Source organism: Loktanella salsilacus (assembly GCF_024206795.1).
In the GTDB taxonomy this organism is placed as follows: domain Bacteria; phylum Pseudomonadota; class Alphaproteobacteria; order Rhodobacterales; family Rhodobacteraceae; genus Loktanella; species Loktanella salsilacus.
This window is the reverse complement of record NZ_CP072994.1, coordinates 1,955,395-2,013,065: the sequence shown is the minus strand read 5'-3', so window position 1 is coordinate 2,013,065 and position 57,671 is coordinate 1,955,395. Positions and strand designations below refer to the sequence as shown.

48 protein-coding genes and 1 riboswitch (2 of these 49 only partly in view) are annotated in these 57,671 nt (G+C 62.0%); of the genes, 19 read left to right on the top strand and 29 right to left on the bottom strand.

The window, feature by feature from the left end:
• From KBW81_RS09855 to KBW81_RS09840, 4 genes are all read right to left on the bottom strand, one after another.
• Positions 1-494: the 5' portion of an ABC transporter ATP-binding protein gene (locus KBW81_RS09855; protein WP_254247035.1), read on the bottom strand. Its footprint begins 493 nt before the window's first position; the window shows 494 of its 987 coding nt (coding positions 1-494); the start codon lies at positions 492-494; its stop codon lies beyond the left edge, outside the window.
• Positions 491-1,261: an ABC transporter permease gene (locus tag KBW81_RS09850; protein ID WP_090189791.1), complete on the bottom strand. Its 771-nt coding sequence runs from the start codon at positions 1,259-1,261 to the stop codon at positions 491-493. Before KBW81_RS09850 ends, KBW81_RS09855 begins: the two co-directional genes overlap by 4 nt.
• Positions 1,261-2,118 (bottom strand): ABC transporter permease, encoded by an 858-nt coding sequence (locus tag KBW81_RS09845; protein ID WP_254247034.1) that lies wholly within the window; start codon positions 2,116-2,118, stop codon positions 1,261-1,263. The genes KBW81_RS09850 and KBW81_RS09845 overlap by 1 nt, the downstream gene beginning before the upstream one ends.
• A gap of 75 nt (positions 2,119-2,193) precedes the next feature.
• Complete coding sequence (locus KBW81_RS09840; RefSeq protein WP_254247033.1) at positions 2,194-3,249, bottom strand: ABC transporter substrate-binding protein; 1,056 nt, start codon at positions 3,247-3,249, stop codon at positions 2,194-2,196.
• A 108-nt stretch (positions 3,250-3,357) separates the two neighbouring features.
• On the opposite strand from KBW81_RS09840, the gene KBW81_RS09835 reads away from it, so the two are divergent.
• The gene (locus tag KBW81_RS09835) at positions 3,358-3,972 is read left to right on the top strand and encodes a TetR/AcrR family transcriptional regulator (RefSeq protein ID WP_175499309.1); all 615 of its coding nucleotides are present in this window, start codon (positions 3,358-3,360) and stop codon (positions 3,970-3,972) included.
• Between the two features lie 41 nt (positions 3,973-4,013).
• Here KBW81_RS09835 and KBW81_RS09830 read toward each other — a convergent pair whose 3' ends face one another.
• From KBW81_RS09830 to KBW81_RS09815, 4 genes are all read right to left on the bottom strand, one after another.
• On the bottom strand, positions 4,014-5,276 hold the full coding sequence (locus tag KBW81_RS09830; RefSeq protein WP_254247032.1) for a multidrug effflux MFS transporter: 1,263 nt from the start codon (positions 5,274-5,276) through the stop codon (positions 4,014-4,016).
• A gap of 107 nt (positions 5,277-5,383) precedes the next feature.
• Positions 5,384-8,680, bottom strand: coding sequence for an error-prone DNA polymerase (locus KBW81_RS09825; RefSeq protein WP_254247031.1), 3,297 nt, complete (start codon positions 8,678-8,680; stop codon positions 5,384-5,386).
• Between the two features lie 323 nt (positions 8,681-9,003).
• Positions 9,004-10,929: a Y-family DNA polymerase gene (locus KBW81_RS09820; protein WP_367305277.1), complete on the bottom strand. Its 1,926-nt coding sequence runs from the start codon at positions 10,927-10,929 to the stop codon at positions 9,004-9,006.
• Positions 10,930-10,950: 21 nt separating this feature from the next.
• Positions 10,951-11,655 carry an ImuA family protein gene (locus KBW81_RS09815; RefSeq protein ID WP_175499307.1) on the bottom strand — a complete coding sequence of 235 codons (705 nt, stop codon included), beginning with the start codon at positions 11,653-11,655 and terminating at the stop codon, positions 10,951-10,953.
• Positions 11,656-11,790: 135 nt separating this feature from the next.
• Here KBW81_RS09815 and KBW81_RS09810 point away from each other — a divergent pair, with 135 nt between their 5' ends.
• Positions 11,791-13,116, top strand: a complete 1,326-nt coding sequence (locus tag KBW81_RS09810; protein ID WP_411914365.1) for a cytochrome-c peroxidase — start codon at positions 11,791-11,793, stop codon at positions 13,114-13,116.
• Positions 13,117-13,218: 102 nt separating this feature from the next.
• Here KBW81_RS09810 and KBW81_RS09805 read toward each other — a convergent pair whose 3' ends face one another.
• On the bottom strand, positions 13,219-14,697 hold the full coding sequence (locus tag KBW81_RS09805) for a CRTAC1 family protein (RefSeq protein ID WP_411914387.1): 1,479 nt from the start codon (positions 14,695-14,697) through the stop codon (positions 13,219-13,221).
• Positions 14,697-15,947: an ROK family transcriptional regulator gene (locus KBW81_RS09800; protein WP_254247029.1), complete on the bottom strand. Its 1,251-nt coding sequence runs from the start codon at positions 15,945-15,947 to the stop codon at positions 14,697-14,699. Before KBW81_RS09800 ends, KBW81_RS09805 begins: the two co-directional genes overlap by 1 nt.
• Positions 15,948-16,185: 238 nt before the next feature.
• Here KBW81_RS09800 and KBW81_RS09795 point away from each other — a divergent pair, with 238 nt between their 5' ends.
• The 4 genes from KBW81_RS09795 to xylB all read left to right on the top strand — a co-directional run bounded on the left by KBW81_RS09795 (position 16,186) and on the right by xylB (position 20,941).
• A complete protein-coding gene (locus KBW81_RS09795; protein ID WP_090189774.1) occupies positions 16,186-17,217 on the top strand; it encodes a substrate-binding domain-containing protein in 1,032 nt (343 codons plus the stop codon).
• Between the two features lie 154 nt (positions 17,218-17,371).
• Positions 17,372-18,712, top strand: a complete 1,341-nt coding sequence (locus KBW81_RS09790) for a sugar ABC transporter permease (RefSeq protein WP_090189918.1) — start codon at positions 17,372-17,374, stop codon at positions 18,710-18,712.
• A 12-nt stretch (positions 18,713-18,724) separates the two neighbouring features.
• Positions 18,725-19,504, top strand: a complete 780-nt coding sequence (locus tag KBW81_RS09785) for an ATP-binding cassette domain-containing protein (RefSeq protein ID WP_090189772.1) — start codon at positions 18,725-18,727, stop codon at positions 19,502-19,504.
• Positions 19,505-20,941, top strand: a complete 1,437-nt coding sequence (gene xylB / locus KBW81_RS09780; RefSeq protein ID WP_254247028.1) for a xylulokinase — start codon at positions 19,505-19,507, stop codon at positions 20,939-20,941.
• 204 nt (positions 20,942-21,145) lie between these two features.
• Here xylB and KBW81_RS09775 read toward each other — a convergent pair whose 3' ends face one another.
• The 6 genes from KBW81_RS09775 to KBW81_RS09750 form a co-directional block, all read right to left on the bottom strand.
• Positions 21,146-22,213, bottom strand: coding sequence for a TRAP transporter substrate-binding protein (locus tag KBW81_RS09775; protein WP_254247027.1), 1,068 nt, complete (start codon positions 22,211-22,213; stop codon positions 21,146-21,148).
• A gap of 38 nt (positions 22,214-22,251) precedes the next feature.
• Positions 22,252-23,730, bottom strand: coding sequence for a TRAP transporter large permease (locus KBW81_RS09770; protein WP_254247026.1), 1,479 nt, complete (start codon positions 23,728-23,730; stop codon positions 22,252-22,254).
• Positions 23,730-24,320 carry a TRAP transporter small permease gene (locus KBW81_RS09765; RefSeq protein ID WP_254247025.1) on the bottom strand — a complete coding sequence of 197 codons (591 nt, stop codon included), beginning with the start codon at positions 24,318-24,320 and terminating at the stop codon, positions 23,730-23,732. Before KBW81_RS09765 ends, KBW81_RS09770 begins: the two co-directional genes overlap by 1 nt.
• 132 nt (positions 24,321-24,452) lie before the next feature.
• Entirely contained in the window at positions 24,453-24,959 is a 507-nt protein-coding gene (locus KBW81_RS09760) for a flavin reductase family protein (RefSeq protein WP_175499305.1), read from the bottom strand.
• On the bottom strand, positions 24,960-25,856 hold the full coding sequence (locus KBW81_RS09755; protein ID WP_254247024.1) for an aldo/keto reductase: 897 nt from the start codon (positions 25,854-25,856) through the stop codon (positions 24,960-24,962).
• Positions 25,853-27,013 carry an LLM class flavin-dependent oxidoreductase gene (locus tag KBW81_RS09750; RefSeq protein WP_254247023.1) on the bottom strand — a complete coding sequence of 387 codons (1,161 nt, stop codon included), beginning with the start codon at positions 27,011-27,013 and terminating at the stop codon, positions 25,853-25,855. Before KBW81_RS09750 ends, KBW81_RS09755 begins: the two co-directional genes overlap by 4 nt.
• Before the next feature lie 82 nt (positions 27,014-27,095).
• On the opposite strand from KBW81_RS09750, the gene KBW81_RS09745 reads away from it, so the two are divergent.
• Positions 27,096-27,803 (top strand): GntR family transcriptional regulator, encoded by a 708-nt coding sequence (locus KBW81_RS09745; protein ID WP_254247022.1) that lies wholly within the window; start codon positions 27,096-27,098, stop codon positions 27,801-27,803.
• A 1-nt stretch (position 27,804) separates the two neighbouring features.
• Positions 27,805-28,899, top strand: a complete 1,095-nt coding sequence (locus KBW81_RS09740; protein WP_254247021.1) for a Gfo/Idh/MocA family protein — start codon at positions 27,805-27,807, stop codon at positions 28,897-28,899.
• A gap of 67 nt (positions 28,900-28,966) precedes the next feature.
• Here KBW81_RS09740 and KBW81_RS09735 read toward each other — a convergent pair whose 3' ends face one another.
• From KBW81_RS09735 to KBW81_RS09710, 6 genes are all read right to left on the bottom strand, one after another.
• Entirely contained in the window at positions 28,967-30,148 is a 1,182-nt protein-coding gene (locus KBW81_RS09735; protein WP_254247020.1) for an acyl-CoA dehydrogenase family protein, read from the bottom strand.
• Positions 30,145-30,915 carry an SDR family NAD(P)-dependent oxidoreductase gene (locus KBW81_RS09730; RefSeq protein WP_254247019.1) on the bottom strand — a complete coding sequence of 257 codons (771 nt, stop codon included), beginning with the start codon at positions 30,913-30,915 and terminating at the stop codon, positions 30,145-30,147. Before KBW81_RS09730 ends, KBW81_RS09735 begins: the two co-directional genes overlap by 4 nt.
• Positions 30,916-31,132: 217 nt before the next feature.
• Positions 31,133-31,696, bottom strand: coding sequence for a PqiC family protein (locus KBW81_RS09725; protein ID WP_090191294.1), 564 nt, complete (start codon positions 31,694-31,696; stop codon positions 31,133-31,135).
• A gap of 1 nt (position 31,697) precedes the next feature.
• Entirely contained in the window at positions 31,698-34,142 is a 2,445-nt protein-coding gene (locus KBW81_RS09720) for an MlaD family protein (RefSeq protein ID WP_254247018.1), read from the bottom strand.
• Positions 34,139-34,774, bottom strand: coding sequence for a paraquat-inducible protein A (locus tag KBW81_RS09715; RefSeq protein WP_090191291.1), 636 nt, complete (start codon positions 34,772-34,774; stop codon positions 34,139-34,141). The genes KBW81_RS09720 and KBW81_RS09715 overlap by 4 nt, the downstream gene beginning before the upstream one ends.
• Complete coding sequence (locus KBW81_RS09710) at positions 34,741-35,379, bottom strand: paraquat-inducible protein A (protein ID WP_175499408.1); 639 nt, start codon at positions 35,377-35,379, stop codon at positions 34,741-34,743. Before KBW81_RS09710 ends, KBW81_RS09715 begins: the two co-directional genes overlap by 34 nt.
• Positions 35,380-35,489: 110 nt before the next feature.
• On the opposite strand from KBW81_RS09710, the gene KBW81_RS09705 reads away from it, so the two are divergent.
• Positions 35,490-36,176, top strand: a complete 687-nt coding sequence (locus KBW81_RS09705; RefSeq protein ID WP_090191289.1) for a fumarylacetoacetate hydrolase family protein — start codon at positions 35,490-35,492, stop codon at positions 36,174-36,176.
• A gap of 60 nt (positions 36,177-36,236) precedes the next feature.
• Here KBW81_RS09705 and KBW81_RS09700 read toward each other — a convergent pair whose 3' ends face one another.
• From KBW81_RS09700 to KBW81_RS09685, 4 genes are all read right to left on the bottom strand, one after another.
• Positions 36,237-37,463, bottom strand: a complete 1,227-nt coding sequence (locus KBW81_RS09700) for a D-amino acid dehydrogenase (RefSeq protein WP_090191288.1) — start codon at positions 37,461-37,463, stop codon at positions 36,237-36,239.
• 155 nt (positions 37,464-37,618) lie between these two features.
• Positions 37,619-37,706: riboswitch (glycine riboswitch) on the bottom strand.
• Between the two features lie 171 nt (positions 37,707-37,877).
• Positions 37,878-38,258, bottom strand: coding sequence for a copper-binding protein (locus KBW81_RS09695; protein WP_254247017.1), 381 nt, complete (start codon positions 38,256-38,258; stop codon positions 37,878-37,880).
• A 41-nt stretch (positions 38,259-38,299) separates the two neighbouring features.
• Entirely contained in the window at positions 38,300-41,491 is a 3,192-nt protein-coding gene (locus KBW81_RS09690; RefSeq protein ID WP_254247016.1) for an efflux RND transporter permease subunit, read from the bottom strand.
• Positions 41,488-43,692, bottom strand: coding sequence for an efflux RND transporter periplasmic adaptor subunit (locus KBW81_RS09685; protein ID WP_367305275.1), 2,205 nt, complete (start codon positions 43,690-43,692; stop codon positions 41,488-41,490). Before KBW81_RS09685 ends, KBW81_RS09690 begins: the two co-directional genes overlap by 4 nt.
• A gap of 654 nt (positions 43,693-44,346) precedes the next feature.
• Between KBW81_RS09685 and KBW81_RS09680 the strand changes: the two genes are divergently transcribed.
• From KBW81_RS09680 to KBW81_RS09660, 5 genes are all read left to right on the top strand, one after another.
• Positions 44,347-44,667: a hypothetical protein gene (locus tag KBW81_RS09680; RefSeq protein WP_254247015.1), complete on the top strand. Its 321-nt coding sequence runs from the start codon at positions 44,347-44,349 to the stop codon at positions 44,665-44,667.
• Positions 44,668-44,751: 84 nt separating this feature from the next.
• The gene (locus KBW81_RS09675) at positions 44,752-45,222 is read left to right on the top strand and encodes a DUF411 domain-containing protein (protein ID WP_254247014.1); all 471 of its coding nucleotides are present in this window, start codon (positions 44,752-44,754) and stop codon (positions 45,220-45,222) included.
• Positions 45,219-45,680, top strand: coding sequence for a c-type cytochrome (locus KBW81_RS09670; protein ID WP_254247013.1), 462 nt, complete (start codon positions 45,219-45,221; stop codon positions 45,678-45,680). The genes KBW81_RS09675 and KBW81_RS09670 overlap by 4 nt, the downstream gene beginning before the upstream one ends.
• Positions 45,677-46,018: a copper resistance CopC family protein gene (locus KBW81_RS09665; protein WP_254247012.1), complete on the top strand. Its 342-nt coding sequence runs from the start codon at positions 45,677-45,679 to the stop codon at positions 46,016-46,018. Before KBW81_RS09670 ends, KBW81_RS09665 begins: the two co-directional genes overlap by 4 nt.
• A 6-nt stretch (positions 46,019-46,024) precedes the next feature.
• A complete protein-coding gene (locus tag KBW81_RS09660) occupies positions 46,025-46,903 on the top strand; it encodes a copper resistance D family protein (protein WP_254247011.1) in 879 nt (292 codons plus the stop codon).
• 50 nt (positions 46,904-46,953) lie between these two features.
• Here KBW81_RS09660 and KBW81_RS09655 read toward each other — a convergent pair whose 3' ends face one another.
• The gene (locus KBW81_RS09655) at positions 46,954-47,403 is read right to left on the bottom strand and encodes a hypothetical protein (protein ID WP_254247010.1); all 450 of its coding nucleotides are present in this window, start codon (positions 47,401-47,403) and stop codon (positions 46,954-46,956) included.
• A gap of 271 nt (positions 47,404-47,674) precedes the next feature.
• A complete protein-coding gene (locus KBW81_RS09650) occupies positions 47,675-48,244 on the bottom strand; it encodes a TetR/AcrR family transcriptional regulator (RefSeq protein ID WP_254247009.1) in 570 nt (189 codons plus the stop codon).
• Between the two features lie 59 nt (positions 48,245-48,303).
• Between KBW81_RS09650 and KBW81_RS09645 the strand changes: the two genes are divergently transcribed.
• Entirely contained in the window at positions 48,304-49,239 is a 936-nt protein-coding gene (locus tag KBW81_RS09645) for an MBL fold metallo-hydrolase (RefSeq protein ID WP_254247008.1), read from the top strand.
• Between the two features lie 52 nt (positions 49,240-49,291).
• Here the strand turns inward: KBW81_RS09645 and KBW81_RS09640 are convergent, their stop codons facing one another.
• Positions 49,292-49,927 (bottom strand): nucleoside/nucleotide kinase family protein, encoded by a 636-nt coding sequence (locus KBW81_RS09640; RefSeq protein WP_254247007.1) that lies wholly within the window; start codon positions 49,925-49,927, stop codon positions 49,292-49,294.
• 163 nt (positions 49,928-50,090) lie between these two features.
• Here KBW81_RS09640 and KBW81_RS09635 point away from each other — a divergent pair, with 163 nt between their 5' ends.
• The 4 genes from KBW81_RS09635 to KBW81_RS09620 form a co-directional block, all read left to right on the top strand.
• Positions 50,091-50,984 (top strand): YihY/virulence factor BrkB family protein, encoded by an 894-nt coding sequence (locus KBW81_RS09635; RefSeq protein ID WP_245754282.1) that lies wholly within the window; start codon positions 50,091-50,093, stop codon positions 50,982-50,984.
• A 155-nt stretch (positions 50,985-51,139) separates the two neighbouring features.
• Entirely contained in the window at positions 51,140-54,253 is a 3,114-nt protein-coding gene (locus KBW81_RS09630; protein WP_254247006.1) for a BapA/Bap/LapF family prefix-like domain-containing protein, read from the top strand.
• Between the two features lie 95 nt (positions 54,254-54,348).
• Positions 54,349-55,680, top strand: coding sequence for a TolC family protein (locus KBW81_RS09625; protein WP_139222670.1), 1,332 nt, complete (start codon positions 54,349-54,351; stop codon positions 55,678-55,680).
• Positions 55,677-57,671, top strand: partial view of an ATP-binding cassette domain-containing protein gene (locus KBW81_RS09620; protein ID WP_254247005.1) — the 5' portion only. It continues 279 nt past the right edge of the window; only the first 1,995 of its 2,274 coding nucleotides appear in the window; its start codon is at positions 55,677-55,679; the stop codon falls past the right edge of the window. The genes KBW81_RS09625 and KBW81_RS09620 overlap by 4 nt, the downstream gene beginning before the upstream one ends.

Here is a 57,671-nt window from a genome sequence, read left to right as displayed (position 1 = left end):
AGCGCGCCAAGGGGTTCGTCCAGCAGCAGCACATCCGGATCGACGGCCAAGGCGCGGGCAAGGGCGACGCGCTGGCGCTGACCGCCTGACAGCTCGTGCGGTCTGCGGCCTGCCTTGTCGCGCAGGCCCACAAGGTCCAGCATGTCTTCTGCCTTGGCATTGCGGGCGGCGCGGCCCATCCCCTTCATCCGCAGGCCAAAGCCGACGTTGTCGCGCAAGGACATGTGCGGAAACAGGGCGTAGTCCTGAAACATCGTCGTGGTGGGGCGGTTTTTCGGGGCCACGCCATCCATATCGCGGCCGCCGATTTTCACCGTGCCGCTGGTGGGCGACAAAAAGCCGCCAAGGATGAACAGCAGCGTGGACTTACCGCAACCGGACGGCCCCAGCAGCACGACAAATTCGCCCGCGCCAAAGGACAGATCGATATTGTCCAGCGCTTGAAAGGTGCCAAACGACTGGCTGATGGACTGCAATGCGACGTCTGCGGTCATGACTTTGGCTTTCTGAAAACGGTCAATTCAAGGATGATCAGGATCGCGATGGACACAAGGAACACCAGTGACCCAATGGCATTCGTCGCCGGTGACAGGCCGGATCGCAGCATCGACCAAATCTCGACCGGCAGGGTCACGTCAAAGCGCGTCAGCAGGAACGCGATGATGAACTCGTCCCAGCTAAAGGTGACGGATAGGAAAAATGCGGCCAGCAAGGCGGGTTTCAGCATCGGCGCGGTGACAAGGGCGACGACCTGCAATTCGCTTGCCCCCAGATCGCGGGCGGCGCGTTCGGCGTTTTTCTGATGGTCACCCATCGCCGCGAACAGGATCGCAAAGCACAGGGGCAGGTTGATGACGACATGGCCGACCCCCGTGGCCCAAAGCGACGGGCGCACGCCGATCACGTTGAACATGCTGAGCAATCCCAGCGCGATGATCAGATAGCTGACGGTCATCGGCGCGATCAGCAGGCCGCGCATGATGACTGATCCGGGCAGATGCACGCGGGCCAACCCTTGGGCGGCAAGGAACCCCAGCGTCAACGCGATGGTCGAGGAGATCAGCGCCACAAACAGCGAATTGCGCAGCGCCTCCATCAAGCCGCGGTCGGCCAGCACCTCTGCGTACCATTTGAGCGATGGGCCATCAAAGGGCGGCACGGGCAGGCGGCCCGCTTGGAAGGAAAACAGCACCAGCACGACGACGGGCAAAAAGATAAATGCAAAGATCGCCACAAGATAAGCGTATGACAGCGCGCGCATCAGACCCGGTCCATTTTCAGCCAGCGTGCGGTGGCGGCATAGGCCAGCGTGACCAGCGCCATCAGCACGACGGACAGGGCAGAGGCCATGGGGAAATCCCCCCTGCGCCCAAGTTGCAGCATGATCAGTTGGGGCATTGAAAGCTCGTTATTGCCGCCCAAAATCTGGGGCGTGATGTAATCGCCGATGCACAAAACAAAGGTCAGGAACGCGCCGGTCATGATGCCGGGCAGGGTCAACGGCAGGATCACCAGCCGCAGGGTCTGCCAACCGCTGGCCCCCAGATCGGCGGCGGCGCGGGCATAGTTTGGCGACAGCTGGATCAGGTTAGCGTAGATCGTCAGCGTCAGCAGCATGACAAAGAAATGCACGAAACCGATGATTGTCGCGGTGCGTGTCGCCATGATCTGAATGGGCGCGTCCAGCAGTCCGATCCCGATCAGCCCCTGCATCAGCACACCATTCTGCCCCAGCACCAGCGCCCAAGCGTAAGACCGCACAACGTAGGACGTCCAGAATGGCAGCACCGCCAGCATGATCGCCAACCGCTGATACTTTGGCGGCACCTGCGTTGCGATGATCCATGCCAGCGGCCAAGCCAGCAGCACGGAAATCACCGTGACAGTCATGGTGATTTCAAGCGAGACGAAGATCCCCTTGAGCAGCGACGGGTCGGTGAAAATCTTGACGTAGTTGCCAAGGTCATAGGCCTGCACGACCTCTCGGCCTTCCAGATGCGCGAGGCTGAGCAGGACCATCGCGGCAAAGGGCACAAGGAAAAACGCCAGCGTCCACAGCAAGGCCGGGGCGACAAAGGTCAGGGCAGTGCGCTGCTCGGCGCGCTCAATACGGCTCATGGAATTGGTCCTGTCAGGGGTGGCCCCGGCGAAGTGCGCCGGGGCCAATGGGCCGGGGTCGATGGGTTGGGGCGGTTACTGCTGCAGCATGTCCGTCCACAGGTCCTGCATCGCCAGATCCAGGTCCGCATCCGGCACCGGATACAGCTGCGAATTCGCCAAATAGGCGTCCTGATCGTCCCAGCGCAAAGCGGCCTTTTGATCATCCGTCAGCACGTCGCCAGCCGCGCGGTTCGCAGGCATACCCCAATAGCACGAAGAGGTCGCGAGGCGCGCCTGACCTTCGGGGCTGACGATGTATTTGACGAATTCGGTGGCCATGTCCTTGTTTTCGGAATCCTCTAGCACAGCGATCGACTGGGACCAGCGCAGCGCACCTTGGCTTGGCACGGTCCAGTCCAGCGCGGGGTTTTCGGCGCTCAGCACCGCTGTCACCCATTCGCCGCCGCCGATCAGGATGTCGACTTCGCCGGTGGCAAGGGCGGTCTGGCTGGCGACCACGTCGCTGACTTGGCGCGCGTTGGCCTTCAGCGCGTAGGCGCGGTCGCGCAGCGCCTCGACACTGTCGGCGGTCAGGTCGGCGGTGGCGGTGCCCTGTTCCAGACCGATCAGGCCCAGCACGGGCAGGTAGTAGTCATAAACCGCGATGCGGCCTGCATATTTGTCCGACCACAGGATGCTCAGATCGTCCATATCGGCGGGATCGACCTTGGTTTTGTCATAGGCGATGGTGTTGTAGCCGAACTTTTCCGTCACCGCATAGGTGATGCCATCGCGGCCATTGCTGTCGGCCATCACCAGCTCTGGAAAGAAATCGCCCGTGCCCATGTCGTCCGGCAAGGCGGCCAGTAGGCCCTGATCCACGGCGCGGCCCACATCGACGGTGTCTATGACCATGACGTCCCAATCGCCGGGGCGGGACTGGTCAAGGATCGCAAGTCCCGCGGCCGTGCCCTCATATTCCTTGACGTTGACCTTCACGTCGTGGGCCTGCTCGAACGGTTCCAGCAGGGCAGGGTCGGTGTGATCGCACCAGACCAGCGCGTTGATTTCGCCCTCGGCCTGCGCGGCGCTGGCTAAAAGTAGCATCGCACCAGAAGCGGCCATTGCGGTTGTGGCAGTCTTTTTCATCTTCACTCTCCCATGGGTGTCGCTTGTTGTTGCAATCATGGTTGTGTTGGCCTTAACTTGAAGTCAATCAATAATTGTAGTCACTACAGAAAAATAGAACGGCACGTTATGAGCGGACTTCGGGCGCGTAAAAAAGAAGCAACCAGCCAGCGGATCATCACCGAGGCCTGCCGGATGTTTCAACAAACCGGCTATGAAGAGACGCGGATCGAAGACGTCGCCGCCGCAGCAGAGCTGTCGGTCGCGACATTCTACAACTATTTCCGGTCCAAAGCGGACATTCTGTTGTCCAGCGTGACCGAGGAAACGGAAAAGGTCATCGCGCAGGCCGACCGCTGCATCGCGCAGCCGCATGCGGATGCCGCCAGCGGTTTTGACGCGCTGAGCCAAGTGTATTGGACCTATTCCTTTACCAGCACGTCGCGGCAGATGTGGCGCATCGCCGTGTCGCAAACCATGCTGGACCCGCAGTCAGAGTTTTGCCGCAAGTATGTGGCCCTAGATGACCGCCTGTCGGATCAGGTTTGCAGCTTTATCAGACAGATGCAGGCCGCAGGGCATATCCGGCCAGAGGTTGACGCAGGCCCGATTGGGGCCTTGCTGTTCAACAATGTGAACATGAACTTCCTGGCCTATATCCGCAGCGATACGCTGACGGCGGCGCAGGTGCGCGACGCGGTGCACGCGCAAAGCGCGCCGGTGTTTCGCCTGATTGCAGTGTAGTGGGCTGCGCAGGCCGATGCTGGCCTGCGCATTGTGGGTGGTTAGGGTTTTGTGATCACTGTGCGGGGCGCGGCACCGAACAGGCGACCTTTTTCGGCCACCAGCACGCAGATCAGCGACAGGCAGGCCAGACCCAAAAAGCCCGACAGCAGCGGGATCAACGTGCCGTTATACAGATAACCGATGAATCCGCCCAGCAAGCCGCCGCCCAAGGTCTGCGCCGATCCCAGCACCGATGACGCGACGCCCGCGACCCGGCCCAGCGGCTCCATCGCCATCGCGTTAAAGTTCGTCGGCACGAAGCCGAAAAAGCACATCATGATGACGAACAGCGTCAGGAACAGCGGGAAAGGGGTCGCGCCGCCATAGGCCATCGCCAGCCCCAGATGCAGCCCGGCCACGGCAATAAAGCCCAGCAGCGCGCCGTGGGACAGCTTTTTGATGCCAAAGCGCGACACCAGCCGCGAGTTGGCAAAGGACGACGCCGCCATGAACACCGCGACCATCGAAAAGTAGATCGTGAAGTGCGGGCCGATGTTATAAATGCCGGTATAGACCTGCTCTGCTTGGCTGATAAAGGCAAACAAAGCGCCAAAAAATGACGCCATCGCAAGAGTATAGCAGAAGGCGATGCGGTTGGTCAGGACAATGCGAAACGCCTCGGCCACGGGCTTGATCCGCAGGGGGCGGCGGTCGGCAGGGTTCAGCGTTTCAGGCAGACGCGCCCAAGCCCAGATCAGCGCAGCCAATCCGAACAGGAACATAAAGGCTGACAATTCACGCCATGTGCCAAAGACCAGCACAGCCGATCCGATGTTGGGCGCGAACACTGGCATGACCATAAAGACCATCATCACCAATGACATAACGCTAGCCATCTGCGGGCCGTGATAGCGGTCACGCACCACGGATGTGGCGATGACGCGGGTCGCGGCGGCCCCGATGCCCTGCACCAAGCGGGTGAACAACAATGCCTCGAACGTGGGGACAAAGATCGCGGCGATGGCACCCAGCAAATAGATGCTAAGCCCGGCAAACAGCACGGACCGACGACCAAAACGGTCCGACAGCGGGCCATAGATGATCTGCGCACCGCCAAACCCGATGATATAGGCCGTGATCACAAACTGGCGTTTGTTTTCATCCACGACCCCAAGGGCAGAGCCGATGTCCTGCAAGGCCGGAATATAAACGTCGATCGCGGCGGCATTTAGGGCCATCAGCAGCGCAATCATCGCGACGAATTCATAATACGGCAGCGCCGCCGGATCACGGCGCGCCTCGGCGCTGAGGATAAAGCTCATGGGATGGGTCCGATTTTCAAGGTCGCCCTTGGTATCTGTCCTCGCGGGGGTATCGGGCAACCCGCAAGGGTTGCATGGCTGGTATGTTTTTCACGCATAACTAAGGCCTAATGAAAGTCGCGGCTTTTGGGAATGATCCGCGCATCGCGGGGATGCCCCCGGCTGCCGGACGATGGCAGCGGGCTTTTGACATGATCGGCGCGGGCGGTTTGCGCCTGCATTGCATCGGGCGACAGGCGCAGCAAGGCATCGGACCGGTCGGTCAGGCTTTGGGCAACAACGTGAATAATTTCGATATCGCGCTGCACGTAACCTTCGACCACCAGCAACCGCGACTGCATCACGGCTTTGCGAAACTGCTCCATCACCTTTGGCCAGACGACAAGGTTCGCGACGCCAAACTCATCCTCGACCGTGATAAAGCACACGCCCTTGGCACTGCCGGGGCGCTGCCGGATCAGGACAAGTCCCGCCAGCTTTAACTTTCGCCCTTTGTTAAAGCCCTGCAAATCCTTGGTGCTGGAATAGCCTTGCCGCGTCAGGGACTTGCGCAGGAATGACATGGGATGCGCCTTGAGCGACAGGCGCAGCGTCTGATAATCCGCCACGACCTGCTCGCACACGGGCATGACGGGCAGGGGCACGGTGACCTCGCGCCCTTCGTCCGACTGGTCCTTGAACAGCGGCAGATCGGGGGCATCGCGCAGGCCCTTCGCCTCCCACAGGGCTTGGCGGCGGTCGATCCACATGGACCGCACCGCGTCCGCCTCTGCCAACCTGCGCACGATGGGGGCGGTCAGGCGGGCGCGGGTTTTCAGCGATTGCACGTCCTCATAAGGCGCATCGCGCGCCGCCATGATCCGCGCCGCCGCATCCGCCCGCAGCCCGCCAATCTGGCGCATCCCCAAACGCACCGCAAACCGTCCGCGATAGGGCTCTAACGTGTTGTCCCAGTCGGAAAAATTCACATCTACTGGCTGCACTGTCACATCATGGTTCTGCGCATCCCGCACGATCTGCGCAGGGGCATAAAACCCCATGGGCTGAGAATTGAGCAGCGCCGCACAAAACGCCGCCGGGTAATGGCATTTGAGCCAGCTGGACACGTAAACCAATTGCGCAAAGCTGGCGGCGTGGCTTTCAGGAAAGCCGTATTCGCCAAAGCCCTTGATCTGATTGAAGCACCGCGCCGCAAATTCCGCATCATAGCCGCGCCGGGTCATGCGCCCGACCATCTTGTCCTGCAACGTCTCGATCATGCCGCGAGAGCGAAACGTCGCCATCGCCTTGCGCAACTCGTTCGCCTCGGCGGGCGAAAACTCTGCCGCGTCGATGGCGACCTTCATCGCCTGTTCCTGAAAAATCGGTACCCCCAACGTGCGCCCAAGGATATTCTTCAGCTCTGCCGGATCATGCGGCGCGCCGGGACTGGGATAGCTGACAGGCTCTGCTCCCGACCTGCGCCGCAGATAGGGGTGGACCATGTCACCTTGAATCGGGCCGGGCCGCACGATGGCAACCTGAATGACCAGATCGTAAAAGGTGCGCGGCCGCAGGCGGGGCAGCATGTTGATCTGCGCGCGCGATTCCACCTGAAACACCCCGATGCTGTCGCCCTTGCACAGCATATGGTAAACACGCGGGTCCTCTTGCGGCACGCTCGCCAGAGTCCAGTCATGGCCGTAATGCGCCCGGATCAGGTCAAAGCATTTGCGGATGCAGGTCAGCATCCCCAGCGCTAGAATGTCGACCTTGAGGATGCCCAAGGTGTCGATATCGTCCTTGTCCCATTCAATAAACGTGCGATCCGGCATCGCGCCATTGCCAATCGGCACCGTGTCCGTCAGCGCCCGCTGCGTCAGGATAAAACCGCCCACATGCTGCCCCAGATGCCGCGGCATCCCGATCATCTGCCGTGCCACAATCAATGTGCGCCGCAGCAAGGGATCGGACAGATCGACGCCCGCCTCGCTGGCATGACTTTCGCCAATATCCGTACCCCAACTGCCCCAGACCGTTTTGGCCAGGGCAGAGGTCACGTCCTCTGACAGCCCCATAACCTTGCCCACCTCTCTGATGGCAGAGCGGGGGCGGTAATGGATCACCGTCGCACATAGGCCTGCGCGGTGGCGGCCGTATTTTTCATAGATATGTTGGATCACCTCCTCGCGCCGCTCATGCTCGAAATCAACGTCGATATCGGGCGGCTCTTTACGTTCCTCGCTAATAAATCGTTCAAACAGCAGCGCATGCTGCGCCGGGTCCACAGCCGTAATCCCCAGCACATAGCAAACGGCCGAATTCGCCGCCGACCCGCGCCCTTGGCACAGGATACCCTTAGAGCGCGCAAAGATTACGATGTCGTGAATCGTCAAGAAATATTGGGCGATATCCAGCTTCTGGATCATCGCCAACTCCTTGTTCAGCGTCGCCCGCGTGACATCCGATACGCCCTGCGGATATCGCACCGCCGCACCCTCCCAAGTCAGCTTTTCCAGATGCGCCTGCGGGGTGGTATCCTGCGGAATGACCTCCGAGGGGTATTCGTAAGCCAGCTCCTCTAGATTAAACAAACAGGCATCCGCCACGGCGCGGGTCGCGGCGATGGCATGGGGCCATTCGGCAAACAGACGCTGCATTTCTGCCGGGGATTTCAGATGCCGCTCGCCGTTTGCCTCTAGCAAGTTGCCCGCCTGCGCGAGAGTGGTTTTGTGGCGGATACAGGTCATCACATCCTGCAACGGGCGCCGCGCAGGGGTGTGATACAGCACATCATTCGTCGCCAGCAGACGCAGCCCGTTTTGCCCCGCCATCCGGTCCAATTGGGTGATCCGTGCCCGGTCATTGCCGTGATACAAAAAGCTTGCGGCAAGATATTTGAGCGTCGGCAAGGCTTTAGCCAACCGGGCCAGCCACTGAGCATATCCCCGCAGATCGCGCGGCGGCACAGCAATCAACTGGATACCATCCGCATGTTCCGCCAGATCGCGCAGCGTCAGATCGCACACGCCCTTGGCCTGCCACACCCCATCCGGATCCTGCATCCGCCCCTTAGAGATCAGCTGGCTCAGCCGCCCATAAGCCGCGCGGTTGCGCGGGTAGGCCAAAAACACCTCGCCGCTGATCAACGCGATGCGCGCGCCGATCACAGGGCGCAAGCCGGTTTTTTTAGCCTCCGCATGGATGCGCACGACACCGGCAAGAGAGTTCAGATCCGCAACGCCAAGCGCATGATAGCCCAGTGACCACGCCTCCAGCGCCAGATCCGCGGCGTCAGAGGCCCCGCGCAGGAAAGAGAAACAGGTAAACAGTCCAAGTTCCACATAAGGGCTCTTGGGGTTTTTTGCATAAACACCGTCCTCTGGCACAGTATGCCGGGGGTGGTGATTGTCATTCTCAGGCATCGGGGGCATCCCCCTCTGCGGGGTCGCAAGGGGGCGCTGCCCCCGCCGCCAAAGGCGGCCCCCCCGAGGTATTTGGAACCAGAAGAAGCCCCAAGCGCCTGAAAGGGGTCCAGCGTTCCGCGACTTTGCGAGTCCACGGAACGCCTTCTCCTGGTGCGATCATCGGCGCCTCCGCCTGTACCGCAGAATCAGAATGCAACAAGTTAGTTAAGAAAACCTTGTTTCTTCTGGTCGAAAATACCTCGGGGGGAAGGGCCTTTGGCCCTGGGGGGCTGGCCCCCCTTGCAACAGAGGCCCCCGTTGCTGCAAATGCCCCGGGTGGATTACCCAAAAACACCGTGCATGAACCATTGGGGCGGCAGATGGTAAATCTCGCCGTAGATGCCGTCGCGGTAAATCCAAAGCCTGCGGCGGGTATCATCCTCAATACGGTAGTAGTCGCGGAGCCGCGCGCTGGCGCGGTCGGTCCACCATTCAGGCGCGATCCGCTCTGGCCCGTGGAAATGCGCAATCCGGTGCGACACCCGCCGCCAGCGAAACTGCACCGGCGGGCCTTCGGGAATGGCGTAGAGGACATGGATTTCCTCTGGTGTATCCAGCAGCCGTAAGGGGCGGCTTATATGGCCGAGTTTGCGGCGCGCGCCAGGGGCCTGCGCGAGCGCCAGCATCCATGTCAGGCTGCGTTCGGGAATGTGGCTTGCGCGCGCGCTGGGGGTGCGGACCATTCCGGGACCAAGTCTGGCGGACAGCCGGTCAACCAGTTGCGCCAGCGCCGCGCCATCCTCTGTGCGGCCATCCAAGCCGCTTTGTACGGCTTGCAATGGGTCTGTGGTATCCGCCTCTAGCGTGATCAGTTCGAACCCGAAGCCGGGGTCGATCCGGTCCAAGCGGTCGTCGAACAGCCGTCGTAGGTGGTTTGGGTCGCGGCTGGCGCGGGCGGTGGCGGCGGTGACGTGGCTGACTTCGGCATCGGTGCGATAGACGGTGACGGTGACTTTGCGCGCGCCGTGTCCCGCTTTGGCCAGCGTTTCGCACAAAGCGTCGCAAAGCTCTGCCAGATATGGCGTGGGGTCCTGCACCGGTTCGGGCAGGCGTGCCTGCACTGCAAAGCGGGGCGGTTCGGTCCGGGCGTTCACGGGTTCGGGTTGGCGGCCCTGCAACTGGTCCAGCCGCAGCAAGGGGTTCTGCGTCAGCGCCGCCGTGGCAAAGCGCCGGGCAAGGCTAGCGCGGGGGACGGCGGCCAGATCGCCGATGGATTTCAGGCCTAAGCGTTGCAGCAGCAGCACCGTATCGCCGTCCAGCCGCAGGGCGCGGGCGGGCAGCGGGGCGGTCTGGCTGTCCAAAGTCTGCGGCGTCGCAATCGCCCGCACCGCGCCGTAGCGCGCTAGCGCCCAAGCTGCGCCGTGGGTCGGCGCCATCGCCAGCCGCGTGCTAAAGCCAAGCACCCCAAGCGTGCCCTCAATCTCGCGCAGCATGGCGGCCTCTCCACCCCAGAGGTGGTCCGAGCCGGTGGTGTCCATGACGATCCCGTCTGCGCCGTCCACCGCCGTCCACGGGCACCAGCGCCGCGCCCAAAGCATCAGCTTGTCCAGCGCCGCGCGGTCGCCGTCCGGGTCGGCGCGCACCACGCGCACCTGCGGGCACAGGGCGCGCATATCGACGACCCTTGCGCCAATATGCAGCCCGGCCAGCGTGGCGGCGCGGTTGGTGGCGGTCACGACGGGGCCATGTGCGCCTTCGGCGGCCAGCACGACGGGCAGGTCATCGGGGGGCGCATCATGGCGCGCGGCGGCCCAGCGCAACCAGCGTGCAATGGCGAAATCAGTCAGGTGAATACTGACAATGCGCCGCGACAGGGCATCGCGGTCTGTTGCGGGACCATTCCCTGCGTCCAGCGGGCCTGCGGTGCCGCGCTGGGTGATGCGCTGCGCAGGGCCGCCGGGGCGGCTCGCGCTGGTCGGTGGGGCAGTGATCGGGGCGGTCATGGCAGGGTTTAGGGCAGGGTTTAGGGCAGGGTTGGGGCAGGCGGCAGAGGTGATGACGGCTTGCGATGTTTTCGTGTCATTGCCAAACATCATCCCCGCGCAATCCAGCATCTGCTGGGCCTGCGCCAGTCCTGCGCCCGCGGCAGGGCGCAGGCCCGCGCCCATGCGAAAGTTTGGCGTAGAAAACTGCGCCGCTTTCGCAGGGCTGGCGGTGAAGGGCAGGATAACAGCCCCTCTGCCTTGATCCGTAAAATCGTGTTTCATCGTCAAAAACCTGTCAAAATATTATCCGGCGGCGCGGCTGGCGTCGTCTGCGTCCTGTCCCGGCGCATCTGGCCCAAGGTCCATGCGGACGTGATGTTCTAGCGTAGCCCCCTGCGCGCCGGGGCCTGCGACCCATTGCCCGGGGGCACGGCCGCGGGCGCGGAACAGATCGGCTTGCCACAGCGGTTCCCCCGGGGCGCGGTCGTCGTCGGGGTCTGGCCGCGAGGGCAAAGAGCTGATGTTCCACCGCTGGCGCGCCGCGCTTAGGTTCGGATGGGCCGCGCGGCGGATCAGCAGGGCGGGAATGCCCCGCGCCTCTGACCGCATCGCCAGCCGTTTCGTGGCGGTGAAATCAAGCGCGGCAGGATCGCCCCAGACCTCTCCTAAGACCGCGCCGATGGCGTCGCTGTGTAGGCCTTCCTCCATCGCCCACAGGGCGTCGACGGGGCGGTTTACGGTCACAAGGATCATCTTTAGATCCTCTGGCAGACCCGGTGGATAGGGTTTGCCCGCCTCGCGCTGGCTCATGCGGTCCTGTACCCACAGCACCGGCTTGCCAGAGGCGATCACTGCGTGCAGCTGCTGGAAAATGAACGCCGTCACCGCGCCGTCACCTGCGTTGTCGGCGAAATATTCCGCCAGCGAAGGCGCAGCCAAAGACAAAGACGGCTGGTCCGGGGCGGGACCGGCAAAGGCGTCTGACGCGGGGATAGGGTGGCTGTTCACGGCGACTCTCCGATTCCATTTGTTCCTGCTTTGTTCTAGATCGTTCCGCCCGTTTCGTCAAACCCAGAACATCACCCCGTTGCGATATGTAGCAACGTCGGGCATGGTGCGGCAACGCAAGTGGGGGACGTCGAAATGGCAATAAAACAAGTGATTCTGGCGGTTTGCGCCCTGATGGGCAGCACGGCAATGGCCGCGCCCAGCGGTCTGCCTGCGCCCCTGACGGATGATGATTTTCGCCCCATTGACCCGGCCGAGGCCGCCTTGGGCCAATTGCTGTTCTATGACCCTATTTTGTCGGGCGCGCGCGATGTGGCCTGCGCGACCTGCCACCACCCGCGCTTTGGCACCGCTGACGGGCTGTCGCTGGGACTAGGGGATGGCGGCATCGGCCTTGGGACGGACCGGGTGGCGGATAAAGACAACCTGCCAGAGGAGCGGATCCCCCGAAACGCGCCCGCGCTGTTCAACCTTGGCATCAAGGATCTACGCGTATTGTTCCACGATGGCCGCATCGCTGTGGATGACACGCGCCCCGGCGGGATACGCACTCCGCTGGACGAAGACATGACGGCGGGCTTTGCGTCCTTGTTGTCCGCGCAAACCATGTTTCCCGTGCTAAGCCCCGACGAGATGGCCGGTCATTACACCGAAAGCGACGTCGCTCGCGCTGTGCGCCAAGGGGTGCTGACCGGGCAGGGCGGCGCGTGGGACATTATCGCGCGGCGGGTGGCGGATATTCCGGCCTATGCGCAGATGTTCCGGGACGTTTACCCGCATGTGCAGGGGCCGGATGACATCGCCTTTACCGATATTTCCAACGCGATTGCCGTATTCATGGAGGACGAGTGGCGGTCCGATAACGCGCCCTTTGACGCCGTGCTGCGCGGGCAGGCTGACTTGCCGCCGCTGGCCGCTTCGGGGATGGACCTGTTCTATGGCCGCGGCGGATGCAGCGATTGTCACAGCGGCCCGCTGCTGACGGATCAGGATTATCACGCTATGGGCGCGCCGCAGATCGGACCGGGCAAGAAGGCGCGCTTTGAAACCCTTGCGCGCGACGAAGGCCGCGCCGAGGTGACAGGCCTGCCCGAGGATATGTTCGCCTTTCGCACGCCGTCCCTGCGCAACGTCGCGCTGACCGCGCCTTATGGGCATGCGGGTAGCCATGCCGATCTGGCCGCCTTCGTGGCCGATCACGCCGACCCGGTCGCGGCGCTGGCGCGCTATGACGCGGGCCAAGCCGTGCTGCCTGCGCTGGATGTGGAAGACGATAGCATCATGTCAGACCCCGCCGAGGTCGCCGCCATCGCCGCCGCCGTGACCACACCGCCTGTGGTGCTGTCGCCGGATGATGTGACTGCGCTGGTGGCCTTCCTTGACAGTCTGACTGATCCTGCAGCGGTCAAAGGCCGCCTTGGGGTGCCAGACGCGGTGCCCAGCGGGCTGGTGGTCCCCTAGGGCTGGGTCGTCCGAATTTTCGCCGAAAATTCGGTGCCTCCGGCGGGAGTGTATTTGGCAAGGTGAATGGGGGCGGCGGCTCTGGACGCGAGTGGTGCGGGGTTAGGGCCTTGTGATCTTTGTCGTTGCACCTGCGGGCAGGGTTTGCGTTGTGGTTGTGCCGTCTGGCCAGGTGATCGCGACATCGGCTTGGGTGGCAGCGCCGAGGCCGAAGTGCAGGGGCAGGGCCTGCCCGCCCGCGTGGCCGCCGCCGATCCGTAGCTCTTTGGTCTGGGTGCCTTGCGCGGTGGTAAGGGTCACGCGGGCCCCGATGGCGCGGGTATTGCCGTCTGGTTGCGACAGATCAAGGGCGAGCCAGTGGCCCGTCTTTGGCGTGTCGTTGCGATACAGCGCGATGTCGGCGCGGCGGTTCAGCACAACCAGATCAAGGCGGCCATCGCCGTCGAAGTCGGCCAAGGCGGCCCCGCGTGCGCGGCGCGTGTCGGCGAGGCCTGCGGTGGCGGCGGCCTCGGAAAAGGTGCCGTCTGGCTGTTGCATCAGCAGGTTATTGGGGTCGGCCATGGCGTTTGATGGCATCTGGTCGACGTTGCCTTTGGCGATGAACAGGTCCTGGCGGCCGTCGTTATCCACATCAGCGAATTCCGCATGCCAGCCCGTCGACGGGCGGCCATCGTCGCCAAGGTAGGGGCGCTGCGCATAGGTGCCTATGCCGTAGGGCGCGGGGGCGTAGGTGCCGTCACTTTGCGCGATTTGCAGCAGTTGATCGCCCATGGAGGTCAGCATCACCTCGTCCAGCCCGTCGCCTGTCAGATCAGCGCTGGCGATGCCCATGCCCCAAAGCGAGACCTGCGCCCAGCCGTCATCATCCCCCAGAAAGCGGCGGTCTTGAATGTCCCACATCTGCTCGTACCCGCCGCGCACATAGTATTGCCGGTCGTTCGACAGGCGCAGGGTCATGCGGCCGCGCGCATCCGTGGCAGCGAGCATGGAGAGGGGGCAGAAGCCGGGGGCCAGCGGCTCTGCGGTATAGCCGTTCGCGCCGGGGCGCAGGACTGTGTTGCTGTCGCAGGCAAAGAACGGGCCGTCCGGGTTGCTACGGTCGACATAATGGCCAAGGGCCATCACGGGGCGGCTGCCGTCTTCCCACCATGCGGTGAAGGCGGTGGTCCATTGGTCCGTCTGCGCGATACCCCAATCGGCGGTCGCGTCGGTAAAGCTGCAATCTCCGGTACCCTTGAGCGCCACGTCAGGACCGACGCGCATGACATAAAGGTCGAGGATGCCGTCGCCGTCGATGTCCAGCGGGTAGGCCCCGACCGTGTCCGTCAGCGCGGGCAAGGGCGCGCGGGCGAATTGAAAGCCGCCCCCGTTGATCCACAGCGCGGCAGGGTTCGCGCCGCCAGCGGCAAAGATGTCCGGGCGGGCGTCGCCGTTGCAATCCATGACAGCCACGCCGCCGCCGACGAAATGCTCCCATCCGCCATCATAAGAGTGGGCTCCAAGCACCTGAGACATATCGGTAAATGTGACTTGGGCGCTTGCGGGGCTGGCCAGCAGGGCCAGTGCAAAACTAAGCCGCATCATGCCCCCAGCGCCGCATCGGTGGCGTCGGCTAAGGCCAGCACCGTGGCACCCTGCGCCCAGACCAGATCGCCCCAGACGTGGGTCGCGATCTCGCACGATGTGCGGCCTTCGGTCAGGGTCAGCGCCTGCATGTCGCGCAGCACGGCGTCGGAATAAAGGTAGTCGTAGCGCATGCGTTCCCCCGCCAGAATGATCAGAGCCGGATCGAACAGTTGCACCACGTTCGACAGCCCCACCGCCAGATAGCGCCCGGCGCGGCGAAAGATCGTGGCCGCCGCCGTATTGCCGGCCTTTGCCTCGGCGAAGAGCAGGTCGATCAGGGCGGTGTTTTCTGTCCCCTCGGCGGGGCGGTCAAGAGCCGTGGCGGCTTCGCGGGCAAGGGCGTAGTCGGCCAAATAAGCCTCTAGGCAGCCGCGCTGGCCGCAGCGGCACAGCGCGCCATCCAGCGCGACCTTGGTGTGGCCCAGCTCTAGTCCCATGCCGCGGCTACCGCGAAACAAACGATTGTTCAGCACAAGACCCATGCCGACGCCGTGCTCTACCGTGACCACGGCGAAATCGGGCCGGTCGCGGCCGGTGCCGAACCACAGCTCTGCCAGCGTGAGCACATTGGCGTCGTTATCAATCCGCACGGGCACACCCAGCCGGTCCGCAAGTAGCGCAGCGAGCGGCGTGTCCCGGCCTGTGATCAGCGGCGACCATGGCACCTGGCCCGCGTCATGTTCCACGATGCCCGAAATCCCAAGGCCCACGCCCGCGACACTGTCGAGGTCATAGCCGGCATCCGCCAGCAGACGGTCCACCAGCACCGCCAGCTCTGCCACCAGCGCTGCGGCAGGTTTGCGCGCCTGCGGGGTGGGCAAGGTCACGTCGGCAATCATCTGGCCCGCGAAATCCGTCAGAACGGCGGAATGGCGGGTGTCGGCGACCTTGATCCCGATGACGCAGCGCGATCCGCCGACGACGCGCAGGGCGACCGGGGGGCGGCCGCGACCTGTTTCACGCGGTTGATCGTCGATTTCCTCAAGAAAACCCGCTTGGATCAGGTCAGAGGTCAGCGCCGTGACGCTGCCGGCACTGATGCCCAAACCGCGTGCGATATCGGCCCGGCTGGCCTGTCCGCGTGCGCGCACATAGACAAACACCTGCTGGCGCAGCCCGCTTGCACGGCCCGGCTCGCCCGATTGTAGCGGCCCGCACCCCGGCAGATCAGGCCCAGAAACGGCCCGCGCACCAGCATTATACATAAACTTCATTCCTCGAACTTAATGCTGCACCTGCACATGCCGCAAAGCGGCGATGCACCCCCTCGGGCAGCTTCGTTGTTGCGTATTACGTCAATCTGGCGCGGTATATGCAAGATTATTCTGTTCCAGCCGATAAATTATTTTGACAACTGAATTAATTTCGGCATTTTATACAGCAGCGGGTCGCAAGGCCCCGAATCCCCGCCACAACGCGGGACATTCTGTCTGGGAGGACACCATGAACAAGCACATCCTCGCCGCCGTCATTGCGACGTGTGGTTTCAGCTCTGCGGCATTGGCCGAAAGCCACGGCATGACCGTCGGCGTCAGCTGGTCCAACTTTCAAGAAGAGCGCTGGAAGACTGACGAAGCTGCGATCAAGGCCGCTTTGGAAGCTGCTGGCGCATCCTACATTTCCGCTGACGCGCAGGCCTCTGCTGCCAAGCAGCTGACCGACGTTGAGGCGCTGATCGCACAGGGCGCAGACGCGCTGATCATTCTGGCGATGGACAAGGACGCGATCGTCCCCGCGCTGGACCAAGCCGCTGCCGAAGGCATTCCTGTTGTTGGTTATGACCGCCTGATCGAAGACGACCGCGCGTTCTATCTGACCTTTGACAACAAAGGCGTCGGCACGATCATCGCGCAGACCGTCATGGCCGCACAGCCCGAAGGCAATGTCGCGATCATCAAGGGCGATCCCGGTGATCCCAACGCGCTGTTCCTGCTGGAAGGCATGATGGAAGTCCTGCAGCCCATGATCGACGCTGGCACCGTGACCATCGCTGGTGAAGCCTTCACCGACGGCTGGAAGCCAGAGAACGCTCAGAAGAACATGGAGCAGATCCTGACCTCGACCAACAACGAGATCGACGCTGTTCTGGCCGAAAACGACGGCATGGCTGGCGGCGCAATCGCAGCGCTGACCGCACAGGGCATGGACGTGCCAGTTGGCGGTCAGGACGGCGACCTTGCCGCGCTGAACCGTGTTGCACGTGGCACGCAGACTGTGTCCGTTTGGAAAAACTCCAACGATCTGGGCAAGCGCGCTGCTGAAATCGCAGTTGCTTTGGCCACTGGCACTGCAATGGACGCCGTGCCTGAAGCACAAAAGTGGGCTGGCGGCGAAAAGGGCGTTGAGATGAACGCAATCTTCCTTGCGCCAACCCCGATCACTGCTGACAACCTGAACCTTGCGATCGACGCGGGCCAGATCTCGAAAGAGCAGGCTTGTGAAGGTGCAATGGATACAGTTGCTGCCTGCCAGTAACCCTTGATCCTTCCGGCGCGGGGGAATACTCCCGCGCCGGTTTTATTTAGGTTTGACGCAGCCTTGCGTCACTTTCTTCACGTGAATGGTCGCCGGGAATGCCCCGCTGCGTGACCATCACGCCGACTTTGACAAACCCCGCGCAGGAATTGCCATGACCGATACCACGAACGCCCCCGCGGCGCCCTCGAACCCGCCGCCAAGTCAGGCAGCCCGCAAAGGCGCCTGGTCGCGCTTTTTGACAGCGACAGAGCTGGACACACGCCTGATCGGCATGGTCGCGGCCCTGATCCTGATCTGGGGCGGCTTTCATATGTATGGCGTTCTGGTCAACGGGCAGGGCTTTTTCCTGACGCCCCGCAACCTGTGGAACCTGAGCGTTCAGACAGCAAGCATCGGCATCATGGCCACCGGCATGGTGCTGGTCATCATCACCCGCCACATTGACCTGTCCGTCGGATCCATCCTTGGCTTTACCGCCATTCTGATGGGCATGATGCAGGTTAACATCCTGCCGCAGTATCTGGGCCTTGGTCATCCGGCGATCTGGATCATCACGGTCGTCTTCGGCATCATTTGCGGCATGATGATCGGTGGCTTTCAGGGCGCGCTGGTCGCTTATGGCGGCATCCCGGCGTTCATCGTCACCCTTGGCGGCCTACTGGTCTGGCGCGGCTGCGCCTTTCTTGTGGCACGGGGGGAGACGATTTCCCCTGTGGACGCGACCTTTTCCTTGCTGGGCGGCGGACCTTACGGGTCGGTTGGCGCAACAGGATCGTGGATCGTTGGCTTGATCATCTGCGCCGGCATCGTGTTCATGATCGTGAACGGGCGCCGTCAGCGCACCAAGTTTGAATTCGCCAAGCGCCCTTACTGGGCCGATACCTTCCTTGCGGTCCTTGGCTGCGCTGCCACCGTTGGTGCCGTGCTGCTGGTCAATTCCTACTACTGGCCCAAGGGCATCGTGAAGCAGTACATCGCGGCGAACGACCTGAACGTCGAAGCAGAGACGCTGTTCATCAGCCATGGTTTCGCCATCCCCGTGCTGGTGCTGGTCGTCGTTGCTGTCACGATGAACTTTGTGATGAACAACACCCGCTTTGGCCGCTACGTGTTTGCCATCGGCGGCAACCCAGAAGCTGCCGCGCTGGCAGGCATCGACACCAAGTGGATGACGGTCAAGATCTTCGCGATCATGGGCGGTCTAGCTGGCCTGTCGGCTGTCGTCGCCTCGGCCCGTCTGAACTCTGCCACCAACGCGCTTGGGACACTGGACGAGCTTTACGTCATCGCCGCAGCCGTCATTGGCGGCACCTCGCTTGCGGGCGGTGTCGGCACGATCTTTGGCGCGATCCTTGGCGCGCTGGTCATGCAGTCGCTGCAGTCCGGCATGGTGCTGATCGGCTTTGACGCTGGCATGCAGCAGGTCGTCGTGGGTTCCGTGCTGGTGCTGGCCGTGTTCCTTGACATCCTTTATCGTCGCAAATCCAAGTAAGGGCCTGATAACATGAGTGCAAATACCCCTATCGACCGCACCGGCACCCCGCTTGTCGAAATGCGCAATATGTCGATTTCCTTCGGCGGCATTCAGGCCGTGGATGACGTCAGCATCGATTTGTACCCCGGTGAAGTTGTTGGCCTTTTGGGCCACAACGGCGCTGGCAAGTCGACGCTGATCAAGATCCTGTCCGGTGCCTATGCCGCCGACAGCGGAGAGATCTATGTCAACGGCGAGAAAGCCACCATCGACAACCCCCGCGATGCGCGGACCTATAACATCGAGACGATCTACCAGACCCTCGCGCTGGCTGATAACCTTGATGCGGCGTCCAACCTGTTTCTGGGCCGCGAGCTGACGACCAAATTCGGCATGGTCGACGACGCGCAGATGGAAGCGGAATGCCGCAAGATCATGCATCGCCTGAACCCGAACTTCCGCAAGTTCAGCGAGCCGGTCAGCGCCTTATCCGGCGGTCAGCGCCAGTCCGTCGCCATCGCCCGCGCGGTGTATTTCGACGCCAAGATCCTGATCATGGACGAACCCACAGCGGCCCTTGGTCCGCAGGAAACCCAGATGGTCGCGGAACTGGTGCAGGAGCTCAAGCGTCAAGGTCTGGGCATCTTCTTGATTTCCCACGATATCGCTGACGTGATGGAGCTGTGCGACCGCGTGTCCGTCATGAAAAACGGCCAGTTGGTCGGGACTGAAAAGGTCGAGGACGTGACAGACGACGACATCCTTGGCATGATCATCCTTGGCAAGAAACCCGGCGCAAAGGCAGCTTAAATGTATATCGGACTAGATCTCGGGACATCCGGGCTCAAGGGCATCGTCATTGACGATGCCCAAGTCGTTTTGGCGGAAGCCACTGCGCCCCTGACCGTGCAACGCCCCCATGACGGCTGGTCAGAGCAGCGGCCCGCCGATTGGATTACAGCGGCAGAGGCGGTCTTGGATAGCCTTGCGACCCAGGTCGATATGTCCGCCGTGCGCGGCATCGGCCTGTCGGGCCATATGCACGGCGCGACCCTTCTGGGCGCAGACGACGCGGTCCTGCGGCCATGCATCTTGTGGAACGACACACGGTCCGCGGCCGAGGCAGCAGAGCTGGACGCGAACCCCTATTTTCGCCGCCTCACCGGCAATATCGTGTTCCCAGGCTTTACCGCGCCAAAGCTGGCATGGGTCCGAAACAACGAACCTGATACATTCAAAAAGGTCGCCAAGGTCCTGTTGCCAAAGGATTACCTGCGTCTGTGGTTGACGGGTGAACATGTGGCAGAGATGTCCGACGCCGCAGGCACCAGCTGGCTGGACGTCGGCACGCGGGATTGGTCGGACGAGCTGCTGTCGGCCACTGGTCTGACCCGCGATCACATGCCGCGCCTTGTCGAAGGCTCTGCCGTGTCGGGCAAAGTCCGCGCGGCACTGGGGGGCCGTTGGGGCCTTGGCGATGTCGTTGTTGCAGGTGGCGGCGGTGACAATGCGGCCAGCGCCGTGGGCGTCGGGATCGTAAAGCCGGGGCAGGCGTTTGTCTCGCTCGGCACCTCTGGCGTGCTGTTTGCGGCGTCGTCGAACTATCAGCCTGATGCGGCCAGCGCGGTGCATACCTTTTGCCACGCGCTGCCGGACACATGGCACCAGATGGGCGTCATCCTTGCCGCTGCTGATGCGCTGAACTGGTGGGCCGGTGTCGCGGACGAAGACGCGGCGACGTTGACCGGATCCTTGGGCACGCTGCAAGCCCCGTCGCGCACCCTGTTCCTGCCGTACCTAGGCGGTGAACGCACGCCGCATAATGATGCCAAAATCCGCGGGCAATTCCTGCATCTGGACCACGCGACAGACCGCACCGCCATGACCCGCGCGGTATTGGAAGGCGTCACGCATGCCTTCCGCGATAGCTTTGACGCGCTGACCGGCACCGGTACCCGCATCGACCGCCTGATTGGCGTCGGCGGCGGCACCAAGTCGGATTACTGGGTGCAAGCCATCGCCACATCGCTGGGGCTGCCGGTCGATTTGCCCGTGGCGGGCGATTTCGGCGGTGCCTTTGGCGCGGCGCGTTTGGGGCTGATGGCGGCAACTGGTGCAGGTGTCGAGGCCTGCGGCACGCCGCCCATCGCACGCACGGTGGAGCCTATCGCGGCGCTGCGGGATGACTTTAATGCGGCCCATGCGCGGTATGGCGCGGGCTATGCGGCGCTGCGCGGGTTGGCCTAGCGTTTAGCGGAAAGCGGGTTGGGGGGCGCTGCCCCCGGCCTGCGGCCTCCCCCGAGGTATTTTTGACCAGAAGAATGACGGACCGGCCACGGGAGTGGGCGGTCTTTTTTCGTGCGGATTTTTTGGAGGGGTGGCGCGGCGGCGCGGGGGGCTGCGCCTTAAGAGGTGAGGGCCGCCCGCGGTGTGGCGGGCGGCCCTTTGGGTTTAGTTCAGTTCGGTTTCGTATTCGCTGGCAAGGCGGGCGTTGACGGCGTCAACGGAGGCCAGCAGCGCGTCGAGGGCTTCGGGGCCGCCATCAACGTTTTCGCGGAACCAGTCCTGCACCGGGGCGGCGGCGTCTTGGAACGCTTGCTTTTCCTCAGGCGTGGGAACGTAGACTTCGCCGCCAGCGGCCGTGAAGGCGGCATAGGCGTCGATGGATTTACGCTTGGGCGAGGCGAAGGTCGCCTGCTGCAGCTGATAGAAGCCGTCAGCGACGATCTTGCGCATGTCTTCTGGCATATCCATGAACTTGGCGTTGTTCATGAACCACAGTGCGCCCATGTAGGCGTGCTGGTCCAGCGTCAGATACTTCAGGCCTGCGTCTGGGAATTTCATCGACATGATGTCGGTGATACCGTTTGCAGTGCCTTCGACGACGCCGGTTTGCAGCGATGTGAACAGTTCGGGCCATGGAATAGCGGTTGGTGCAGCGCCCCATGCGGTCGCCAGAACCTGCGGCAGTTCAGCCGGGACGGTGCGGATTTTCAGGCCAGCCAGGTCTTCTGGCGTGTGAATGGTTTTGTTGACGTTGGCCACGTTGCGCCAGCCGCCGGTGTTGCCGATGGTCATCAGGCGGATCGCGTCGCCAGAGCTTTCGCGGACCATGTCGCGCATCGTGGCGATGAAGGGCGAGCCGTTGTCGAGCACGGATTCGGCCACGCGGTCGTCAGCCATCAGGTAGGGCAGATCGAGGACCTGCACGAAGGGGAACAGCGAGGCCGTGCCGCCGGATGTCGCGATGTAGATGTCGATGGAGCCTTCGGCGACGCCTTCAAGGCATTCCTCGCCGGTGGCGCAGAGCTGGGTGCCGATGAACATTTCGACTTCGATCGCGCCGTTTGACGCGGCTTCGACGTAGTTCTTGAACACGACCAGACCGTCGTAGTCTTCGTCATTTTCGTTGCTGTTGGCGGTCGCGCGTAGGGTATAGGTCGCGTCTTGCGCCCAGGCTGTTGCGGCTGTGCTGGTCAGCAGGGCGGCGGTCAGTGCGCCGGTGATCAGGTGTTTCATTGGTCTCTCTCCCTTGGTGATTTTCGTGCAGTGTCGCGTCAGTTGGCGAAGCCAGTCAAGCGCGGAATCGTCATAGATATCGCGGGGATATAGGTGATCAGAAAGATCACCGCGATCTCGACCGCGAGGAAAGGCAGGATGGCTTTTGCGATGGTTTCGACCCGTTCGCCCGACACCGTCGAGGTGACGAAAAGCACCAGTCCCATGGGCGGTGTTGCAAGGCCAACAGTCAGGTTGACCGACATGATCATCGCAAAGTGGATCGGGTCGACGCCGAGCGAAACGAAGATCGGGCCAAGGATCGGGCCGAGGATGATGATCGCGGGACCTGCATCAAGGAACATGCCGACGACGAACAGCAGGATGTTGATTAGGAACAGCAGGATCAGCGGGTTGCTGGACAGGGACAGCATGAAATCGGCAAGGATCTCTGGCGCGTAGGACAGGGATACCACGGTCTTGAACGCGACAGCCGCGCCCACCAGCAGCAGCACGGCGGCGGTGCCAAGGGCGGATTTGCCCAACACGGCCCACAGGTCCGCAAGAGTCATGGACCGCAGCACCACAAAGCTGACCACCAGCGCATAGGCCACGGCGACGGCAGAGGCCTCTGTCGGGGTGAAGACGCCGATCAGGATACCGCCAAGGATGATGATGGGGGTCTGCATCGGGGCCACGGCCTTTTTGCAGATCAGGCGGAAATCGTGGCTGACGCGTTTGCGGTAGCCCAGCAGGATCAGGTGGGCGGGGATCAGCATGATCCCGAACAGCAGCAGGCCGGGGACCGCACCTGCGCCGGGGATAAGGCCGGCAACCGCATACATGATATAGGCAAAGTTCAGGCGCAGCAGGGCAAAGCTGACCCAGTATTCGACGCGGCTGATGGTCTGGCCGGGGTGGACGATGCGTTCTGCCTTGGGAAGGTCATAGCAGTCGGCCATGAACCAGACCGTTGCCATCAGGCCAAGGCCGATCAGGATGCCCGGCACGATGCCCGCAAGGAACAAGGCAGCGACAGACTCGCCCATGACATAGGCGTAGATGATCATGATGCCGGACGGCGGGATGATCGGGCCAATGACGGAACTGGCAGCGGTGATCGCAGCGGCAAAGCGGCGGGTATAGCCGTTCTGCTCCATCGCGGGGATCAGGGTAGAGCCGAGAGCCGAGACGTCGGCCACGGCAGAGCCGGACATGCCCGCGAACAGAAAGCTGGACAGGATATTCACATGGGCCAGACCGCCGCGCAAATGCCCGATGAAGGCTTGGGAGAATTCCACCAGGCGCATCGTGATGCCGCCCCGGTTCATGATTTCGCCGGCCAGCATAAAGAAGGGCAGCGCCATCAGCGGGAAGCTGTCCATGCCGTTGTAAAGATTGCGGTATAGGCCCGCGACGACATTGCGGGCGTCGCCTTCGATCATGATCATCGCGATGGGGGACACCATCAGCGCAAAGACGATGGGCAGGCCGAAAAGGATTAGGATCAGGAAAAGGGGAAGGAATAAAAGCAGCATTATTCAGCCATCACAGTCTTATCGGCCAGCGGTGTCAGCCGATCGGCCCCGCCCAGCAGGGTAATGATCTGGCGCAGCATCAGTTCGATGTTCACAAGGATCAGCAGGGTGACGCCCACGAAGAGCGAGGCGAACATCCATTGGTTCTTGAACTTGATGCTTTCGCCGCCGAATAGGTCCAGTGGCACACGCAGGGACGGCATGGTGCCGCGCCCGGACAGGCTAAAGACGTGGTTATTCAGGCCGCGGTCCCACATGACGCACAGCACCCAAAGCGATAGGGACAGCAGCACAAGGGTCAGGATACCAGCGGCAATGCGGGGTAGGGCGCGTTCGACCATGTCAATCGCGACAAAGCCGCCCTGACGGTAGGCGACGGGGGCCATCAGCCCGGTCATCCACAGCATGCCAAAGCGCGCGGCCTCTTCGGTCCAGCGCGGGGCGTCGTTCAGGACATAGCGGAAAAACACCTGCCCCAGAATGAAGCAGACCATCGCTGCAAGCAGCGCAACAGCGATTGTCCGGCCGACGGCCAGCAATCCGGTGTTCAGACGTTGCAAGGGCCAAAGGACCCCAAACAGGACCGGCATGCCGGCTCCTCCCCTGTTGTGCCCAGTGCGGGCGTGGCCGATTTTTCGGCGAAAAATCAGGTAGGGGGGCCAGCCCCCCGTCGCTGCGCGCCTCCCCCCGAGATATTTTTAACCAGGAGAAGGCGGATATCGTTAGTCTGTCTGCGTGAAGGCACCGTATTTGCCCGCGTGGAACACAAGCGGGTCACCGCCGCCGTGGTGGGCCTTGGTGACTCGGCCGACGACGATGACGTGATCGCCTGCGTCATGGGTGGCTTCTAGGTTGCATTCAAAGGTCGCCAAAGCGCCTTCGATGATCGGCATACCGCAGTGGGACAGGTGCATCGGTACCTTAGAGATCGCGGTCTTCGACCCGATAATCGCCGTGCAGATATCGCGCTGATCGGCGGATAGGACATGCACGGCAAAGCGGCGCGCGCCGGCGAAATGCTCGAACCGTTTGCTGGATTTTGCCGGCGACCACAGCACCATGGGCGGGTCAAGCGACACGCTGGCAAAGCTGTTGGCGACGATGGCGACCGGACCGTCTGGGCTGTCGGTCGTGATCACCGTCACGCCGGTGACAAATGTGCCCAAAGCGCCGCGAAAGCTGTCCGCGTCGCTGGCGGGATCGAACGTGCTGATTGTACCTGCGTCCATTTATGCAACCTCGTGTCCGAGGGCGGCGGTATAGAGCTGATACCACGCCTGACGGCTCATTTTAACTTTCATGGCGTCCGCCAGTGTGGCGATACGGCTCAGCGTATTGGTGCCCATGACGGGCAGAATATTCGCAGGATGCGCCAGCAACCAAGCCACCGCAATGGCCGCTGTGTCGGTGCCGAACTCTTCTGCCATTTGGGTCATCAAGGCGTGCAGATTTGGCCCGCCAGCGCTGTCCATCAGCCGGCCGCCGCCAAGGGGCGACCATGCCATGATCGGCTTGGCGTGCTGCTGCAGGTGCGCGACATCGCCGTTCACGAAGGGCGCGATGTTGGCGAGCGACAGTTCGATCTGGTTGGTCGACAGCGGGGTGTCCATGCCGGATTGCAGCAAGGACCAGTCCCACGGGCGAAAGTTCGACACGCCGACGGCGCGCACCTTGCCGGATGCGACCAGATCGTCCAGCGCGCGGCCGGTTTCCAGGTGGTCCATCAGCGGATCGGGGCGGTGGATCAGCAGCATGTCGATTTTATCGATGCCCATCAGCGACAGCGACGCATCAACCGACGCGTTAATATAGGCGCGGCTGGTGTCGTAATGCTTGACCGTCGCGCCAGCGTGGCGGCCAGCGTCGATCACGATGTCGCACTTGGTCACGACCTCGATCTTGTCCTTCAGGGCGGGGGCCGCTTTGAGCGCCGCGCCCATGATTTCCTCGGCCATGTACCCGCCATAGATGTCGGCCTGATCCATCGTGGTGATGCCTTGGTCAAGGCAGGCTTCGATCTTGGCCTGCACATGCGCGGGGCTGGTGTCATCGTCATCGCCAAGGCGCCACATGCCATAGACGATGCGGCTGAATTCAACGGAATCGGTGATCTTGATGCGGTTCATATCCGGGGTCCTGCGCCAAGCGGCGTCTGCGGTGTGGTCGTTGGCACCCGGCCATAAGCTTCGGGCAGTGAACAAGTTTTCAAGTGCGGCATGACGCGGCTGCCGAAGTGCTGCGCCTCTTCGATATGCGGATAACCAGAGAAGATGAAGGCGCGGATGCCCATCTTTTGGTAATCTTCGATCTTGGACATAATCTGATCCGTGGACCCGACAAGCGCTGCGCCGCAACCGGACCGCGCGCGGCCAATGCCGGTCCACAGGCCCGGTTCGGTATAGCCAAATTGGTCGGCCAATTCGCGGGCGCGTGCCTGATGGGCGACGCCAAGGCTGATGCTGTCATGGGCGCGGTCGCGGATCAGTTTGCCGTATTCGTCGTCCAGCTTGCTGGCGATATATTCGGCGTATTCCCTCGCCTCGGCCTCTGTGTCGCGCACGATCATGTGGACGCGCAGACCGTAATCCAGCGTGCGGCCGTGGGCTTCGGCGCGGGCATGAACGTCTTTCATGCGCTGCGCCAGAACGTCCTTGGTTTCCGGCCACATCAGATAGACGTCGCATTGTGCGCCGCACAGTTCCAGCGCATCGGGGGAATAGCCGCCGAAATACAGCAGCGGGCCACCCGTCTGATAGGGCGTCGCAGGTTCAGTAGGAACGTCTTTGAAATCATAGACTTCGCCGCTGAAGTTAATCTTGTCCCGCGTCCAAGCCTGACGCAAAATCTCGACCACTTCGTGGCTGCGGCGATAGCGAAATGCGCTGTCGGCCTTTTCGCCCGGGAAATCGCTGCTGATCACGTTCAGGGTCAAACGGCCCTTTAGCATGTGGTCCAGCGTGGCGACGGTGCGGGCCAGCATGATCGGCTGCATTTCCCCGCACCGGATGGCGGCAAGAAAGTTGATGCGGTCTGTCAGCGGGGCCATGGCGGCGACATAGGACAGCGTGTCTTGGCCGACCTGATAGGACGACGGGGCCAGCAGGTTGCGAAATCCCTGACGCTCTGCCTCTAGGCCAATGTCGCGGCAATGCTCCCAGCTGGAACGCAGATCGCCGTCTGGTACGCCCAGGAATTGGTAGTCATCAGAGCATAGCGCAGAGAACCAGGACACCTCTGCTGCGTCTAAATCGCGGCTGGTGACGGGGACAACAGTATCGGTCATGGCGGCTCCTCCCGCTGGTGTTGGGGCTTGCATAGCATGGGATTTGGAGTGTAACAATAGTGTATCAATTTGGAATATTACTGTGCCGCCCAAGCCCCCTTTGCCCAAATACGTGCAGGTCAGCGAACGTCTGATCCGTGAAATCGCAGCGGGCCACTTGGCCGATGGCACCCGGCTGCCAAATGAACGCACGATGGCGCAGGATCTGGATTTATCCGTAGGAACACTGCGCAAGGCCCTGGCATTGCTGACAGAACAAGGATTGCTGGTTCGCGTCCAAGGTTCGGGGAATTACATCCGCCAGCGCCCTGATGTGCAGTCGGTCTATAGCTTCTTTCGCCTTGAACGCCCCAATGGCGGCGGCTTGCCAACGGCCACCGTGCTGGACGTGACGCTTTGCCCAAAACCGCAGGATGCATCCGCTTTTGGTGCCGCCGCGCAAGGCTGGCGTATCCGCCGTTTGCGCCGGATTGACGATGTGCCGATCGCGGTCGAGGAGATTTGGCTGGACGCCGCCCGCGCGGCGCGGCTGTCGGCGGATGATCTGTCGGATTCGCTGTATCGCCATTATCGCGACCGGCTTGGGCTGGTGATCACTTCTGTCGAAGACCGCATTGGTTTGCGCGCTGTGCCAGATTGGGCCCCGCCGGATTTTGCGGTGAAACCGGGCACGATGTCGGCCCATATCTCGCGCGTCAGCCGGGCTGCGGACGGCGCACGGGCAGAGTTTTCACGCACATGGTTCGATCATGAAAGGGCGCGGTACGTATCGCGCATGGGACGAGGATAAAATGTCGAAAGTAATGAACTACGGGCTGATTGGCTGCGGGATGATGGCGCAAGAGCATGTGCGCAACATTGCCTTGCTGCCGGATGCCGCCGTCGCGGTCGTTTACGATCCGGTGGATGATCTGGCGCAGGCCGCAGCGCGCCTTGCGGGCGGCGCACGCGTCGCGGCCAGCCTTGACGATCTGTTGGGGCAGGCGGATTTGGACGCGCTGGTCATCGTCAGCCCCAACGACTGCCACCTGCCGCAACTGCGCCAGATCGTGGCGCAGCGCCCACTGCCGATCCTGTGCGAAAAGCCGCTGTTCGTGGACCCTGCCGAGGCGGCAGAGGTCGAAGAGCTGTTCCGTGATTACCCGCACCCGGTTTGGGTCGCGATGGAATACCGCTACATGCCCCCGGTTTCTGCCTTTGTGGCGCAGGCCGAGGCTGCGACAGGCGGCATCAAGATGCTGACCATCCGCGAACACCGCTTTCCGTTCCTGCCCAAGATCGGCGACTGGAACCGCTTTAACGCCCGTACCGGCGGCACGCTGGTGGAAAAGTGCTGCCACTTCTTCGACCTGATGCGGCTGATCGTGCAGTCAGAGCCGGTGCGCATCATGGCCAGCGGCGGGCAGGCGGCGAACCATCTGGACGAATCCTATGACGGGCAAACGCCTGATATCTGGGACAACGCCTTTGTCATCGTCGACTTTGCCAATGGCACCCGCGCCATGCTGGAACTGTGCATGTTCGCCGAAGGCGCCCGTTTCCAAGAGGAAATCTGCGCCCTTGGCCCGCAAGGCAAGATCGAAGTGCAGGTGCCCGGTCCCGGCCGGTTCTGGCCGCCCGCCTTGGGCGCGGCCCCGATCCCAACGCTGACGGTCAGCCCCCGCGATCCCAAGGGGCCGTATACGGTGGAAATCCCCGTTGATCCGCTTTTGCTAGAGGCCGGCGATCATAACGGCGCGACCTTCTATCAGCACCAGCGTTTTGCCGCTGCCGTGCGGGCAGAGGCGGGCGTGGAGGTCACAGTCAAAGACGGCGCGATGGCCGTGCGTATGGGCATGGCAGCCCAGCAATCCGCGCTGACCGGTCAAGCGGTCACGCTGATCTAAGACTTTTCGCACGAATAGTCCTAACGTGGGGAGGATGTCTCATCCGAAACATCCTCCCCCCTGTCGCTTAGCCCTGCGTCTTTTTCCAATCGCGGGCGATTTTACCCGCCAGCGACCATTTGTGCACTTCGGTCGGCCCGTCATAAATCCGGAACGCGCGGATTTCGCGGAATACTTTTTCCACGATGGTGTCTGCAGTCACGCCTTGGCCGCCCATGACCTGCACGCAGTTGTCGGCGACGCGCATCAGCGCCTCTGACACCGCGACCTTGGTCATTGACGACTCCGTCGTGCCGTAAGCACCGCTGTCCAGCACATCGGCGCACCACAGCGTCATCAGCTCTGCCTGTTTCAAATCGATGCGGTTCTGCGCGAGCATAAAGCCGACGCCTTCGTGTTCGATCAGCGGTTTACCAAAGGCGTGCCGGCGGTTGGCGTAGTCGGTCGCGATTTCCTGCGCCCGCACGCAGGCCCCCAGCCAGCGCATACAATGCGACAGCCGCGCCGGGGCAAGGCGGACTTGGGCATAGCGAAAGCCTTCGCCAGCGGCGCCCAGCATCTGATCGGCTGGCAGGCGCAGGTTGTCGATCTCGATCTCGGCATGGCCGCCAGGCATGGAGTTGTCGATGGTATCAAGGATGCGCACTGTCTTGATCGCCGGGTGCGGCAGGTCCACCAGGAACATGCAGGCCCCGTCATCGGATTTCGCCATGACGATGCCGACCTTCGCCCCCACGGCCCCGGTGATATAGGTTTTGCGCCCGTTGATGACCCAGTGATTGCCATCGGGCTTGCAGGTCGTCTGCATCATCGACGGATCAGACCCCGCGCCGCCGTCCGGTTCGGTCATGAAAAAGGCGGAACGCGCATCGCCTGAGACGAGGGGTTTGAGGAAGCGTTCCTTTAGGTCGTCGCTGGCGACTTTGCCCAGCAGAAACATATTGCCTTCATCCGGCGCGGCGGTGTTCAGCGCAACAGGGCCTAGCGGCGACAGGCCAGAGCGGATCAGCACGGCCGCCGTTTCGCGCTGGGTCAAATGCCCAGTGCCGCCGGGGATATGCGGCGTCATCAGCCCGGCAGCGCGGGCGCGGTCGCGCAGATCGGCGACCAGTTCCTCTGACGGGCCATGCGCGCCTTGGCGCGGGTCTTGCTCGAACGGGGCGACGACGTCGCGCACGAAGGCTTCGACTTTGTCGGCAAGGTCCAGCGCGCGGTCGCTGATGCCGCGGCGTTCCAACAGCGCGCTCATTTCGGGGCCATGCGGATGGCGCCGTCAAGGCGGATGACTTCACCGTTCAGCATGATGTTGTCGACGATGGACAGCACCAGCTTGGCATAATCCGCCGGATCACCAAGGCGGGGCGGAAAGGGCACTTGGCGGCCAAGGCTTTCCTGTGCGTCGGCGGGCAGGCTTTCCATCAAGGGCGTCAGGAACAGCCCCGGCGCGATGGTCATCACGCGGATGCCAAAGCGCGCCATTTCCCGCGCCACGGGCAAGGTCATCGCCGCAATGCCGCCTTTGGAGGCCGCATAGGCCGCTTGCCCGATCTGCCCGTCATAGGCCGCGACCGAGGCAGTGTTGATGATCACGCCGCGTTCTTCGTTCTGGGGGCCCAGCGGGTCCAGCCGCTGCATTGCCGCCGCGGCCTGCGCCATGACGTTAAAGCTGCCCGCAAGGTTCACGTTCACGGTGGCCATAAAGTCGGCGAGCGGCAAAGCGTCCCCGTTGCGGTTCACAACCTTGGCGGGCGGGGCGATTCCGGCGCAATTCACCACGATGCGGGCAGGGCCATGGGCTGCTGCCGCATTAATGATCGCCTGCGCGACACTGGCGGGATCGGTGACATCGGTTTGGCAAAAGGTGCCGCCGATCTGCTGCGCGATCGCTTGGCCTGCTTCGGCGTTGCGATCAAAGATCGCGACCTTTGCGCCTGCGGCCGCCATGGCGCGTGCTGTCGCGGCCCCCAGGCCAGAGGCCCCGCCGGCCACGATGGCGGCTTGCTGTGATATGTTCATGGTGTTCCCTCCCTTGTACGCGTCGCGCTGCGCTTTGGCGGAGTGTGGCACTGTGGCCAAGGAAAGGTCCAGAGGGGGATCGGGCGGATTGTTGTGCGGGCAGGGTGACGGGGGCCAGCCCCCGGCGCTGCGCGCCTCCCCCGAGGTATTTTTGACCAGAAGAAGGGGGAGCGGGGCGGCGCGCCGCTGTGCGGGACGCGCTGCCGGAATGACGTGGTTAGCGGCCTAGCTTGCGCGCGATGTCTTCGGCCAGTTGTGCGACAGCACTGCCTTGGGCGGCGATGGCACCGGGGATGTCCGGGGTGGCCATGGGCACGGAATAGGCGAAGTTGTGGCTGCTATTGGCAAAATCGATCCCGTCGCCGCCAATGTAGTATTGGCCCGCAAGGCGGAAGGTACCGGTGACGGCGCTGCCCAGCATATCGGACACGCGCACATCGACAGCCACATCCGGCAGCCCGGCAAAGGGCCAAGGATCGGGGCCGACGTTGGCGTTCAGGATATCGCCGACGCCTTGTGTCAGGGCCAGCGTCACGCTGCGGGACGGATCGTCGGCGGACAGCAGATCACCGTCAGAGGTGATGACGCCCGGCGCGGTTTCCAGCGCGATTTCCTCGGCTGCGGCATAGGTCGGCAGTGACACCGTGCGGATCATGACCGATCCGACACTGGCGCGCAGGCTGGCGGTGGGCTCCACCGCGGGCATGTTCAGCCGGGTGACGGTGCTGCCGCAGGCGGTCGCGGTCAGCAGGGCGGCAAGGGTGAGGGTGGTTTTCAGCATGTTATCGCCCCGTGATCAAAGAGTTAGGATTGCGCTGGATTGCCCGCGCGAGCGAGGACACCGCATCTGCGGCCTCTTGGATGTCGCGTAGGGTGGACAGCGTTTCAGCATTAAAGCGCGAGCGGTCGCCGTAGGACGACAGCACTTCGCCAGTGGATGTCACCAGCAGGCCGGTCTGGCGGGACAGTTCCGGCAGGCTGCGGGCGGCTTCTTCGATCGCTTGGGCCGCATTGTTGGCCGACTGCAAGGCAGCGTTGACGTTCTGGACTGCGCCGCCTGCGCGGATGTCGTTCAGGAACAGCTGCACCTCGTCCAAGGCGGACGACAGGGACGCGGGCAGGGCCTGCGCACTGGGGGTGCCGACTAGCGCGTCGATGCTGTTCAGCGTGGTCTCTGCCGATTTCGCGAGGCTTTCGAGGTCCATCTGCGCGGCATTGGCGGACAGCGTGTTCAGCTGCTCGGTGATCGCGGGCAGTTGCTGCGATGCGGTATCCAGATTTTCAGCCGCGCTGGCCGCGGCCGCGATGGCGTTGGTCAATTGGCCGCTGACGTTTTCCGCCGTCAGGTCGGACAGGATCTGGTCGGCGCTGGCGGCGACATTGCGCAATTCGCCGGGCAGGGCCTGCACGTCGCCGCTGGCGATCAGCGCGCGCGCTTCGTCCAGTAGCTGGTTCAGGAACACGGGCACTTCGGCGATGTCGGAATTGTTGGCCACGCCCTCGATCGCGTCCAGCGCAGAGGTCGCCTGCGCCATCAGCGCCTCGACTTCCAAGGCGTTAACCTTGGTCAGCAGGGCCTGCGCCTGGTCAGAGATTTCGCCAAGGTTCTTGGTGCCGTCTTCGACGTTGGCCACGGTGCGGGTGACGCTGCCGACCAGATCGGCGTTGCCGACCTGTTCGATCACGCCGTTGACCTGCGCCATGATGGTCTGCGCCTGTTCCACGACCGCTGCGATCTGGTCTGGGATGGCTTGGATCGCATCGCCGCCAATCAGCGTGCGGGCATCCGACAGCAGGCCAGCGACCTGTTCCGGCGTTTGCATCACACCGTCAGACCGCACCAGCGCATTGGCGCTGTCCATCAGGTCGATGGCAGAGGTCATCAAATCCTCAATCGGGAGGTTGTTGATCCGGTTCAGCACACCCTGCGCCTGATCGGCGACATCGGTGATGTTGGACACGGTTGTCGGAATGACGGCAAAGGGCTGCTGTTCCACGTTCAGCGTGGCCGGGGCGGCGTCTGCGACCTCTACCAGTTCGACAATCAGCGACCCGGACAGGATATTGCCCGTCACCAGCCGCGCCCGCAGGCCTTGGTTCACGAAATCTGCCAGCAGGGCCAGCGCGTCGTCCGGAGTCGCGTCTTCGCCAAGGCCAAGGCGGCCCGGTTCAATCGCCAGCACGGTGCGCAGCTCAACCTTAGCTTCGCCTGCGGTGTCGATCACGACAGCCCCCAGATCGGCGACTTGGCCGACGCGCAAACCTTGGAACCGCACTTCGGAGCCGACAGCCAAACCGTTGACCGAGCCGTCGAACATGACGGCGACGTTCAGCTTGGGGCGGCCTGCGTCATTGAACAGGCTGCTGCGGGCGGTTTCTTCGTCGGTGAACAGGTCATAAACCTGACCGTCGCGGATCGGCGTGCCGCCGGAAACCACGGTATCAAAAGCGATGCCGCCTTCGAGCAGGGACGCCAGCGATCCGACGTTCAGCGCCAAGCCGCCAGAGCCGAGCGAGACGCTGAAGCCAGCGGTGTCCCAAAAGCGGGTGTTGGATGTGATGATCTTGTCGTAGGGCGCGTTCACGAAGGCGCTGACCTCTACCGTCAGGCCGTCGTCTTGCAGCACGGGGGTGCCCAAAACGCCGACTTCGATGCCTTGGTGCAGCACAGGCGCGCCGCCCGACAGGGCGCTGCCGTCATTGGTGCGCAGCACGATTTCCGTGCCCTTTTGACCAGCAGGGGCCAAGGGCGCGCTTTCCAATCCGGTGAAATGGGTTTGCGCAACGTCGGCTTCGGTGTTCCAGTCGCCGGTGATATAAACACCCGACAACACGGTATCGAGGCCGCTGACACCGCGCAGACCGACCTCTGGCCGGACCACCCAGAAATTGGCGTCCGCATCCAGATAGGGCGCGACGTTCTGATCGACGCGGGCATAGACCAGCACGTTTTGCAGATCAGAGGCGAATTCGACCCGTTCCACTGTGCCGACTTCGACGTCGCGGAATTTGATCTTTGTCTCGCCTGCGGTGACGCCGCTGGCGTTTTCAAAGCTGATCTCGACCTCGACGCCGCGGTTGGCAAAGGACTGCCACGCGACGGACACGGACACGATTAATGCAAGGATTGGCACCAGCCAGACAAAGGACAACCGCCGCCAAATGCTGGGTTTTGCGCTGCGCACATCAAGGGCTGCGGCGTTTGTGTTGGGGGTCTCATCGCTCATTCAGCAGTCCTGTCCGCATCCCAGATCAACCGGGGATCAAAGGCCAAAGCCGATAGCATGGTGAACACCACCGACAACGCAAAACTCAACGCAGCAACGCCGGGATTGATCGTTGCGACCCCGCCCAACTGCACCAAGGCCGATAAAATAGCAACGACGAAGACGTCGATCATCGACCAGCGGCCGATGAATTCAACCACATCATATAGTTTGTGTCGCTGGTGCATCTTCAATATCTGCTGCCGGTGCACACTGATCGCCAAATAGGCAATGGCAAAGAACTTGCCGATCGGGATCATGATGGAGGCGACAAACACGATGGCCGCAATGCCATAGCTGTGGTGCCCCACCAGTTGCACAACGCCGCCAAGGATTGTCGCCTCTGAATGTTCGACCAGCGTGTTGGTGATCAGCATCGGATAGATATTGGCGGGGATAAAGGCGATGATCCCGGCGATCAGCCAAGCCCATACCTTTTGCATGCTTTGCGTATCGCGGCTTTCCAGCGGGCCATGGCAACGCTTGCAACGCACTGCGCCGCCCGCGTGGACTTGTCCGCAGCGGGTGCAGGCGATCAGCCCCGCCTCGCGTGCGGTGGTCAGGCGTTGTAGCCCGTGTCCAGTGCTTTCCAAATCGAATACCTATTCATGATTTGATCGTTAAAGACGGTGATGATGACCAGCGCCACAAAGGCCCAGAACGCGGGGCCGACCGTGACCGTGGCCATGCCTGCAATCTTGACCAGCGCCACGGTGACGCCGACCATGAAAATCTCGGCCATGGCCCAAGGGCGCAGCTGTTCGGTCAGGGCAAAGGCGACGCGGGCGCTGTGATGCGGCTTGGACCCGTTCACCAGCGGGCCGATGGCAAAGATCAGCGCCAGCAGCCGCACCAGCGGCAGCACGACGATGAACAGCGCCACCGCAATCGCCAGCGGGATCCCCTTGCCGGAACTGAACACCGTGATCGCATGAATGACCGAGGTCGCGTTGTGTTGCCCCGACACATCCAGATCAAGGAATGGAAAGCTGATCGCCGCGACCATCAGCACGACGGCGGCGCTGGCAAGGCTGACAAGGCGGACAATCGCCTGCGGCTCTGACGTCAGCAGCAGGATGCCGCAGCGGCGGCAATAGGCCTTTGACCCTTCGGGCAAATCCTGTTCCAGATGCAGCGTGTCGCAATGCGGGCAAGCGATCAGGTCATCCAATGGGGGCAGGGCAGCGGTGTCGGTCATAGGGTGGCGGCACTTGACTTTATCTGGGGCAGCATACCTGCTGCGGTAACATGTCAGGGCATCATAATCGCAATCAGCGGCAATGGCTACGCCCCCCACAAAAGGTTCATATGTCAGACTTCATCTTTGCCCCCGCCGATCAGCCCAGCCTGCCCATCGCGGGCGCGGCAGACCGTTTCCCTGTGCGCCGCATCTTTTGCGTTGGCCGCAACTATGCCGCCCATGCCGCCGAGATGGGCAATGAGGTGGACCGGGATGCGCCGTTCTATTTCACCAAATCCGCCCATGCCTTGCTGCAATCGGGCCAAGACATGCCCTATCCTCAAGCTACCCACGATCTGCACCATGAGATCGAGCTTGTCGTCGCCATCGGCCCATCCGTCGGGTTGACCAATCCGCCAGCGGATGAAGTCGCGATCTTTGGCTATGCCGTCGGTCTGGATATGACCCGCCGCGACCTGCAAGCGGCGGCCAAGGACGGGCGCAAGCCGTGGGATACGGGCAAGGACTTTGAAAACGCGGCCATCATCGGTGCGATCACCCCGGCAGAGGGCGCCTTGCTGGACGCCGCCCATATCCGGCTTGATGTGAATGGGGACCTGCGCCAAACCGCGCCGCTGTCCGATATGATTCACAGCGTGAAAGCGATCATCGCGCATCTGTCCACGCTGTATCACCTGCGGTCCGGCGATCTGATCATGACCGGCACCCCCGCAGGGGTTGCCGCCGTGGTGCGCGGGGACAAGCTGGTGGGCATCGTCGACGGGCTAGAGCCGGTCACAACAACCATCGTCTAACACGAAAACGGCGGCCCCATGGAACGGGGCCGCCGCAAGCTTTGCCTTAGAAGCCTTTGATCAGGCAGGCATATCCGCCTTGATCTTATCGCCGATAATCTCGGCCGTGGCCGCCGACAGGGTCCAGCCAAGGTGGCCGTGGCCGGTGTTGTAATAGACGCCCGGACGCTTGCCCGCATCGACCTTGGGCAGCATGTTCGGCATCATCGGACGCAGGCCGGCCCAAGGGATCGCGTGTTCGGTGACGACGTCGGGAAAGTAATCCTCGACCCAGCGGACCAGCGGCTGCACCCGGTCATCGCGGATGTCCCAGTTGTAGCCGTTGAACTCTGCCGTGCCAGCGATCCGCAGACGGTCATTGCCCAGACGCGAGGTGACGACCTTGGCCTTATCGTCCAGCAAGCTGACCCAAGGGGCGGCTTCGCGGCTTTTGTCGTCGTCCAGTTTCACGGTGATGGAATAGCCTTTCACCGGATAGATGTTCACCCGGTCGCCCAGCATCTTGCCGAACTTGCGGCTGGTCACACCGGCGCAGATCACGACAGCGTCGAATTCTGCATCGAACTTCGCGCCTTTGTTGTCCTTCCACTTGACCAAATGCCCGCCATCCTGCGGCGCGATGTTGGTCACGTCAGAGCTATAGTGGAACGTCACGCCCTTTTTCTGGCAGGCATCCGACAGCCCGCGGCTATACATGTGAATGTCGCCGGTGGCGTCCGACGGCGTAAAGAAACCGCCGTAAAAATCGCCGTGCACAGCAGGTTCAATCGTCTTGATCTCGGACGGGGAAACGGCGTTGCGCTCTAGCCCGCCTTCGGCCAGCAGGGCGTTCACCCGCTCTGCGTGCTGGTAATCTTTCTTGTCCTTATAGACGTGCAGAATCCCGCGCTCTTCGACGTCAAAGGCAAAGCCTTCTTTCTTGGCCGTGGCATGCAAATGCTCGCGCGCGGTGATCGCAAGGCGCACGGTTTCCACGGTGTTTTTGCGGTAATGCGGGATATTGGCGACGAATTCGGCCATCCACGAATATTTGTGCCAGCTTGGCTTGGGGTTCACCAGCAGCGGGGCGCTGCGCTGGGTCATGTATTTCAGACCCTTGATGACGGTGGACCACTGATTCCACACCTCGGCGTTGGACGCGGACAGCTGTCCGCCATTGGCGAACGACGTATCCATCGCCGCATAGCGGTTCTGGTCGAACACGGTGACCGCGTAGCCCCGGTTCAGCAGGGCATAGGCGGTTGTCACACCGGTCACGCCGGCTCCGATTACAGCAATTTTCTTCATAGATCACATAGCCTTATCAACAGATCACGTTTCGACGCAGGATACCTGCGCCAACGACCCCCTCTGTCGATGAACCTGAGAGTTTACGCAGAAGCGACCCTTCTGCTTTCCCCTTCGGTGGGCCCGGGAATGACCGGACCGCTTTCCAGATTGTCAGCTTTCGTGCAGTCCGTTTGCCTGAGAGTTTCCGGGGGGTTGCTCCTTCGGCGCCAGGTCAGGACTGGTCTCTCCTGCACAAGCTTATGTGACACGCGCTGATTAATTGCGAAACGCGCACCGGGCAAGAGAATTTGTTGGCGGTCGTGGGGATGCGGGGCAGTTTTGCCCCGTGCCGGGCGTCAGTGCTTAGTTAATAAGCGCCTGTAGAACAGCGGCGCTGGCCGAGGCCCGGCGCACCGGGCCTCGACCGATCAATCACATGTCGGGCACAAGCGCCGCGACGCCGTACATGCCGTCTTCGCCTTTGATCAGCATCATCGTCACGGCTTGGCCGTCGGCCATGTCTTCCATGACTTCGGCATTTTCCATCAGCGTCATGTCCATGGTCATCGCGGGCCAACCGATTTCGGGGATCGGTTCGTGGCTGACGTTGACGGTGCCATCGCCCATTGAATGAACGATCGCCTTTACATGAATGGCGCTGTCTAACATCGCCTGATCCATCGGCATTTCGCCGTGGCCCATGGTGCTGTGATCCATCGCGCCATGATCCATGCTGGTCATGTCGTTTGTTTGGGCAAAGGCTGTGCTTGCGCTGAGGATCAGGCCTGAAACCAGTGTGAGTGTCTTGTGCATCGTCGTCTCCTTCTTGGGGTTTGGGTTATGGGGCTGGGCGATCATTCGCCCGGCACCGCATGGGGTCCGGCGACAGGGGCGTCATGCGCGCCGGCCAGCCGTTCAGCGTTGACGCGGGGCAGCGCAAAGCGTTTCCAGATCACGAAAATTGCGGGGATCACCAGCAGGGTCAGCAGCGTGGCAGTTGCCATGCCGCCAACCATCGGGGCCGCGATCCGCTGCATGATCTCTGACCCGGTGCCGTGGCCATACATGATCGGGATCAGCCCGGCAAAGATCGTGGCGACGGTCATCACCTTGGGGCGCACCCGCAGCAGCGCGCCTTCAAACACGACCTGTTCGACGTCCACTAGCGTCAGATCGCGCTGTTCAGCAACGGCCACCTTTTTGCGCTTTTCCCACGCAAGGTTCAGGTAAAGCAGCATGACGATGGCTGTTTCCACCGCGACCCCGGCCAGCGCGATAAATCCGACCAGCACGGCGACCGAGATATCAAAGCTTAGGTACCAGATCAGCCAGACCCCGCCCGCCAAGGCCACGGGTAGGGCGGCCAAAATGATCGCCACCTCTGTCACGCGGCTAAAGGCCATGAACAGCATCAGGGTGATGATCAGCAGCGTCGCCGGGGCCACCAGCGCTAGCCGGTCCTGCATCCGTTCGATGTATTCGTATTGCCCGGACCACGCGATGGAATAGCCCGTGGGCAGATCGACAGTGCGGGCGACAAGATCGCGTGCCTCGTTCACATAGCCGCCCAGATCCCGCCCCGCGATGTCGATGAAAACAAAGCCCGTGCGCCGCGCGTTTTCGGACCGGATCATGCCGGGGCCGTCGACGATGGCGATCTCTGCAATGGCACCCAGCGGGATATGCGCGCCTGACGGTGTGACGACGGGCAGATCGCGCAGGCGTTCGGGGCTGTTGCGCCATTCCTGCGGATACCGCAGGTTGATCGGAAAGCGTTCCAGCCCTTCGACGCTCTCGGACACCTGCATGCCGCCGATGGCGGTCTGCACGACGTCTTGGACGTCCCGCACGCTCATCATATAGCGCGCGGCCTCGTCGCGGTTGACGTTAATCTCGATAAAGCGCCCGCCGACCGGGCGTTCGGCATAGGCCGAGGCGGTGCCGTCGATCCCGGCGACGGCCTGTTCAACCGCGATGCCGATGGTTTCGATCACCTTCAGATCAGCGCCCGAGATTTTGACGCCGACGGGTGTTTTGATGCCCGTCGCCAGCATGTCGATCCGGTTCTTGATTGGCTGAATCCAGACATTGGTGACGCCGGGGATTTGCACGGCGCGGTCAAGTTCTGCGCGGATGCCTTCCATGGTCATGCCCTCGCGCCACTCCGCCTCTGGCTTTAGCTGCACAGTGGTTTCGATCATCGTCAGGGGGGCAGGGTCGGTGGCGCTGTCGGCGCGGCCCAGCTTGCCGTGAACGGTCAGCACCTCTGGCACTGTGGCGATCAGGCGGTCAGTCTGTTGCAGCACCTCGCGCGCTTTACCGATGGACACGCCGGGATACAGCGATGGCATGTAAAGGAAATCGCCCTCGTTCAGTTCGGGCATGAATTCCGTGCCGATGCGTTGCAGGGGCCACGCCATCGACCCCACCAGCACGACAGCCAGCAGCGTCGTGGCATAGGGCCACGCGACGGCGGCATCCAGAAACGGGCGGTAGATCCAGATGACAAAGCGGTTCAACGGGTTCTTATGCTCTGGCAGGATGCGCCCCCGCACGAAGTAGCCCATCAGAACCGGCACCAGCGTGATCGACAGGATAGAGGCCGCGGCCATGGCATAGGTTTTGGTGAACGCCAGCGGTTTGAACAGGCGACCTTCTTGGCTTTCCAGCACAAAGACGGGCAGGAAACTGACTGCAATGATGGCGAGGGAAAAGAACAGGGCAGGGCCGACTTCTTCGCAGCACTCCGTCACGATGCGCCAGCGGTTTTGCGGCGTCAGGGGTTCCTTTTCGATCCGCCTGTGCATCGCTTCGATCATCACAATCGCGGCGTCCACCATCGCGCCGATGGCGATGGCGATGCCGCCAAGGGACATGATGTTGGCGTTCACGCCTTGCAGCTTCATCACGATGACCGCGACGAAAATACCCAAGGGCAGCGATAGCACGATCACCAGCGATGACCGGATGTGCAGCAGGAACGCGGCACAGACCAGCACGACGACGATAAATTCCTCGGTCAGCTTGTCCGACAGGTTCTCAATCGCGCGCTCGATCACGCCGGCGCGGTTGTAGGTCGTGACGATCTCGACGCCCTCTGGCAGGTTGGGGCGCAGCTCTTCGATCCGCGCCTCGACCGCCTTGATCGTGGACAGGGCATTGCCGCCCCAGCGCAAAATCACAACACCGCCGACAGCGTCGCCGATCCCGCCAAATTCACCGACACCGCGCCGCAGTTCCGGCCCCAGCCGGATGTCGGCCACGTCGCCCAGCGTCACTGCGGCACCGCGCGCGTTCACCATCAGCGGCGCGCTGGCCAGATCGGACAGCTCGTCCACATACCCGGTAGAGCGGACCATATATTCCGCCTCGCCCATCTCGATCACGCTGCCGCCGGTTTCGCGGTTTGCGCCTTGGATCGCGCCGCGCACTTGCGCGAGCGTCAGGTCATAGGCGCGCAGTTTGTTGGGGTCGATCACGACCTGATATTGTTTGACCATGCCGCCGATGGTGGCGACCTCTGACACGCCATCAACGGTCTGAAGCTCGTATTTCAGGAACCAGTCCTGAAGCGTGCGCAGTTCGGACAGGTCGTGATTTCCGGTCCGGTCGATCAGCGCATATTGATAGATCCAGCCGACACCGGTCGCGTCCGGTCCCAGTTCGGGCGACACCCCGTCAGGCAGGTTCGACGTGATCTGGCTGAGGTATTCCAGCACCCGCGACCGCGCCCAGTACAGGTCGGTGCCATCCTCGAACACGACATAGACGTAGCTGTCGCCAAAGAACGAAAACCCGCGCACGTCCGTCGCCCCTGGCACAGCAAGCATAGCAGTGGTGATGGGATAGGTAACCTGATCTTCGACCACCTGCGGGGCTTGGCCTGCGTAGGGCGTCTTGATGATGACCTGCACGTCCGACAGGTCGGGGATCGCGTCAACAGGCGTTTCGCGTACGGCCCAGACGCCAGCGATGGCGATCATGACGCTGACCGCAAGCACCAGAAAGCGGTTCGCGATGGACGCGCGGATGATGGCGGGGATCATTGGCCGACCTGCTGATCATCTGCCACGCCCACCAGCGTCAGCGTGAAGTCATCATTGCGCGTCATCAGCAGTGTCACGTCCTGCCCAATCGGCAGATCGCCCGCGGCAAGCGCCGGGTCCACGGCAAAGTCCATCGTCATGCCGGGCATGCCGATATCGACCATCGGGCCATGGGTGATATTGGCCATGCCGGCCTCGGGGTCGATGGTGTTGATGGTGCCGGTCACCGTCATCGGGGGTTTTGGCATTTCTGCCGCAGCCAGCACCATAGTCATGGCGTCCGGGCGGTCAAAGGTCAGGGTCGTTGCCACGCCGACGGGCAGGGCCGCGGGGTCGACGGCGGCCGTCAGGTCAAAGTCCATTGTCATGCCCGGCATGCCAATTTCAGTAATGTTGCCATGGGTGATCGTGGCACGGCGGGCAGCCACATCGACGGCGTCAATTGTGCCTGCAACGGTGATTGGTGCGGCGGTCGTGGGGGCCGGCGTTACGGCAGAGGTTTCAGGCGCCGCCATTTGCACCGCGTCTTCCACCGGGCGCACGCCGACAATCACAAAGGTATCGCCGTCTTTGGCGAGATCAAAGTTGACGGCGGTGCCGACCGTGACACTGGCGGTGTCCACGCCCGTCACAGGCATATCCATCACCATCGCGGGCCAGCCCAAATCGGGGATCGGCTCGTGGTTCATGGTCAGCTTGCCGTCAGCGGTGACGCCTTCGACCACGCCAACCCCGGTCGCTGCGATCCCGTCGTCGCCGCGGACATCGGACAGATACAGCAGTCCTTCGGCGCCTTTTGTGATCTGGAACGCCACGTCTTGCCCGATGGTCATGCGGTCCATCGCAACATCGGCGCGGACGGGGAATTTAGATTCCATCGCAGGCCACCCCAAGGAATCAAGCGCCGCATGACGGATCGTCGCGTTTCGTGTTTCGGGATCAAAAGCCAGCAGCGTGCCGGCCCCCTTGGCAGGGGCCGCATCCGTCGGGGCCATCCGCATCAGACCCGCGTTCAGCGCGCTTTCGCTGTCGATCAGAAACTGAGCCGAGGCGACGACTTCGTCCCCCGCAGCCAAGCCCTGCACGACTTCGGTGCGGCCGCCTTCGTCGAAATCATCGCGCAGACCGGTGGTGATCAGACGCGGGGCAAAGGTGCCTTCGCCGGTCTTTAGGATCACACGCTCGGCGCTGCCCGTGCGGATAATCGCTTCTGTCGGGACGGTCAGCGCCAGCCGCGATGCGCCCGGTGACAGGGCCACAGTTGCGAACATATTCGGCTTCAGCAGCCCTTCGGCATTATCCACGACCAGCCGCACGGGCAGGGTCCGCGTCTTGGCGTCAAGTTCGGGATAGATGTAATCGACACGGCCTTCAAAGACGCGGCCGTTCATGTGTTCAAAGCGGATCGCGGCGGTCATGTCGTCGGTCAGGCGGGCGATGTCCCGCTCGAACACATCAACGACCAGCCAGACAGTCGCCAGATCGGTCAAGGACACGGCGCGGACATTGGGTTGCAGATACATGCCATCCGCCGCTTCGATCCCGATGACGACGCCGTCTTGCGGGGCATAGACCGACAGGTTGCGCGCAATCTCGCGCGAGGTTTCGACCTGTGTGATCTGGCGGTCCGACATGCCGACGCTGCGCAGGCGGTTGCGCGAAATCTCGATGATGCGGGTATTGCCCTCTTGCAGGGCGCGGATGTGTTCGGCGCTGGCCGATCCGATTTCGGGCGAGAACATAGCGAACAGCAGGTCGCCCTTTGCCACCCGGTCCCCGACGGCGCGGACCTTCAGATCCTCGATCCAGCCTTCAACGCGGGTGTGCACATGGCTGGTCAGGTGTTCGTCATAGCCGACATAGCCAACGGTCGGAATTGTCTGGGAAATATCCTGCGTTGTGGCGACGGCCGTACGCACGCCGATGGCGTTAATCTCGGCCGCGGAAAGCGTGACGGTGGATGGATCGGCGGCGGGCGCATCCCCTGCGTAGACTGGGATCAGGTCCATCCCCATTGGGGATTTGCCCGGACCGTCCTTGCGAAAGTTCGCGTCCATGGGCGCGACCCAATACAGGACCTCTGGCCCCGTATCCGCCATGGTGTCATCGCGGTTAAAGTAAAACCGTTCAGCCGAAATGCCGCCGGCCAAACCGGCCCCAAGCGCCAGAATGGAAAGTGCTGCGTAGCGTCCGCTCATCATGTGCCCTCACGCGGCCCGCCATTGCGCGCCGTGGATAAAGATCAATTGGAAAAGGGGCGCGGTCCATTGGACGGCGCAGCCCCTCAGTTATCGATCAGGCGTGTTTTGGGGGTTTGGGAAGCATGGCAGGGCTGGTGCCGCCGGCTGCTGCTTCATCAAGCGTCGCCGGATTTGCCATCACCTCTATCCGGGATGATGCATTTTGGATCATGGCCACAGGCATGGCATAAAAACAAATCATGCCCGCACACAGCGCGTCTGTTTCGTGGCATGTCTGGGGCTGCGTCTGGTCAACGTCGCTTGCGCCGTGATGGTGCGCAGCTGCAGATGCCTGCATGTCTGACATGGCAGACATATCGCACTGCATGCCCATCGCAGCATGCGCCGCAAGCGGTGCCAACAAGCCTACGATGACACAAAGCACCGCAAGGTGCCGTATGATCACACGAAAAGGGTTTTGCAGGGCAAACGTCATATCCCGTGGATACCGCCGAACGGCAGAACTGCAAGTCACAAAAGTAACAGATCATGTTTCACGGCACGTCATGTTGCCGCACACCCGTGCACGCTGCAAACGCGCGCAAACCGCGACCCGCTGCCGCGCCCACATTCAGCAACTTGCTTTTGTTGGCATACCCACCATAGGTAGGGGTCATGTTGATCCTGCGTGCCTTACTCGTTCTGTTGGTCCTTTGCACCACAGTCACTGCCAGCGTCGCCGCTGGTGGGCACGAACATGTGATGGGCGATGCCGCACATGCAGGGAACGACACCCCCGCAGCGGACGCGACTGTCGCATGCTGCGGTGACGCGAATGACGCGGCACCCGTGTGCCATGTCTGGGTCGCTCTTGTGCCCGAAGCTGCGACGATCCACGGCGTACAGCAACTGCGGCGCGCTGCGTCCATTGGGCCGCCAAACAGGCTTGCTGGAACAGCGCCTTCATCTCTTTTGAACCCTCCCCGCGTAGGCTGAGCGTCCAAGCCGTGCCGTAACGCTGCGCCTTTTGACATCCTATGGGTTGGTGCAGTTTGATCACTTCGTTCGAGGTTCAAAATCATGACTTTTATCAAACTTCCCCTGATGGCTCTGGCCGTCGGTCTGTCGACACTCAGCTTGCCTGTCTTTGCGCAGGCCGCAGATTCTGCGATGGACCATGCCATGCATGTCACCAAAAGCCCCACCTGCGGCTGCTGCGAGGCATGGGTCGATCTGGCCAGGGCCGATGGCTTTGACGTCACAATCACCGATGCGGACGATGTCGCGCCAACCAAGGTGCAAGCCGGTGTCCCGCCAGAGCTGTGGTCCTGCCATACCGCTGTCGTTGACGGCTACGTCATAGAGGGGCACGTGCCCTTCGACGCTATCGCCAAATTGTTGCAAGACAAGCCTGCGATCACCGGCCTTTCGGTGCCCGGTATGCCGATGGGGTCCCCCGGCATGGGCGATGATCCGACGGCGCAATACAATGTGATTGCTTTTGGCGGCGCGGCAGAACGCGGCGCAATCTATTTCGAGGCTGGCCAGTGAAGCGCGGCCTGTTTGCCGGGCTTGGTATCGTAGCCGCAGGCGGGCTTTGGTTCGCCTTGGCGGGCGATAAATCGCAAGCGGGCGCGATCCGCCTGATGCCCGGCGATGCGGCGATCGTGGCGGAGGGTACGGAGCTTTACGCTGCGCATTGCGCAAGCTGTCATGGCGCAGATTTGCAGGGGGCACCCAACTGGCAGTCACCCAATTCTGGCGGCCGGCTGCCTGCGCCGCCGCACGACGCCAGCGGGCATAGCTGGCATCACGACAGCGCCACCTTGTTCGCGCTGACGAAACTGGGGGTGGCTGAAATGATTGGCGATCCAACCTACAAATCGGACATGCCCGCGTTTGGGGAAACCCTGACTGACGATCAGATCATCGCTGTGCTAAGCTATATTAAGTCCACTTGGCCGCAAAGCATCCGCGATAGCCATGACATGAGGGAGGACCAATCGTGAAGACATCTATCCTAGCGGCAGCCTTTGCGCTGACAGCAACCTTTGCCTTGGCCCACGCCAAACCCGCCACGATGACGCCAGAGGACGGATCGACCGTGACCGCGCCAGAGGTTATCGCAATCCACTTTGACGCCCCGATGCGCGTGACGGCCTTTACCCTGACCGGACCGGACGGAGACATCGCCGTGACCCGCACCGTCGGAATGGAGCCGGTCACGCAATTTGACGCCGCACCGGGCAGCCCGCTGCTGCCTGCGGATTATACAGTCGAGTGGCGCGGCATGTCGCAGGACGGGCATCCCATGCAGGGCAGCTTTGCCTTTGCGGTCGCGGACTGATTGGGGATGGAGGGTGGGACTGCCATCGACGGCCTGACCGCCTGCGCCATTATCGCAAAAGCCATCGGTTCTGCGGCCGCCTTGCTGGCCATGGGCGGGCCGTTGTTCGTGATCGCCTTTCGGCAGGCCCCGGCCACGGTGCTGCAAATGGCGCGGCAGATCGCTGTCGCTGCGGCCATGATCGGCATCGCGGTGTTGGCGATCCGCTTTGGCATCCGCGCCGCGCGGATTTCTGGCATGGGGTTTGCAGGGGCTGTGGACCCCATGATGCTGGGCTTTGTGTGGGACTCGCCGCTGGGAACGGCAGCGATCTGGCGCATGGCGGGTTATCTGTGCGTCCTTGGGCTGATGTTGCCCAAGCGGGGCGGGGTTGCCGTGTCCCTGATCGGCGCTGGGCTGTTGGCGGTGTCCTATACTCGCGTCGGGCATGCCCTAAGCGATCCGCAAATGCTGTTGTCGGCCCTGTTGGTGGTGCATCTGTTGGCGGTGGCGCTGTGGGTTGCGGCGCTGCTGCCCCTGCGCCGCGCCGCCAGTGTGCCAGGGGGTGCTGCGCTGCTGCATGACTTTGGCGTTCTGGCCAGCGTGACGGTGCCAATACTGATTATTGCGGGGCTCGGATTCGCTTGGATCATGGCCGGATCACTCTGGGCCCTGATCGGGACGGCCTACGGGCTGATGCTGCTGGCCAAGGTGGCGCTGGTGTCGATCCTTCTGATGCTGGCAGCGCTGAATAAATGGCGGTTGGTGCCCGCGCTTGCGCGCGGTTTACCCGAAGCGGACAAGGCGCTGCGACGCGCCATCACGTTAGAGGTCGCCATCGTCGGCCTGATCCTGCTGGCGACGGCGACACTCACGTCCGTCACGACGCCGCCCATTCATCTGTAACCGGACGGTCATGGCGCATCCGATATGGCGCAATGATATACAATAGTTGCCTAAAAAGTACGTTTTGCCCCGTTGGTCTTTAGCCAAAGCCAACCTTTGAATCCGGCCACAACTAACACCATGCAGATCAACGGAACTATCCAGCCCGTGATGATTTGTGCGGCACTGATCGGCTCATTTCCTGCGGCCGTCCATCCGATGTAGGAGGAAAACGCGCTGGCACCGAGGAATGCGCTGAACAGGACGAGTACCAAGGGCAGCCACGCTGAATTTCCAGCGCGGATACGAAAAGCAAGGATAATGAGCAATAACGCTATAGTGGCGCACCACGCCACGATGGTCAGGTTCGGCGTTGGTTGAAAAAGGGTGGTCAGGGACACCAATGCTGCGTTTGCCCCCATGACCAAGGCGGGGAGCCCAGCCATTTTGACAGCTTCTTTTGCGCTATCTTCGTCAGTAGAGGATATCCAATACCCAAAAAGCTTTGTTTTAGTCGCCATATACGTTGCCGCCCCCGTGAATTGTGAGGGTAATTTACCTGCTATGTTCGCAAAGAAAACCCGTAAAGTCGGCTAATAAAGTCGTTCACGACGTCGCCACACCTTCCCCAAAACTACCGTTTTTAAACATTCATAAACGCGCCTGTTTTGAACGCGCCTAAGGTTTGCCGCGCTGACTAAACTACCGTTGCCCCGCCGTATTCTAACGTCTGCTTCTGGAAATCAGTGGTAAGCTGCATGCCATACAAGGATGAACCACGGCGGTTAGCGCTTATACACTGATCAAATGGATCAATTGGTTTAATGTGGTTTCAAGATCGCCGGGGCGCTGGGTGGCGCGGGCCACCATCATCGAACCTTCCAAGCTGGATACAAACGTCGCTGCCAAAGCGTCCGCATCAATGTCCTGTCTTAATTCCATGCTGGCTTGGCCGTCCCGTATGACTGCTGCGATCCATGCACGTTGCGCGTCAAAGAACGCAATGACTTCGGCGCGGACTTGATCTGGCAAGGTTGACGCATCCGCCGCAAGTATTCCCCCAAGGCACAGGCCGCCACGCTCTTGCAGTGTCGCCACAAATAGGGACCCGTAAGCGCGCAAAAGCTCTGGCGTTGACCCCGCCTTTAGCCCGTCTAGCGCGGCGTTGAACGCCTCGCGGTAAGCCAGCGCTGTTGCTTCGGCAAGATCGGCCTTGGTTGCAAAATGGTAATGGATGCTTGCGCTTTTGATCCCGACTTCGGCGGCGATGTCACGAAAGCTGAAGCCGTTATAGCCTCTATCCATCATCAGCACGCGGGCTGAATCCAAAATAGCCGCAGCTTTGTCGTTTCGGTCCGTCATATGCCTCAGATCCCTTTGCCTACCTAGTACTAGATAGGTAAGTGAGCAAAGGAAACGCTATGACAAATCTTATCCTAAACCGCCGGGCTTTGATGGCAGGCTCTGCTGCGACAGCGCTTGCCGCCCCTAGCATCGTAAGTGCGAATGTTCTTGGCGGCGGACCTCTTGGCCAAGGCACCACGCCGCTAGGGCACGGCATCGTCACCATTGCCGACTTTGGAGAGGTCAAAATCCACAGCTACCAAAGTCCGGATTTGACAGGATGCGTGACCACACATGTCATTGAAACACCCGAGCGGCTGGTGTTTGTGGACGGTCAAAGGTCAGTCATCTACGGCCGAGAGGTGCGTGACTACGCCGAGAAAACGGGCAAGCCGGTGGATCGCATGATCATCTCGCACCTGCATCCTGACCACTGGTTCGGGGCCTATCAATTTCGCGATGTGCCTATTTATGCATTTGCTGAGACGCAGGCCGAAATTGATCAGCTTGGCGCATTCTTTATCGAAATCAGCATCGAGTCATTGGGCGAACACGTGCCGCCAACCAAGGTCGTGCCAAACCGCGTCATTGAACACGGCGCTATCGACGTTATCGATGGCGTGACCTTTGAATTCCGCCATGTCACAGACGCGGAATCCGACAACATGATGACGATCTACCTTCCTGATCAGAAAGTTCTGATTGCTCAGGACATGTTGTACAACAATTGCCACCTGTTCTGCGGTCACGGCAACTTTGACGGCTGGAAAAATGGCCTTGTCGAGATGCGCAAAGACACCTCCTTTGACCTAGTGTTGCCGGGTCACGGCCCTACTGCGGGATCGCGTCAGGCGATGGATGATGCGCTGATCTATCTTGACCACGTTCAGGCCGCTTATGCCAAATCCGAAACGGGTGACGCATTGAAGGCCGCGATTTTGGATCGGTATCCGTCATATCTGGCGGCAGGTCTTGTCGACATTCAAAACCTGTTTCTGTTCCCAAAGGGTTAACTTATCCCCGTTGCGGGCGACCCGCCCGCAACGCCAAAACCGGCCGCCGCTATCAGTCCTGCGCTGTTAGCGTGATATCGCAGGGCAGGGCCTGCAAGCTGATGCGCTCTGCGTTCGGGATATCGTTCCCCTCGGCGCGGCGGGTGGCGGCGGTGCGGGAATGGTTCAGCGATAGCCAGCGCTGGATCAGCCGGGCGCGCAGTTGCGGCATCGGCACTTCGAGGCGCACGGACAGATCCCACAGGGGGGCCAGATTCGCCCAAGGCATCTCGTTGAACATCAGGTAATTGCCTTCGACGATAATCACCGCGCAATTGGCGGGGACCACGACAGCGCCCGCAATCGACAGATCGCGGCTGCGGTCGAACATGGGGGCCACGACCTCTACTGCTTCTTTCATGCGGCGGATCATGTGCAAAAAGCCGTCTGCGTCGAATGTTTCCGGCGCGCCTTTACGGGCCCGCAGGCCGCGCGCGTCCAGGACGGCGTTATCCAGATGAAACCCGTCCATCGGCACGATCATGGCCGAACAGCGTTCTTGGTTCAGCCGCCGCGCCAGTTCGGACGCCAGCGTTGACTTGCCGCTGCCAGGCGCGCCCGCGACGCAGATCAAGAGCCGCTCTTGCGTCTCGTGCATCTCGTGTACGCGTTCTGCCAGCAGGTTAACCTGTTCTGTGATACTTTGCATAACTGCCCTCGTTTTCGCGTTTGCCGCGATTTGAGGGTAGGGTAGCGCCGCGCCGCCCGCGCATTGAAGCGTAAAGCGCGGCGCCTGCGCCTTTTGCGTAACACCCATGACCGGGATGACACACACGCTGGGCAGCGCCCGCGCTTTGCCCTAACTCTTGGATATGAGCGATACTCCGCACCCAACCACTCAGCTGCAACAGCCCGCAATTCGCCCCCACGTGGGCGTGGTAAGGCGGCTTTGGGCGCTGATGATGGCCGTTTGGACCACCGCGACAGAGCGGCACATTTCCCTGATCGCCGCAGGTGTCGCGTTCTTTGGCATGTTTGCCTTATTCCCCGCGTTGGCTGCGATCATCGCGGTCTATGGCTTGCTTGCCGATCCGACCATCGTGGTGCAACAGCTTGAACTGATGAAAGAAATCATCCCAGAGGACACCTATCTGCTGTTCGTCGGCCAGATGGGCCGCTTGCTTGCGGCGCAGACGGGCACGCTGGGGTGGGCCTCTGGCCTGTCGCTGTTCCTTGCGCTGTGGGCGGCACGTGCGGGCGTTGCTGGGTTGATGGAAGGGCTGAACGCCATCGCCAACCGGCCTGCGCGCAACGGGTTCAAGCAGATCATCGTAGCGCTGACGCTGACCGTCACCTTGGTCGCGCTGGCGATTCTCGCGCTGGCGGCTGTGGTCATCGCGCCTATCGTGATGAAGTTCGCCCATATCGACCCCACGACCGCGTGGCTGCTAGAGGCGATCCGCTGGGTTGTTGCGCTGTTTGTTTTGTATGCGGCGCTGTCGCTTTTGTACCGTTTTGGCCCCAATCAACGCGGCGCGCGTTTGCGTTGGATGACCATCGGGGCAGGGACCGCCGTCATCCTATGGATCGCCGCATCCGCAGGTCTATCATACTACCTCGGAAATTTTGGGCGCTATAACGAGGTATACGGTTCTATCGGTGCGGTCATTGGTATGCTGCTGTGGCTCTACATCACCGCCTACCTTATTTTGTTGGGCGCGGCGCTGAACTTGCGGGTGCATGGCAACATCGACGGGCATCACTAAAACCTGCAGGCTATTGCAAATGTGTCACCATCAGGGCGGGTATGGGGAATGCTTCGCCACATTTCACCTAGCTTAAAGAATTAACTCCGGCTAATCTGACTGCAATCAAAATGGACGTGTCCCTTGATGGGCGCGCAATGAGGCGGAGTAGTTTTATGTCGGCGATTGATTTCGTTGTTCGCAATGATGCGGGCGGTTTACAGCGTGGCCAAGTGTCTGGCAAAGGCGCTGATGCAAATATTATCATCTCTCAGGGCGAAGACGTATCGCTGAACCTAGAGCGCAGCCATGTCATGTCCTATGCCCGTCAGGGCTCGGCCTTGCAGGTCATGCTGGTCGATGGAGAGATCATCACCATTCAAGGTTTCTTTGACGCGAACGGCGCGGCGCAGAACCAGTTGTTCCTGTCCTCTGGCGGTCAGTTGGCCGAAGTTCAGCTGGTGCCCGGCGACGGCAACCTGATGCTGGCCCAGTATGTCGACAGCGACAGCTTTGGCAAATGGTCCCCCGATGACGAGCTGTATTTCACGCAGATCGCAGCACTGCCCGCAGACGGCATCGAAGACGCGCAGGCCACCATGATGGCCGCGCCTTTGCTGGGCGGCATCAGCGGCTTGGGCGGCCTTGGCGCTGCAGGCGCAGCGGCGCTGGGCGGTTTGGCTCTGGTCGGCGGCGGCGGTGATAGCGGCGGTGACGGCGAAACTGCAGTCGAGACTGACGGTGGCACCGCGACCGAAACGCCTGACGAGCCCGATGCTGGTGAAGGCGGCACCGAAGGCGACGGCGGCGATACCGATCCAACGGATCCGACCGATCCTACGGACCCAACCGACCCGACAGATCCTACCGATCCCACAGACCCAACCGATACGCCTGATCCAATCGAACCGCACGACCCGGGCGATACCCCTGTTGAAGCTCCCGAGCTGCCAGCCGTTGAAATCACCGGCGGCACACGCGCGCAGGATCACGTTGTAAACAACGCTGACTATCAGGACGGCGTCACGATCACCGGTACGGGTACACCCAATGCATCCGGCACGGTCACTGTTGGCACTGTGGTTGTTGACATGACTGTCGACGGCAACGGCGACTGGACAATCGTGATCCCCGCGACCGATCTGCCCTCTGGCGAATACGACCTGCCGGTCAGCGCGACTGTCACCACCGAAGGCGGCACGATCACGCACACTGGCACGCTGGACGTGGACACGCTGGCTGAAGTCACCTTCAGCGCTGACACGGTTGAAACCGATGGTACCGTGAACTTCGTCGAAGAATCCGACGGCGTTGTGCTGACGGGCACCACGCAGGCGGGCTCGACTGTTGTCGTGACCTTTGGTGGTAGCAGCTATAACGCTGTCGTCACAGGCGAGACATGGACCCTGAACGTTCCTGCTGGCACGCTGCCAACGGGCGATCTGGGCACCAGCGTCGACATCACTGTCACCGCGACCGATAACCACGGCAACACAGCCACTGTGACCGACACGCTGGAAATCGACACGATCACGGGTGTGACCATCACCCCGATCGCAGCTGGCGGCGACAACACTGTCAACGCAGCCGAGCGCACCGCAGGTCTGACCATCACGGGCACCGCCGAAGCTGGCGCAACCGTTGTCGTCACCATGGCGGGCTACGCGCACACCGTGACCGCGAACGCATCGGGCCAGTGGACAACGACCTACGCTTCAACCGAGATTTCGCGCAGCGAATTCAAGGTCGAAAACGTGACGGCCGTTGCAACCGATGCGGCTGGCAACACGGCCTCGGCCGCTGCCACGGTTAAGATCGACACCGAAATCGGCGTCACGATCACGCCAATCGCAGCCGGCGGCGACAACACTGTCAACGCTGTCGAGCGGGACGCAGGTCTGGTCGTCAACGGCACATCCGAAGCAGGCGCGACAGTTGTCGTCACAATGGCGGGCTTCTCGCACACTGTGACCGCGAACTCTGCGGGCCAGTGGACCACGACATACTCCAAGACCGAGATTTCGCGCAGCGAAGGCAAGGTCGAAACCGTCACGGCGGTCGCATCTGATGCGGCTGGCAACACGGCAACGACGTCTGCGACAGTCAAAGTCGACACAGAAATCGCCGTTACAGTCGACACCTCTGACGTTGACGGTCCCGACGCCATCGTGAACTTCGAAGAGCGTAAAGACGGCATCGTTCTGCACGGCACCGCCGACGCAGGCTCTACCGTGGTTGTGACCTTCAATGGCTATACCCACACTGTCACCGCAACCAGCGCTGGCACATGGTCGTCCAACTATGCGGTTGGCGAGCTGCCAATCGGCAACGTGGAAAACAACTACGCCGTCACCGTTAAGGCGACCGATACCGCTGGTAACACCGCGACCACCACCGGCACCGTGAAGCTGGACACATGGGTTAACAACCTGACCCACCCCGGTCTGGTCGAAACCGACGACGTTGTGAACAAGGCAGAGGCTTCGGACGGCATCACGCTGACCGGCAAAGTCGAAGCTGGCTCCTCTGTGGTTGTTGACTTCAACGGTCTGGCACACACCGCCACCGTGACCGGCACCACCTGGACTGTGACCTACACGGGCGCTGAAATCCCGCAGGGCACCTATGACGCGGCCATCACGATCACCGCGACCGACGCGGCTGGCAACGTGCGCAGCATCACCGACACCTTCGTGGTCGACACCGATGTGCCGGACGCACCGGGTATGGAAGGCATCGGCCTGTACGATAACGGTGTCCGCGACATCGCCATCGACAACACCGACGACAGCATCACCGTGCATTCGTACAACAGCGGTAGCGCTGGCACGACGCTGATCGCTGACAACGGCGACCGTTACCTGAACGGCCGCACCGGAGAGCTGGAGTTCGGCTTCGACAACCCTGTCGTAGACGGCAAGCAGTTGATCGTCACCGCGACCGACGATCACGGCAACACCAACTCTACCCTGCTGGTGCTGGACGAGCGTTCGACCAACGTTGTCGACGTCACGGCGACAGGCATCGACGGCTTTAACGTCGGCGCAATCGACCTGACCTTTGCAGATAAATCGACCCTGTCGCTGACCAAGGCGAACATCGACGATCTGTCCGCGAACGACAACGTGCTGGTCGTGCATGGCGCGCTGGACGACGCTGTCACCTTCCAAGGCACTGCGACAATGACTGGAACCGAAGTCATCGGCGGCGAAACCTACAACGTCTACAGCGTTGGCGGCGACTCCGTGCTTAAGATCGACGACGACATCCAGTTCTCGACGACTATCTAAACGTCACGATCCAAGGGGGCCGGCAACGACCGGCCCCCTTTGCCCCACTAGGCGGGGGGCATGCCACCATAATAAAAATCCGGGGCGGAGCAGACGTGAGCAAGACAACACATAAAAAGACCCTCATTGCGTTTTGCGCGATGGCGGCACTCAGCGGCTGTTCAGGCGGCGCAGACAGCGTAACCCGCAGTCCGTTTTCGGCGATTGGCCTTGGCAAACCTGCCGTGGCGGACAGCCCCAGCGCACCCGCGCTTGCCACTGAAACACCGGACGGCACCCAATCCGAAGTGATCGCAGGTCTGCTGACCCGCCGGTCTATCCTGCCGCAAGGCCCATATTCCCAAGTGTCCAGCGCTGTTCTGGCCGCGAACTCTCGTGTTGCTGAATCCGATCTGCGCGCCGCGACCCTGCGCGCCGAGGCGCAATCGAAAAACTGGCTGCCGACCCTTGGCCCCTCTGTGTCGCTCACCTCGCTTGGCGCGGTCGTCACATCGCTGGTCGTGGAACAGGTGCTGTTCGACAACGGCGGCAAAAAGGCCGAACGCGCCTATGCCAAAGCCGATGTCGAAGTCGCCGCCGTCGCGCTGGCGCAAGACACCAACAACCGCGTCCAAGACGCGCTGACCCTTTATCTGTCCGCCCAAAAGGCCGAAGCCCGCGCCGCCGTAAACGCCGCTGCGATGGCCGATATGGAACACTTCGCCTGGATTATGGACGAGCGTGTCAAAGGCGGCGTGTCGAACTCTGTTGACCGCATGGTTGTGCAGCAAAAGCTGAACCAGATGCAGGCCGATATGTCCTCTGATCTAGAGGCCGCAGCCGCTGCCCGCGCCGAACTGGCCGCCATGTCCGCAGCGCCGCTTGACGGCGTCAAAGGCACATCGCCCCTACCGGTCGAGCTGGCCGCGACCCCCTTGGCCGTCGTCAAGGCAGAGGCCGAGGCCACCCGTTCTGTCGCCGAAGCCAAAGCCGCCCGCGCAGGTTTCCTGCCCAGCCTGTCGGCTGTCGGCGCAGTGTCTGGCAGCAAATCCAGCGGCGGTCTGTCGATTGAAACCGAAGACGGCATCGGCTTTGGCCTTGGCGCATCGCTGGCGGCCGTCGATCAGCAGGCCGAAGGCGCAAACGCCCGCATTTCCCAAGTCCGCGAAGATGTGGAACGGTCCTTGCGCGCTTTGGAAGGCGAATTGTCGTCGCTACAGCGCCAGCAAGAACAGACCGCCACCTTAGCGGAAGGCGCAGAGGCGAACTATCGCAGCTTTGCCGAACAGCAGCGCGCCGGACAGCGCGACGTCAACGACGTCGTCAGTGTGTTTGAAAGCGCGGTGCGCCTGCGCCGCGAAGCCGCCGCCTTGCCCTTTGAAGTGGCCCGCGTCGAACTCAAAATAGCCGCCCTCAAAGGTGTGCTGGTGGATGGAGACAAGATATGACCGGACCCGTGCTGGCGTTTGACGTGACCGGAATCCGGGGGGGCAAGCTGACCCGCCACGGCGGTCAAACCGCATCCGACACCGCCCCCGATCTGGCCGCCGCGCCCGTGGCGGCAGAGCCTGTCGATCTGACCCCGCCCGCAGCCCCGGTCGTTGCCGCATCGCGCCGCGATAATGGCACAGCAAAGCTGCGCGCCGCCGTTGTGGCGACCTACGCCGGACTGCTGGGTGTCGATCTGAAAGCCACCGATATTCTGGACCGCCAGATTGACGACGCCAGCGCGGGCCTGCCCGTTGATACGCTGATCGCCGCGCTCAATGACGCGGGCCTGCGTGCCAGCGCGCGCACCGCGCTGCCGCCGCAGATCGCTGACTGGCCTGCCGTCGCCCGCCTGACCAATGACACGCTGGTCCTTGTGCTGGAACAGACCCGCGACACCATCATCCTGCACGACCCCGCCGCCGCCGATCACCGGCAAGAGGTCCCGCTGGCCGAATTCGTCGAACATTTCACCGGCCGCATCATCCACGCCGTCGTGCCCGCCGCCGAGCTGAACCGCCGCCACGCGATCCAAGCCAAGCCGGGTCACTGGTTCTGGTCCGAATTCGGCAGTTTCCGCCGCGTGATCGGTGAAGTCGCCCTCGGCTCTCTTGTCGCCAACCTGCTGGCCGTGGCCGTCGCGCTGTTCTCGTTGCAGGTCTATGACCGCGTCATCCCGCACCAGTCCGTCGCGACGCTGTGGGTGCTGACCATCGGCGCGGGCATCGCCATGCTGCTCGAAGCCTGCCTGCGCATCGCCCGCGCCCGTCTGATGGACGGGGCAGGGCGCCGGATTGAGCTGCGCCTGCAAGACATGCTGATGAAAAAGCTGCTGGGCATGCAGTCCGGCCTGCCGGGCCAAACGCCCTCCACCACATTCTCGGCGTTTCGCGAATTTTCCGCTGTGCGTGAATTCTTTACCGCCTCCACCATCGGGTCTCTGACCGACATCCCTTTCATCTTTCTGTTCCTTGCCCTTGTCTGGTCCATCGGCGGCCCCGTCGTCTGGGTGCTGGTCGCAGGCGGCATCCTGATGGTGCTGCCATCGCTGCTGGCACAGAAAAAGATGATGAAGCTGACGCTGGCGACCCAAGGTGCATCGACCCGTTCGTCCCGCCTGCTGCAAGAAGCAGTGTTCGAGGCTGACACCATCAAATCCCAACGCGCCGAGGATCGCTTTTCCCGCCTTTGGGCCGAGTTGACGGGCCTCTCCGCCATCTCGACCTCTGAACAGCGCCGCCTGTCCACGACCCTGACCTATTGGGCGCAGGGCGTGCAGCAGGCGACCTATGTCGCCGCCGTCGTCATGGGTACCTTCCTTGTGTTCAAAGGCGAATTCACTGTCGGCACGATCATCGCTGTCGGCATCCTGACGTCCCGCACCCTTGGGCCGTTGAACGGCCTGTCCGGTTTAATCGCGCGTTGGTCCAACACCCGCGCCGCGCTCGATGCGCTCGACAAAATTGTCCAAGCCCCGCAGGACCACGATCAGGATCGGACCTACCTGCGCCGCGAAAAGATCAACGGCCAGTATGACCTGCGCGAAATGTCCTACACCTATGACGAAGAAGGCGCGCGCGCCCTCGACGTGCCGAACCTGACCATCAAAGCAGGCCAGCGCGTTGCCGTCCTTGGGGCGAACGGCTCTGGCAAATCGACGCTGCTGAAAATCCTGTCGGGCCTGAACCAGCCCACCACGGGCCGCGTGCTGATCGACGGCGTGGACATGGGCCAAGTGCTGGCCCGCGACCTGCGCCGCGGCGTGGGTTATCTGGGGCAAGAGGTAAAGCTTTTCGCCGGCACCCTGCGCGACAACATGAACCTGACCCAGCTGGAACGCGACGACGACCGCATGCTGGCAGCGCTTGATTTCGGCGGCCTGGGCCAGTTCGTCCGTAACCACCCCAAGGGCCTTGATTTGACGATCCGTGACGGCGGCGCTGGCCTGTCC

What these genes read in the sequence shown, in the direction of transcription:
- xylB (WP_254247028.1), top strand. Translation starts at nt 19,505, where the DNA reads ATGTATATCGGACTAGATCTCGGGACATCCGGGCTCAAGGGCATCGTC.
- KBW81_RS09725 (WP_090191294.1), bottom strand. Translation starts at nt 31,696, where the DNA reads ATGCTGAAAACCACCCTCACCCTTGCCGCCCTGCTGACCGCGACCGCC.
- KBW81_RS09655 (WP_254247010.1), bottom strand. Translation starts at nt 47,403, where the DNA reads ATGGCGACTAAAACAAAGCTTTTTGGGTATTGGATATCCTCTACTGAC.
- KBW81_RS09740 (WP_254247021.1), top strand. Translation starts at nt 27,805, where the DNA reads ATGTCGAAAGTAATGAACTACGGGCTGATTGGCTGCGGGATGATGGCG.
- KBW81_RS09845 (WP_254247034.1), bottom strand. Translation starts at nt 2,118, where the DNA reads ATGAGCCGTATTGAGCGCGCCGAGCAGCGCACTGCCCTGACCTTTGTC.
- KBW81_RS09790 (WP_090189918.1), top strand. Translation starts at nt 17,372, where the DNA reads ATGACCGATACCACGAACGCCCCCGCGGCGCCCTCGAACCCGCCGCCA.
- KBW81_RS09630 (WP_254247006.1), top strand. Translation starts at nt 51,140, where the DNA reads ATGTCGGCGATTGATTTCGTTGTTCGCAATGATGCGGGCGGTTTACAG.
- KBW81_RS09795 (WP_090189774.1), top strand. Translation starts at nt 16,186, where the DNA reads ATGAACAAGCACATCCTCGCCGCCGTCATTGCGACGTGTGGTTTCAGC.
- KBW81_RS09765 (WP_254247025.1), bottom strand. Translation starts at nt 24,320, where the DNA reads ATGCCGGTCCTGTTTGGGGTCCTTTGGCCCTTGCAACGTCTGAACACC.
- KBW81_RS09830 (WP_254247032.1), bottom strand. Translation starts at nt 5,276, where the DNA reads ATGAGCTTTATCCTCAGCGCCGAGGCGCGCCGTGATCCGGCGGCGCTG.
- KBW81_RS09850 (WP_090189791.1), bottom strand. Translation starts at nt 1,261, where the DNA reads ATGCGCGCGCTGTCATACGCTTATCTTGTGGCGATCTTTGCATTTATC.
- KBW81_RS09675 (WP_254247014.1), top strand. Translation starts at nt 44,752, where the DNA reads ATGACTTTTATCAAACTTCCCCTGATGGCTCTGGCCGTCGGTCTGTCG.
- KBW81_RS09820 (WP_367305277.1), bottom strand. Translation starts at nt 10,929, where the DNA reads ATGAAACACGATTTTACGGATCAAGGCAGAGGGGCTGTTATCCTGCCC.
- KBW81_RS09705 (WP_090191289.1), top strand. Translation starts at nt 35,490, where the DNA reads ATGTCAGACTTCATCTTTGCCCCCGCCGATCAGCCCAGCCTGCCCATC.
- KBW81_RS09775 (WP_254247027.1), bottom strand. Translation starts at nt 22,213, where the DNA reads ATGAAACACCTGATCACCGGCGCACTGACCGCCGCCCTGCTGACCAGC.
- KBW81_RS09760 (WP_175499305.1), bottom strand. Translation starts at nt 24,959, where the DNA reads ATGGACGCAGGTACAATCAGCACGTTCGATCCCGCCAGCGACGCGGAC.
- KBW81_RS09735 (WP_254247020.1), bottom strand. Translation starts at nt 30,148, where the DNA reads ATGAGCGCGCTGTTGGAACGCCGCGGCATCAGCGACCGCGCGCTGGAC.
- KBW81_RS09640 (WP_254247007.1), bottom strand. Translation starts at nt 49,927, where the DNA reads ATGCAAAGTATCACAGAACAGGTTAACCTGCTGGCAGAACGCGTACAC.
- KBW81_RS09700 (WP_090191288.1), bottom strand. Translation starts at nt 37,463, where the DNA reads ATGAAGAAAATTGCTGTAATCGGAGCCGGCGTGACCGGTGTGACAACC.
- KBW81_RS09635 (WP_245754282.1), top strand. Translation starts at nt 50,091, where the DNA reads ATGAGCGATACTCCGCACCCAACCACTCAGCTGCAACAGCCCGCAATT.
- KBW81_RS09650 (WP_254247009.1), bottom strand. Translation starts at nt 48,244, where the DNA reads ATGACGGACCGAAACGACAAAGCTGCGGCTATTTTGGATTCAGCCCGC.
- KBW81_RS09835 (WP_175499309.1), top strand. Translation starts at nt 3,358, where the DNA reads ATGAGCGGACTTCGGGCGCGTAAAAAAGAAGCAACCAGCCAGCGGATC.
- KBW81_RS09645 (WP_254247008.1), top strand. Translation starts at nt 48,304, where the DNA reads ATGACAAATCTTATCCTAAACCGCCGGGCTTTGATGGCAGGCTCTGCT.
- KBW81_RS09680 (WP_254247015.1), top strand. Translation starts at nt 44,347, where the DNA reads ATGTTGATCCTGCGTGCCTTACTCGTTCTGTTGGTCCTTTGCACCACA.
- KBW81_RS09720 (WP_254247018.1), bottom strand. Translation starts at nt 34,142, where the DNA reads ATGAGCGATGAGACCCCCAACACAAACGCCGCAGCCCTTGATGTGCGC.
- KBW81_RS09785 (WP_090189772.1), top strand. Translation starts at nt 18,725, where the DNA reads ATGAGTGCAAATACCCCTATCGACCGCACCGGCACCCCGCTTGTCGAA.
- KBW81_RS09770 (WP_254247026.1), bottom strand. Translation starts at nt 23,730, where the DNA reads ATGCTGCTTTTATTCCTTCCCCTTTTCCTGATCCTAATCCTTTTCGGC.
- KBW81_RS09660 (WP_254247011.1), top strand. Translation starts at nt 46,025, where the DNA reads ATGGAGGGTGGGACTGCCATCGACGGCCTGACCGCCTGCGCCATTATC.
- KBW81_RS09840 (WP_254247033.1), bottom strand. Translation starts at nt 3,249, where the DNA reads ATGAAAAAGACTGCCACAACCGCAATGGCCGCTTCTGGTGCGATGCTA.
- KBW81_RS09730 (WP_254247019.1), bottom strand. Translation starts at nt 30,915, where the DNA reads ATGAACATATCACAGCAAGCCGCCATCGTGGCCGGCGGGGCCTCTGGC.
- KBW81_RS09810 (WP_411914365.1), top strand. Translation starts at nt 11,791, where the DNA reads ATGGCAATAAAACAAGTGATTCTGGCGGTTTGCGCCCTGATGGGCAGC.
- KBW81_RS09800 (WP_254247029.1), bottom strand. Translation starts at nt 15,947, where the DNA reads ATGTATAATGCTGGTGCGCGGGCCGTTTCTGGGCCTGATCTGCCGGGG.
- KBW81_RS09695 (WP_254247017.1), bottom strand. Translation starts at nt 38,258, where the DNA reads ATGCACAAGACACTCACACTGGTTTCAGGCCTGATCCTCAGCGCAAGC.
- KBW81_RS09825 (WP_254247031.1), bottom strand. Translation starts at nt 8,680, where the DNA reads ATGCCTGAGAATGACAATCACCACCCCCGGCATACTGTGCCAGAGGAC.
- KBW81_RS09805 (WP_411914387.1), bottom strand. Translation starts at nt 14,697, where the DNA reads ATGCGGCTTAGTTTTGCACTGGCCCTGCTGGCCAGCCCCGCAAGCGCC.
- KBW81_RS09755 (WP_254247024.1), bottom strand. Translation starts at nt 25,856, where the DNA reads ATGAACCGCATCAAGATCACCGATTCCGTTGAATTCAGCCGCATCGTC.
- KBW81_RS09710 (WP_175499408.1), bottom strand. Translation starts at nt 35,379, where the DNA reads ATGACCGACACCGCTGCCCTGCCCCCATTGGATGACCTGATCGCTTGC.
- KBW81_RS09685 (WP_367305275.1), bottom strand. Translation starts at nt 43,692, where the DNA reads ATGATGAGCGGACGCTACGCAGCACTTTCCATTCTGGCGCTTGGGGCC.
- KBW81_RS09750 (WP_254247023.1), bottom strand. Translation starts at nt 27,013, where the DNA reads ATGACCGATACTGTTGTCCCCGTCACCAGCCGCGATTTAGACGCAGCA.
- KBW81_RS09690 (WP_254247016.1), bottom strand. Translation starts at nt 41,491, where the DNA reads ATGATCCCCGCCATCATCCGCGCGTCCATCGCGAACCGCTTTCTGGTG.